Source organism: uncultured Tateyamaria sp., assembly GCF_947504105.1.
In the GTDB taxonomy this organism is placed as follows: Bacteria; Pseudomonadota; Alphaproteobacteria; order Rhodobacterales; family Rhodobacteraceae; genus Tateyamaria.
The window spans coordinates 1-57671 of the sequence record NZ_CANNGP010000001.1; the positions used below are offsets into that span (position 1 = coordinate 1).

Below are 57671 nucleotides of genomic sequence, written 5' to 3' on the forward strand. Positions count from 1 at the left end.
AACAAAAGGCTGAAAGAATGCCCCAACCGCGCCCGTGCCAACACGATCTTGAGGTCGATACCTGGCATCGGTGAAGTCGCAGCATCAACCATTCTGATTGAGATGCCAGAGATCGGCAATCTTCGTAAGAAACGGGCAGCTAGCCTCACGGGACTGGCTCCAATGACCCAGCAATCAGGAAAGTGGTATGGAAAAGCCCGCATTCAGGGTGGACGAAAGCCCTTGCGTGACGCGCTATATATGCCCGCGCTTGTAGCGGTAAAATACAACCCAGATCTACGCGACAAATACAAAGCTATGATCGATCAGGGAAAACCAAAAAAGGTCGCCCTCACGGCCATCATGCGAAAGCTCATCGAACTCGCAAATGCATTGGTCAAAGCAGACAGGCTATGGATGCAAAACCGTACTTGAACAAGACGGATACTCATTTGAGACCTTCGCCGCGCTTTGTTTGAACGGCCGCTTCGTAGAATCCGCAAGGGCATTGAGCGTTCCGAAATTTGAGTTCTCCACGCTCAATGCCCTTGCTACCGTTGCTCTCAGATGTTGACCGAACGTCCACGGTAGATATTTTCAGCCAGAAGAAAGCGCAAACTGCCGCCTTGGAACCGGGCCATGTCGTTTGACACCTTTCCCCTGCGCGCAGGCCAACTATGGTAACGGAAAGATAGATTTACGAGGCGTTCATGAGCACCGATCCACTCGTCGTATTCACCCCGTCTGGCAAACGCGGCAACTTCCCCGTCGGCACCCCAATCCTGACCGCTGCGCGGCAGTTGGGGGTTGACCTTGATTCCGTCTGCGGCGGGCGCGGGATTTGTTCCAAATGCCAGATCACGCCCAGTTATGGCGAGTTTCCCAAACACGGTGTGACCGTGGCAGACGATGCCTTGTCAGAGTGGAACAAGGTCGAAGAGCGCTACAAATCCAAGCGCGGCCTGATCGATGGTCGCCGTCTGGGCTGTCAGGCAACGGTGCAGGGCAACGTGGTCATTGACGTGCCCCCGGAAAGCCAAGTGCACAAACAGGTGGTGCGAAAACGGGCCGAGGCGCGCGACATCGTCATGAACCCATCGACCAAGCTCTATTATGTCGAGGTGGCCGAACCCGACATGCACGACCCGTCGGGCGATCTGGAACGGCTGGTGTCGGCCATCGAAACCGATTGGGGCATCAAGAATATCCATGCCGATCTGCATATCCTGCAGACTCTGCAACCGGTGTTGCGCAAGGGCGGCTGGAAGGTCACCGTCGCCATCCACCTCGGCGATGACGAAAACGCCCCCCGGATCATGCATATCTGGTCTGGCTACTACGAAGGCTCGGTTTACGGTCTTGCCGTCGATCTGGGGTCCACCACCATTGCCGCCCACCTGTGCGATCTGACCAGCGGAGAGGTCGTGGCCTCATCCGGCATCATGAACCCGCAGATCCGCTTTGGTGAAGATCTGATGAGCCGCGTGAGCTATGGCATGATGAATGCAGGCGGCGCCGACGAGATGACGCTCGCCGTGCGCGAGGGGATGAACGCCCTTTTCACCCAGATCGCAACCGAGGCCGAGATCGACAAGGGCCTGATCGTTGACGCCGTCTTTGTCTGCAACCCGGTCATGCACCATCTTCTGCTGGGCATTGATCCGTTCGAACTGGGCCAAGCGCCCTTTGCTCTCGCCACATCAAATGCGCTGCGCCTGCGCGCGGATGACCTGAACCTGAACATTCACCCTTCGGCCCGCATCTACCTGCTGCCCTGCATCGCGGGACATGTCGGTGCCGACGCCGCCGCCGTGGCGCTCAGCGAGGCGCCGGACAAGTCGGATGATCTGATGCTGGTGGTCGATGTCGGCACCAATGCCGAAATCCTGCTGGGGAACAAGGACAAGGTGCTTGCATGTTCTTCCCCCACCGGCCCCGCCTTCGAGGGCGCACAGATCAGCGCAGGCCAGCGCGCGGCCCCCGGCGCGATTGAGCGGGTCGAGATTGATCCTGTCACCAAGGAACCCCGCTTCCGCATCATCGGCGTTGACCTCTGGTCGGACGAAGATGGCTTTGATCAAGCCGCAGCGGGTACTGGCATCACCGGCATCTGCGGGTCGGGTATCATCGAGGCAATCGCCGAAATGCGTCTGGCCGGTCTGCTCGATGCCTCGGGCCTGATTGGCAGCGCAGCGCAGACAGGATCGGACCGCAGTGTCGTGGATGGCCGAACGCATGCCTATGTCCTGCACGATGGCAGCGCCACAGGCGGGCCACGGATCACCATCACCAACCCCGACATCCGCGCCATCCAGATGGCCAAGGCGGCCCTCTATTCCGGTGCGCGCCTGCTCATGGACAAGTTTGGCGTGGACACCGTCGACCGCGTGGTGCTGGCCGGGGCATTCGGGGCACACATCTCATCCAAACACGCCATGGTGCTGGGCATGATCCCCGACGCACCGCTCGACAAGGTCACGTCCGCAGGCAACGCCGCCGGAACCGGCGCCCGCATCGCCCTCCTGAACCGCGACGCCCGGGCCGAGATCGAAGAGACCGTGCGCCGCATCCACAAGGTGGAAACGGCCATCGAACCCCGGTTCCAAGAGCATTTCGTGAATGCCTCTGCCATCCCCAATTCGGCTGATCCGTTCCCGATCCTCAACAGCCTCGTTGACCTTCCAGACGTCAGCTTCAACACGGGCGGCGACAACGAAGGTGGTGGGCGCAGACGCCGGAGGCGTGCATGACCAACGCCGAACAGGAGGAGTTCTGGACGTCGAACGCGGGTCCCAAATGGGTCGCACAACAGGCACAGATGGATGCAGTACTCGCCCCGGTGATGGCGCTTTTGATGGCGCGTGCGCCTTTGGAAAAAGGCGACCGGGTGCTTGATATCGGCTGCGGCACGGGCGTGAGCGTGGCCGCCGCCGCACAAGCCATCGGTGACACCGGGCATGTCACCGGCCTGGATATCTCGCAAACCATGCTGGACCTCGCCACGCAGCGCATACGTGCGGCGACCAACATCTTACTGCTGAAAGCAGATGCGCAGTCCCATCGGTTTGCATCCCCCTTCGATGCGATGATTTCACGCTTTGGCGTCATGTTCTTTGACGACACGGTAGCGGCATTTTCCAATCTCGACACGGCACTGGCACCGGGCGGCAGCATGACCTTTGCGGCATGGGGACCTGCACCGCAGAACCCCTTTTTCCTGGTTCCGGCCAAAGCAGCCGTGAGCGTATTGGGCGACATGCCCAAGGTGGATCGCACCCTGCCCGGTCCCTTCGCGTTCGAAGACAGCGCGCGCGTCCTCGAAAAGATGGAACAGGCCGGGCTGGCCAACACGGGCGTCGAAACAGTCGCCTTGGATCTCACTCCCCCCGGCAATGCCTCCGAAACAGCCGCGCTGTTCCTCGATATCGGCCCGGCGCAGCGCGCGGTTGAATATCACGAGACGGACGCGGCCATGACGGCCAAAGTGCAGCATGCCGTGGCCGAGGCAATCTCTGTCTTCGAAACACCCTCAGGCCTGCGCATCCCCGCCTGCATCCACATCTACAGCGCACGCAAACCCGCTTGACGCCAGCCGCCCCCACGCCTATCCCAAGCCCCGGGCGCGGGTATGGTGAAAAGGTATCACGGCAGCTTCCCAAGCTTTAGTTACGGGTTCGATTCCCGTTACCCGCTCCAGCTTTCTTCACAGTTACGTGCAAAAATGGGCAACAGCGTTGCATTTGGAACCATATGGTCCAATTCTATGGGTCAGGAGATCACGTGATGGCACATCCAACAGCTTGGCAAATCGCAACTGACCGCACGGTGATGAGGCGCGCGACCAAGATCGCCCTCGTCGTCGGCATCGTCATCGCAGTGATCAACCACGGCGACAGGATGGCCACGGGCCAGATGGACGCCAGTGCATGGCTGAAATGCGCGCTGACCTTCCTTGTGCCCTACTCCGTCTCAACCTACTCTTCGGTCATGGCCGTACGGGAGCGGCTGCAGAGCCTCGGGGACTGATCCACTTTGAACATTCTGTTTGTGATGTATGACCAGCTGCGGTTCGACTACCTCAGCTGTGCCGGGCATCCGCATCTGCATACGCCGAACTTCGACCGTGTGGCGACGATGGGCGTGCGTTTCACCAACGCCTATGTCCAATCCCCGATCTGCGGCGGATCGCGGATGTGTTTCTATACCGGGCGTTACGCATCCTCTCACGGCGCCCATTGGAATGGGTTTCCCTTGCGGGTGGGCGAACACACGTTGGGGGATCACTTGCGCAAGGTCGGCATGTCCTGCCACCTGATCGGCAAAACGCATATGACGGTCGATGCCGAAGGGATGGAACGGCTGGGGTTGGACGCAGAAAGCGTGATCGGCGTGCGCACATCGGAATGCGGGTTCGATCCATGGGTGCGTGATGACGGGCTCTGGGCCGAAGGGCCAGACGGTTTTTATGATGAAAGACGAAGCCCTTACAACGAATACCTCAAGTCCCAAGGCTATGACGGCAGCAACCCATGGGCCGACTACGCCAACGCCGGTGTCAAGGACGGGCAAATCGCATCCGGCTGGTTCTTCGACAACACCGACCTGCCCGCCAACATCCGCGAGGAAGACAGCGAAACACCGTGGCTCACATCCGAAGCCATCCGTTTCATGGATCAGGCGACCGGCCCATGGTGCGCGCATCTCAGCTACATCAAACCGCACTGGCCCTACATCGTCCCCGCACCCTACCACGACATGTACGGCCCCAACCACGTGCCCGTCGCCACCCGCGCCGACAGCGAACGGATCAATGCGCACCCGGTCTTCGACACCTTCATGAACGGCCCCGTCGGCCGCGCCTTTCAGGATGAAAAGGTCCGGGCCAAGGTGATCCCCGCCTATATGGGCCTGATCAAGCAATGCGACGACCAGTTGGGCCGCCTGCTCGATCATCTGGAAGCGACGGGCCAGATGGACAGTACCATGATCGTGCTGACCTCGGACCACGGCGACTACCTTGGCGACCATTGGTTGGGCGAGAAAAACCTGTTCCACGACCCTTCCGTCAAGGTGCCCATGATCATCTATGACCCGCGCGAGGCTGCGAACAGCACCCGCGGCACCACATGCGGTGCACTGGTCGAATCCATCGACCTCGCCGCGACATTCATCGAAGCGGCGGGCGGCACTGTCCCCGACCACATCATCGAAGGGCGCAGCCTCCTGCCATGGTTACAGGGGCAAACGCCCCAATGGCGCGACTACGTGATCTCCGAATATGACTTCTCAGCCACACCAGTCGCGGTGAAACTCGGGCTTGAGCCGCGCGATTGCCGCCTCTTCATGGTGTTCGACGGGCGCTACAAACTGATGCACTGCGCGGCCCCCGGCCTGCGCAACATGCTGTTCGATCTCGAAACGGATCCGGACGAGTTGCGCGATCTGGCAAAGACAGACCAGCACAGCGACATCGAAGCCAAGCTGCTGACCCACCTCCACGACTGGGGCCTGCGCATGTCACAGCGCACCACCCGCTCCGAAGACCAGATCAAGGCCATGCACGGCGCCTCAAACGGTAAGGGCATCCTGATCCACCTCAAGGATGGCACGGAAGTCGATGAAAAACTGACACAAAAGTATCGCGGCCCCGCCCGCCAAATCCACCCCAAGGACTGATCCCATGCACCGCCGCTTCTGCTTTGCCGCGTTGGCAATCACCGCGTTCCTCGCGCAGCCCGCCATTGCGCAACCGACCTATGACATGGGTGCGATTCCCAAGGGCGCAACGTTCACGTGGCGCGCGGACAATGGCAATGCCACGGTCAAGTACCTGGGCCAGAACGGCCCGCTCTTCAAATTCCGCTACACCCGTGACGCCAGCCAGGGCCAGCCCGTCAAGGTCACCTCCTGGTCGGACCGTGCAGGCAACACGGTCAAGGCACGCGTCCCAGGCGGCACGGTCGCCTTCACCCCACATGATTGCAGCATGACGCCCGGCACCTGTCAGTACACAGAATCCCATTCCCGCTATGGCAGGCGCAATGTTGTCTCCACCGTCACAGTCAAAAGCGGCACCAGGCACTACACCAAGCATGAAGACCGGGTATCACCGGGCACTTTGTTTGAGAAAGGCACGGTCAGCATCGACCAATACGGCGTGGCGCTCGACCGAGACTATCAGCATTTCGAAAACGGTGCCGTGACCAAGACCGGTTGGACCCGGCGCAATCGCTGACCGATACGGTCTCTAGCCGATCAACACCTCGCCAAATTCCTCTCGCAGGTTCCGCTTGAGCACCTTGCCGGTCGCATTGCGCGGCAGCACGTCGGTGAAAACAACCTTGTCCGGCACCTGCCACTTGGCGATCTTGCCGTCAAAAACGGCCAAAACTTCGGCCTCCGATGGCGCTTGCCCCTCGGCCGCCACCGCCACCAGAACCGGGCGTTCGTCCCATTTCTCATGCCGCGCACCAATCACCGCAGCATCGGCCAAGGCCGGATGCGCAATGGCGATATTCTCCAGATCCACGGACGAAATCCACTCGCCCCCCGACTTGATGATGTCCTTGGACCGGTCCTTGATCGACAAATACCCATCCGGGTCCAACGTCGCCACATCACCGGTGTCAAACCAGCCGTCGGTCAGTGTTTCGTCCACGGTCTTCTGGAAATAGCTGTCCAGGATCCAGTGGCCCCGCACCATCAGCGCGCCCTGTGCCTCTCCATCATGGGACAGTGGGTTGCCGTCATCATCCATGATTTCCAGCTCGACACCCCACGGCGGACGGCCCTGGTTCTCGCGCAGCTTGTGCTGCGCATCGATCGGCAAGTCGGCGTGTTTGGCCAGCGGCTGGTTGGACGACCCAAGCGGCGACATCTCGGTCATGCCCCAGGCGTGGATCAGCTCCACATCATATGTCTCGCGGAAGGCGGCAATCATCGACGGCGGACAGGCCGACCCACCAACCACGGTCCGTTTGAGCGACGTCAGTTGCGACCCGGATTTCTCAGCCTCACCCAAAAGCCCCAGCCAAATCGTCGGCACACCCAGGGCAATAGACACCTTGCATCCATCGATCAGCTTGACCAGCGACGGCCCATCCAGTCCCGGGCCCGGCAACACCATCCGCGCGCCCACCTGCGCACAGGCATAGGGTGTGCCCCACGCGTTCACATGGAACATCGGCACAACGGGCAGCACAACGTCGCGGGCAGAAAAGCCAATGCAATCAGGCGTGTTCGACGCAAAAGCATGCAGGACGGTGGACCGGTGGGAATACAGAACACCCTTGGGGTTTCCCGTCGTTCCCGACGTATAGCAAAGCGACGACGCGGTATTCTCGTCGAATTCCGGCCACGCGAAATCAGGGGATCCGGTGGCGATCAACTCGTCATAGAACTCCAGCCCCTCGATCTCCGCCGCTGCTGCCTCATCGCGGCCTTCCATCAGCACCACATGTTTCACACCCGGGATCTTGTCGCGGATGGCTTTCACAAGCGGGACAAAGGTGCGGTCGATAAACAGCACCCGGTCCTCGGCATGGTTGATGATATAGATCAGCTGTTCGGGAAACAGACGCGGATTGATCGTGTGGCAGACCAGACCGGCGCCTGAGACACCAAAGTAAATCTCAAGGTGCCGCCGGTTGTTCCACGCAATCGTCGCGTAACGGGCATGCGGCTCCAGACCCAGCTTGAGCAGCGCGTCGCCCAAGCGATGGGCATTGGCCCCGACCTGCCCCCATGTCGTCTCTTCGACGCCGCCACCTGTGTTCACGGACGTAATGGCCGTCTCACCATGATACCGCGCCGCATGGCCGACCAGTGAAGAAATGGTCAGGGGGTAGTTCATCATTTGGCCAAGCATCGGCGCCTCCCGTTTTTCCTGTCAGAGCAACGCCTTGCCTGCACGGCCCTCCCCGGCCCCGCGCGTTCCTCCCTTGGGTCAACCCTGCCAAGGGGCGGCGGCCCATGCAAGCGCGGCGTGCACGGGATGACGCAAAGACAAGGGGCCAGCCACCGGCCAGCCCCTCGTTCGAACGCCTCAGGCTCAGATCAGCCGCATTGCAGCGCCTTGGCGTGCTGAATGTGACCGCGATGCGCCTCGACATAGGCGATCATACCGGCCAACACACTCGGCTGCCCCTTGAACCCATGCCACGGCTTGAAATGCGGCACATGCAGGAACGTGGTCGGGTCACGCTTGAGCAGGTTGGCAAAGACCGACGCCACCAGACGGCCCCCGGCCCCGGTCAGCTTGCCATCACCCTTCTCCTTTGCCTCTTGCAGGCAGTAGAACCACAGCGGCGTCTTGGTGATGCTCTTGGCCTTGAGGATCGCGGGCGGATCGATGGGATGGGTGCCCAGGTGCGCCGCCATATGCTGACCGCTGGCCAACTGATAGGTATAGCGGTCGCGCACCATGTTGCGCAGGGCCAGGTTGCGGGACTGATCCAAGGTCAGCGTTTCCTCGATATCCGCCAGTTCAATCGGCGCATGGACAAAGGGCAGGTTCAAAAGCGGCATACCCAGTTTCGGCCCCACCGGCCGCGCCTTTTGCGAGGCGACCGCCCCATTCATGCCAAAGAACTTGGCATAATCGATATTCCCGCTTGTGGGCCTGCCTCCAAAGCCAAGGGTTGCAAACAGCCCCTTCGGATCGGCGCCTTCCGTCAACGCATACTCGAACTGGGTGGTGGCGTGACCAAAGCGATACCCGGCCCCGGTGAACTCCACCGGCATCACCGGCGCATCCCATCCAAAGGCGTGGTTGTCCAGCGCCCAATCCAGGCATTCCTGCTGGACGAAGGCAGGCAGCAATTCGCACCACACGATCCATTGGTAATGCAGCCGAATGAAACGGCGGACTTCCTCGAAATTGGTCAGCTTGGGGCTGACATGATCATGCCAGACATGTTTGGGCAGGCCCTCATGGGCGCACGCCTTGATGTCCTTCGCATCATCACCGTCTTCGACGCGCTTGCTCATCAGGATGTTGTGCAGCTCGATGAAAATCGCCTGCACTTGCGCCACAATGATGTTCTCGTCATTGCGCGGATCACCAATCAGCGCCTTGCCCGCACAGGTCCGGGCCAAATCGCGCGGATTGTCCTTGCGACCAAAGACAAGAAACTGCTCGGCCTCACCCTTACCATACAGATGCGGTGACGCTTCCGGCCCCGCACCATAGACGCAATCCAGATCAAGGCTCGGGGTGCGCACATTCGGGATGGTCGAAGGATCGATACGGGAGCCAAGGGCAGATGTCGCATCCAGCGTAATGTCATGATCCACGAATTGGCCAAGAAAGGTCATGCCAGCATCCGCATGTCCGTCCTCGTTCTCGGTGGCCCCCATCGACTGCGAAAGCTCATCCAGCGCCGCAATGACATCTGCATGGTTGATGTTCTTGATGTGAACCGGGTTCGCGGGCAAGACCCGCCCCAGCGTCTGCGCAAAGGGTCTTGAGGGGCCCTTGCCATGAATACACGTTTTAAAAAGTTGATCGAGCCGTGTCAGCCCGTGTTGTGTGCCAGCCATAATATTGGCCTCCGGTGCATGTTAAAGAAACAGAGCGCAAAATATGACGCACTCTGCGCAACATTATTGCACAGATGCACAACTGCAGGTCAGGTCAGGCATTCCTGACTGCCCCAAGTTTGGGCGAATAACCGCTCACCAAGGGCCAAACGCCTCAGTTTTTTGGCAAAGATACAATCCTGAATTGAACTAAAAACACCCCATTTCCACGGAAATGGATCGCGTGTGGCGCCGTTCAGACCATTCGACAGCTGCTTTTAGCGGTGCGCATGCAGATATTTGACCAGCGCTTGGGTGGAGCCGTCCTTGCCATCTGCAGGCGCCGCCCCCTCGACAATGGGCTGCAAGGCCGTTGCAAGTTCCTTGCCCAACTCAACGCCCCATTGGTCGTAAGAGTTGATGCCCAGAATGACGCCCTCGACAAACACCCGATGCTCGTACAGCGCCACGATCTGACCCAGGGTGAACGGATCAAGCGTGGGATAAATCAGCGTGGTAGACGGCCGGTTGCCGGCAAAAACCCGATGCGCCGCCTGACGCTCCAACTCGTCTCCCTCGAACTTGCCGGCAATCTTCGCGCGCGCCTCATCCAGCGTGCGCCCGCGCATCAACGCCTCGGACTGCGCAAAGCAGTTGGCGACCAGCAGGTCGTGATGATGACGCAACTCGGGTTCATGCCCCGCACAAGCCACCATGAATTCGCACGGAATGACGGACGTGCCCTGATGGATCAGCTGGTAAAACGCATGCTGCCCGTTCGTGCCGGGCGCGCCCCAGACAACGGGACCACTCTCGACCGGAACAGCACCGCCATCCATCGTCACCGACTTGCCATTCGACTCCATCTCAAGCTGTTGGAAATAGGCAGGCAACTGCCCCAGCCGCTGATCATAAGGCAGAACGGCCCGTGACGCATGCCCCAGCACCTGCCGATGCCAGATACCCACAAGGGCCAGCATCAAAGGCATGTTTTCGACGCCCTCAGCAGCCCTGAAATGGGTGTCCATATCCTGTCCGCCGCGCAGGAAGGCACGGAACCCATCCGGCCCCACGGCCATCATCAGGCTCAGGCCAATCGGCCCCCACATCGAATAGCGGCCCCCAACCCAATCCTCGAAACCAAACACACGCTCCGCCGGAATCCCGAACTCGGATGTTTTCTCAAGGTTGGTCGACAGGGCCGCAAATTGCGCCGCCGGATCGCCACCATGATCCAACATCCACGCCCGCGCCGTGCGCGCATTCGTCATGGTCTCGATCGTGGTGAATGTCTTGGACGCGACGATCACCAATGTCGTCTTCGCATCCAGCCCGCGCAGCGTGTCCGCAATGTGCGCGCCATCCACGTTCGACACGAAATGGCAGCGTGGCCCGTCGTGATACGGCGTCAAGGCCTGAACAGCCATGGCAGGCCCAAGGTCCGACCCGCCGATCCCGATATTGATCACATCGGTGATGGCACTGCCGCGAATCTCGCCTGCATAAGCCTCCATCCGACCCAGCGTTTCCAGAACGCCCGGCATGACATCCTCGCCATCGACCAGAACCGGACCGCCATCCAGATTGCGCAAGGCGGTGTGCAGAACCGCCCGCCCCTCGGTCTCGTTGATCTTTTCACCGGAAAACATCGCATCACGCCGTGCCGCAAAGCCCGATGTCTCGGCCAGGTCCAGCAGCATATCACGTGTTTCAGTGTCTATGTTGGTCTTGGAATAATCGAACAGCATGTGCTGCGTCTGAACCGCGAACACATCCGCACGCGCATCATCGAACAGGTCCAGAAGGGCGCGACCGGACACGGCCTCCGCCTTGGCCTTCAAAGCGTTCCACATGTCTCTTACTCCGCCCAGTGCACCGTCAGGCCGCTCATAACAGCTTTGATGGGCGCCTCAACCGGATCAAGCCCTTCTGCGCGCTCCAACGCCACCCGCTTCTCGGATCCATAGATCACGAGGTGTTTCGCCATTGCCCCTGCCAAGGCCGGACCGGAAAACGAAATCCTCGGCTCCTGCCCCGCAACCGACACCGGCACAACCAAAGGCGCGTTATCGGCCAGCATCGTGTCCAGCCCGACAGCCCCCGGAAAAAGGGACGCCGTATGCATATCCGCACCCATCCCCAGCAACAAAAGCGAGATTGGCATCTGTTCCGCCAATTGCTCCGACAAAGCCGGAGAGGCCTGTTCAGGCGTTTGCCCGTCCCTGTAGAACGGCACGAACTTGGCCTCCGCCGCACGGCTCTGGAACAATCGATCCTTCAGCAGCTTCGTATTCGACCTGTCGTGATCCTCCGGCACCCAACGCTCATCGCTCAACATGACATTGACGCGCGACCAGTCCAGGTCCGCCGCACACAGACTGTCAAAGATCGGGCCCGGCGTCGTCCCGCCCGGCACAACGAAAGAGGCCGAGGGGTGCACCAGCAGGCAGTTCTTCAACTCGCTCGCCAGCGCATCGGCCAGTCCCATGGCCAGCAGGTCACGGTCAGGATACTCAACGATATTCATGGGGCCACCTTTCTCCACACTCTGGTGTCGCGGGCCAGAAGCTGAACGGCATCCACTGGCCCTTCGCTGCCCGCATCATAGGTCTTCGGCACTTCCCCACGCGCTTCCCATCCATTTATGATCGGATCGGTCCAGGCCCAAGCCGCCTCGACCTCATCGCCACGCATGAACAGGGTCTGGTTGCCACGGATCACATCCATGATCAAACGTTCATAGGCATCGGTCTGATCCGCGCCATCCGCCCCCAACGCCTCGGCAAAGGACATATCCAGCGGCACATCAACCAGACGCATGCCCCCGGGACCGGGTTCCTTGATTGTCACGCCCAGCGTAATCCCCTCGTTCGGCTGCAACCGGATCGACAGGACATTGCGATGATCCGATTGCTCACCAAAGATCGAGTGATTCAACTCCTTGAACACCACGGTGATCTCGCTGGACCGGGCTTTCAGCATCTTCCCCGTACGCAGGTAAAACGGCGTCCCCGCCCACCGCCAGTTGGAAATGCCCACCTTCATGGCAATGTAGCTTTCGGTGCGCGTGCGCGGGTCCCCCACCGCCTCGCGATAGCCGGGCTCGCTCTCGGACGCTTCATATTGACCGCGCACGATGTGATACGGCTCGACATCATCCAGCGCCCTGATCACCTTCAACTTTTCATCGCGCACCGCATCAGGATCGAATTTGGATGGCGGCTCCATCGCAATCAGGCACAAAAGCTGCATCAGGTGGTTCTGCACCATGTCCCGCATCGCGCCCGACTTGTCATAATACTCACCCCGACCACCCACGCCGACCGTCTCGGCCACGGTGATCTGGATGTGGTCGACATATTGCGAATTCCACAACGGCTCGAACAGCATGTTGCCAAAGCGCACAGCCATCAGGTTCTGCACCGTCTCTTTGCCAAGGTAGTGATCGATCCGGTAAATCTGGCTTTCGTCGAAATGCATCGCCAGATCGCGGTTCAGCGCCTGTGCCGAGGGCAGATCGCGACCAAAAGGTTTTTCCACCACGATCCGGCTGTCCGCATCGGTCAGCCCATGCGCATTCAACCGGTGGGCCAGATCCGCAAACAGGCTTGGACCGACAGAGAAGTAATAGGCACGCACCACATCCGGGCGGACAAGTTTCGCCAGCTCGTCCCACCCCTTGTCGCCTCGGGCGTCAATCGTGACAAACTCCATCCGCTCCAGGAAACCGGCCAGCGTGCCTTCTTCACAGCTGTGGATCCCACCAAACTCTGCAATCGCCTCGGCCACGAACTCGCGATAGGCCGCACTGTCCATATCACCGCGCGCGGCACCGATCACCCGGGCCCCCTTGGGCATTTGCCCTGCACAAAAACGGCGGAACAGACCCGGCAGAATCTTGCGGCGTGCAAGGTCTCCTGTGCCGCCAAAGATCACCAGATCAAACGGATCGACCGGGATAACGCGCGATACCATGGCAAGGCTCCCTCTTGCATGCCCAGAAAATGTTTGCGCTACCACTAGCAGATTCAAACAGATACTCAACGCCCGATGCTGCACCTGCATCACACGGTCACATATTTCTATCACAAAGCCGTCAATGGGACACAGTCCGCTTTCACCTTGCCCCCGCACGACATAACTCTACGCTCGGACCGCACAGAAAAAGACGGAAACAGGCGATATGAAAGACTTGGCAAATCTGGGCAAGTTCCAGGACCCCCATGTAACGGCCAAGGGCGAAGCGCGGGCAACGGTTGCGCTGACCCATCCCGAAACCCTTTGGTTCAACACCGGCACGCTGTGCAACATCGCCTGTGCCAACTGCTATATCGAAAGCTCGCCCACCAACGATGCGCTGGAATACATGACGGCGGATGAGGTCTCCGGCTATCTCGACCAGCTTGAAGACCGCAATTGGAACGTGCGCGAGATCGGCTTTACCGGTGGCGAACCGTTCATGAACCCCGCCTTCCTCGACATGGTCGAACGGTCGCTGGATCGCGGATACGATGTTCTGATCCTGACAAACGCCATGGCCCCAATGACGCGCCCAAAGGTCCAGGCCGGCATCGTACCCTTGGTCGAGACCTATGGTGACAAGCTGACCTTCCGCATCTCGCTCGACCACCACGCAGCCTCTGTTCACGACACGGAACGCGGTGTCGGCACTTTCGCCAAAACCCTGCGCGGCGTGGATTGGCTGTCGTCTATCGCGGCCCGACTGGCTGTCGCGGGCCGGATCGAAATGGCAGAAGACGAAAATGAGGCACGCGTGGGATATGCCGCGCTCTTTGCCAAACACGGCTGGGACATCGACGCCCAGGACCCCGGCATGACGGTCCTCTTCCCCGAAATGGACGCCAATGTCGAAGTGCCCGAAATCACGACCGCCTGCTGGGGCATCCTGAACAAACATCCCGACGCGGTGATGTGTTCTTCCTCCCGCATGGTGGTCAAACGCAAAGGGGCCGCAACCCCCGTCGTTCTGGCCTGCACCCTCCTGCCCTACGACCCGCAATTCGAGATGGGCGAAACGCTCGCGCAGGCCGAGGCGGACGTCTCCCTCAACCACCCGCATTGCGCCAAGTTCTGCGTTCTGGGTGGCGCATCCTGTTCAGCCTGACGAAACAGTATCATTTGCAATCGACACCGAATGCCCTCTCGGCATTGCACCTTATCTGTGGTTTCTGCTAGGGTTCACCGCAACATCTAGTGACGCGCAAGAACGAGCAGAAAAACGTGAACGACACGCCCCAACCACCTGAAAACGATGATGAAATGATGCCTGAGCGGCCCGCCTACGATGGACCTTCGGTCTCCATCGAAGACGAGATGCGTACATCCTATCTGGACTACGCCATGTCGGTCATCGTCTCCCGTGCGATTCCCGACCTGCGCGACGGGTTGAAACCGGTCCACCGCCGCATTCTTTATGCGATGCATGAGACCGGCAATACGCACGACAAATCTTACCGCAAATCGGCACGTCCCGTAGGCGATGTGATGGGTAAATATCACCCGCATGGTGATGGCGCGATCTATGATGCGCTGGTGCGGATGGCACAGGATTTCTCGATGTCCCTGCCGCTCCTCGATGGGCAAGGCAACTTCGGTTCGATGGACGGCGACAACCCTGCCGCCATGCGATACACCGAAGTACGAATGGACAAGCCAGCGGCCTTTGTCCTTGCCGACATCGACAAGGACACCGTTGATTTCCAGGACAACTACGACGGCAAGGACCGTGAGCCCACTGTCCTGCCTGCACGTTTTCCCAACATGCTGGTCAACGGCGCGGGCGGCATTGCCGTCGGCATGGCCACGAACATCCCGCCCCACAATCTGGGCGAAGTGGTCGATGCCTGCCTTGCATTGATTGAAGATCCGGACCTGTCGTCCGAAGACCTAATTGAATACGTGCCGGGCCCGGATTTCCCGACGGGTGGTATCATGTTGGGTCGGTCTGGTGCGCGCAAAGCTTATCTGGAAGGGCGTGGCAGCGTCATTGTGCGTTCCAAGACCCGCGTCGAGGAAATCCGTAAAGACCGCTACGCCATTGTCATCGACGAGATCCCCTATCAGGTGAACAAGGCCACGATGATCGAACGCATCGCTGAGGCAGCGCGTGACAAACGGATCGAAGGGATTTCGCACGTTCAGGACGAATCTGACCGCAACGGCGTGCGGGTGGTGGTCGAATTGAAGCGGGATGCCACGGCCGAGGTCGTGTTGAACCAACTCTTCCGTTTCACGCCAATGCAAACATACTTCGGATGCAACATGCTTGCGCTGAACGGGGGCCGTCCAGAGCAGCTTACATTGCGCCGCTTCCTGACCTCCTTCCTCGACTTCCGGGAAGAGGTTGTGATCCGCCGCACAGCCTTTAACCTGCGTAAGGCGCGCGACCGGTCGCACATCCTGTGCGGTTTGGCGGTGGCCGTCTCGAATGTGGACGAAGTGGTTGCAACCATTCGGTCCTCCGCCGACGCCGCAGAGGCACGCGAAAAGCTTATGACCCGCCGCTGGCCCGCAGCCGACATCGCGGACTACTTGCGTCTGATCGATGATCCATTGTCGAAAATGCACGACGATGGCACCTATAACCTGACTGAGGTGCAGGCCCGTGCGATCCTTGATCTGCGCCTGCAACGCCTGACACAGATCGGCGTCAAAGAGGTCACGGATGAACTTGAAGAATTGGCTGCTAAGATCTCGGAATATCTCGAAATTCTGGGATCACGCGAACGGATTCTCGGCATCATCTCGGATGAGCTGACAGAGGTCAAAGACCAGTTTGCCGTGCCGCGCCGCACCGCGATTGTCGACTGGTCCGGCGACATGGAAGACGAAGACCTGATCGAGCGCGAGGATATGGTCGTGACCGTCACATCCGGCGGCTACATCAAGCGCACGCCATTGGCAGACTTCCGCAGTCAGAAGCGTGGCGGCAAAGGTGTTAGCGGCATGCAAACCAAGGAAGAGGATGTGATTACCACCCTCTTCGTCGCCAATACTCACACGCAGCTTCTTTTCTTCACGACCGATGGCATGGTGTACAAGCTCAAGACATGGCGCCTGCCGCAAGGCGGTCGCACATCCAAGGGCAAGGCTATCGTCAACATCCTGCCCATCCCCCAAGGCGTAAGTATCGCCGCCATCATGCCCGTCGACCGGGATGAAAAGGAATGGGATGACCTGCAGGTCGTGTTCGCCACTTCCGCTGGAACCGTCCGGCGGAACAAGCTGTCGGACTTCACCAATGTGATGCGGAACGGCAAGATCGCGATGAAGTTTGAGGATGAGCACGCTGATACGACCCTGATCAACGCACGTATCGCGTCGAATGATGACGATGTGATGCTTGTTACAAATTCGGGCCGCGCGATCCGCTTCCCGGCGACCGACGTACGCGTGTTTAATAGCCGTTCTTCTGTCGGAGTGCGTGGTGTCAAGCTAAGCGGGTCGGACCGCGTCGTATCAATGTCGATCATCCGGCATTTCGACGCAACCAGCGATGAACGGTCGGCCTACCTCAAGATGCGCCGCGCCGTCGCCGGGCTTGCCGACGATGGCGAAGCCTCCGACGAGGAAGAAACCAACGCCAACGCAACCATCAGCCAGGAACGCTATGCAGAAATGTCTGCGGCCGAAAACCTGATCCTGACGATCACGGCGCAAGGCTCGGGCAAGCTCAGCAGCAGCCATGACTACCCCGTCCGCGGGCGCGGTGGCCTCGGTGTTGCGGCGATGGACAAGGCCATGCGCGGCGGCGACATCGTGGCATCGTTCCCCGTCGACTTGGATGACCAGATCATGCTCGCTACATCCAAGGGTCAGTCAATCCGCGTGCCCGTGGATGGCATCAGCTTCCGCTCGCGCAACGCTGGAGGCGTACGCGTCTTCAACACCGGCAAGGGCGAAGAAGTCGTCAGCGTCGCATGGATCGCTGATCAGGGTGACGAAGAGGAAGAAGGCAGCGAAGGCTGATCTTCAGTTCAGCGACGGCAGAACATCTTGTAACGGGATCGGCGTGTACCACAGCGTGTCGATCTCGGCCTCGCGCACCGCGTCGCAGTGCGGCGTATCACGTGCCATGTCCACGACGATGGCATAGCTCTCTTCCATTAACGGAATGTGTTCGGCGCAACTTGGGTACACATCCACGTCGTGCTCGCAAATGTGCGCCCGCAGCCGCTCTGCGCGTACAAATGGGCACAAGATATCTCGTTCAAAGTCTACGCTTTCGGCGGCCTTGACCCACTGCGGTGTCGCACCATCCTTTTGGGCGTCATAGTAGGTCTGTACTTGCCGGGTCTTTGACAAAAGATACAAATCGAGCCCTCGAACAATGTCACTTTCATAGACAAGTGCGTTTATTTCGGCGTCTTCGTAAGCGTAGTACTGACTGAAATCGCTTTGGATATGCGCGCTCGCATATCTGTGCCAAAAGTCGCTTGAGTACGGTGCAGCATGAAGCCTGCGAACTGAAAAGTCGCGCTTCTGTTTGGCCAGCGCCTCAAGCCGCTCTGCCTTGTCCACCTCGCTTTCGTCGCTGTTCACGCGCCGTGTCGTCGCGCTGCCATCTGAGTTAAATACGGTGATCCACGGCAGTTCGAATTGAACATCTTCAACCATGTCCAAAAGGCGAAGATTGAGCGGGTCCATCTCAAGGAACGCAAGACTGCGCTCAAGATGAGCCCGTCGCATTTTGTTCTTCATGTTGCGGCGCTTGTGGTAGAGGCCGAAACGGTTTTGAAACGTGCTCGCCCACCGGTCCAGATCCATCAGTTCATACAGATCTGGTTCCATGCTCACGAACGCACTTTCGATCCAGTCCAATTGAGCTTCGGACACCGCGTCATAGCCAAAGTTGTTCATCATGTTCAGCAATCTGACTGACACCATGTCCGGATTGTCGGGGTTGTAGTCCGGCCACTCAGCGATGTCCTGGTTTCTTACCTCGCCATAAACCGTCTGCCCGTACATCAGGCACAAGGTCCGCGCCTCGTCCGAGATTCGAGTGGCATACTCCTGGCAAAAGGTGGCTATCGCCTCCATTCCGTAGCGCCCAACAAATTCATATGCACGTTGCAAGGTGCCCCAATTCGGATGACTGTCCATGACACGATTCACAGCGGCGACAGGATCACCAACCTGTTTGTCATAGCCATACATGACAATCACCGCATCAGAGGCCGGGATCAGATCGGGTGCCGCCGCATAGGCAAACCGGGCATGCAGCACGCCTTGGTCCCGCATCTTGCGCGCGACATCATAGCTCCAACCGTTGCGGCTTGACGCGATTGCGCCCGCAGCATTCCAAAGGCTCCAGGCTCGGGCAATCCGCGCGTAATGATTGCCGGTGTCCCGGTTCAACCACTCCTTCACAAAGGTGGTTGTTTTCGGGTGGCTGCGCGACAATACGATAAACAAATCGCGCATGTCATCCGCGCTCAGATCATCCCGTTCAAAGCGCTGTTGTGCGTCTTCGACCAATGCTTGAACGGCGATGAAGTCACCGTCCTGAACCTTGTCAAAAAGCTGCCGATCAAGCGATGGCTCTGCAGCTGCTGGAAAGCCAAAGACCATCAAAACCAACGCCAGAATTGCGCGCATCACTGCCACCTCTCAATACTATCAAGAGTAGTATCGTGGCCGATTGCGACTCCGCTGGGCCCACACTTGGGCGATGCTGTGGCGCAGAACAGTTCTACAGCCTGTAGATGCCCGCGAACTTGTCCCGAAGATATGCAACCAAAGGCTCGGGGCCGGGGCTGCGTCCGCTGGCACGTTCGATCACCTCGCGCGGCTCGTACAGGCTGCCATGGGTTTGCAAATTGTCGCGCAGCCAGGTCGTCGCCGCCGATGTATCCCCTTGTGCCAACTGCGCATCAAGGTCCGGCACGGCGGCACGCAAAGCCTCATGCAGACACCCGGCATAGACATTGCCCAAGGAGTAGGTCGGGAAGTACCCGAACAATCCGACGGACCAATGCACATCCTGCAACACACCGTTTGACGGCTTATCGACGGCATATCCGAAATCAGCCTCGAACCGATCATTCCAAGCGGCTTCCAAGTCATTAACGCTCAGATCCCCGGACATCAGCGCCCGTTCCAAATCAAAGCGCAACAGCACATGCAGGTTGTACTGCACCTCGTCTGCTTTGGTCCGGATGTAGCCCTTGGACACCGTGTTCACCGCGGCAAAGAAAGCGTCCTCACTCTCGATCCCGAAATCCCCAAATGCATCACGCATCTGACCGTAGAGCCAACCGGTAAAGGCACGGCTGCGGCCCAACTGGTTCTCGTAGATGCGACTTTGGCTCTCATGCACTCCCATCGACACCCCGCGCCCAAGCGCGGTCATCAGATAGGCATCGTCGATGTTCTGCTCATAGCAGGCGTGCCCGACCTCGTGGATGGTCGAGTAGAAACAATTAAACGGGTCTTCGGGGTTGATGCGCGTCGTGATCCGCACGTCTGTGCCCGACCCGGATGAGAATGGGTGTACCGCCTTGTCGATCCGCCCATGTCCCATGTCATAGCCGAATGTCTTGGCCAACAGCGTGCTCAGCCGAAGCTGCACCACGTCGTCAAATGTCCCGGTGACTCCATCGGGCGCAGGGCGCTCCAGAATGGCCGCGCGCAGGGATGTCAGGGCGGGCCGCAGCGCCCCAAACATCGCTTCCAGATCCGCGCCCGTGGTGCCCGGCTCGTAATCCTCAAGCATCGCATCATACAGATCGCCGCCATTGGCCAGCGCCGCACCTTCTTCGCGTTTGAGGGTGACAACCTCCTCCAGCACAGGCGCGAACGCCTTGTAATCATCCGCTTCGCGCGCCTCGGCCCATTTGCCTTGTGCCGTCGACGTCACCCGCGCGATCTGGGCTGCAAGATCGGCCGGCACCTTCGACGCCCGGTCATAGCTGCGCTTGATCTCGCGCAGCTTGGCCGCACCCACTTGATCCAGCACGCCCCCTTCAATGGCGGCCAACCATTCACCCACCTGCGGATCAGTCCGGCGGGCATGCAGAACGCTTTCCATCGCCGCCATTTCCTCGCCCCGTTGGGCAGCGGCACCGCGCGGCATCATCGTCTCCTGGTCCCAGCCCAGACGTCCCGCAACCTGCCCCAAGGCCTGTGTCGTGTGGTCAAAGGCCAAAAGGTCGTCAAACGCTTTCATCAGGATGTTCCTCGAATGGATGTGGCAATGGGATAGGCCGACAGGAACCGGGCGCGCAGGATCAGCGCCCAAAGCACCACAGCCAGGAATTGGTGCAGGATCGCCACCTGCCATGGCGCGCCATAAAGCACGGTCGCGATGCCCAGTACGATCTGCAGGCTCATCGCTGCAAAGACGGCATTGAAAGCAAAGCGCGTGTTCTCATGCGCCGATCTGCGTCCGCGCAACCAGACCACCACGGCAAAGGCAAACAGCAGATAGCCGGTCACGCGGTGGATAAACTGGACCAGCCCAGGGCTTTCAAAGAAATTCCGCCAGAAGGGTTCAAACACAAATGCACTGGCCGGGAACACCTGCCCGCCCATCAAAGGCCAATCAGTATAGGATCGCCCTGCATCAATCCCAGCCACAAGCGCCCCAATCAGGATTTGCAGAAAGGCAAAGTGCATCAGGCCCGTCGACATCGAAAACAGCTTGGCCTCTTTCGACCGGCGCGCCTGCATCAGATCCCGCTCGGACCGGCCAAGCAGGTAGGTATACCATGCAATGAAACCCAGAATGACAAAGGCAAGGCCCAGATGCGTGGCAAGCCGGTAGCTGGCCACATCCACCATGCCCTCGCCCTGCGTCACGCCGCTGGCAACCATCCACCAGCCAATGGCCCCTTGCAGGCCACCCAGAACACCCAGCCCCAACAATCGCGGCGTCCAACCCGTGGGTATCTGGCGGCGGATCAGGAACCAGAAGAACCCAATGGCCCAGACCAGACCAATGACCCGACCCAACTGCCGGTGCCCCCATTCCCACCAGTAGATGACCTTGAAATCGGCAAGCGTCATCCACTGGTTCTGGATACGAAACTCATCAATCTGCTGGTACAGGGCAAACTCCGCCTGCCAATCCGCTTCGTTCAGCGGCGGAATGGCCCCGGTAAAGGGACGCCATTCCGTGATGGACAGGCCGCTATCGGTCAAACGGGTCAAACCACCCACCGCGATCATCACGACCACGAGGGCGAAAAGGATCATCAGCCAGACCCGGATGGCACCGCGCGCACCGCCCCTGCCCTTATCGATGACCCCGGTTTCAACCACCTGTTTTTCAGTGGTGCCAACCTCTTCGAAAATGCTGCGGTTCTTTGCCATTTCAGCCTCGGGTTTCTGTGTTGACGCGCAACCTAGGCCTGCCCGTACCCAAGGTCCAGCGTCACTGACGCGACGCCCAGCGGACCATCTGACGCAGCATGCCATGCAGGGTCTGTACGTCGGCACGTGTCAGGGGCATCCGGCTCCACAGATTGCGCAGGTTCATCTTCATGCTTGGCGCCTTGTGCTCGGGGAAAAAGAAACCGGCGTCCTCCAGCCGCTCCTCGAAATGACGCGCCAAGTGGTCAATCTCATGGCCGTCGGCCCAGTCCGTGCCTGCCATCTCGACCACGCGATGTTCTACCTCTGCACTCGCACGCATCCACTCATAGCCCACCAGCAAAACGCATTGGGCCAGGTTCAAAGACGGAAACTCCGGGTTCACGGGGACCGAAATCAAGGCATTGGCCTGCGCGATATCCTCGTTCTCAAGGCCCGCGCGTTCCGGGCCGAACATCACGGCCACATGCTGGCCCTCGGCAATCCGGCGCGCCGCATCCTGCATAGCCGCCTCGGGGCTGAAGACCTGCTTGGTCATGTCGCGCATCCGCGCAGTCGTGGCATAGACAAAGCTGCAATCCGACAGGCTGCCCGCCACGTCCGGATGCACCGTGGCCGCATCCAGCACACGGCCTGCCCCGCTGGCCATGGCCACCGCTGCCGGGTTCGGCCAGCCATCGCGCGGATCAATGATGCGCATCCGGTCCACGCCAAAGTTCAGCATCGCCCGGGCCGCAGCCCCGATGTTCTCGCCCATCTGGGGGCGTGTCAGCACAAATGTCGGTGTCATGGCGCGCCGTCTACCCCGACGCGGACGGCCCGACAATCCCCTTCCCTGTTTCCAAAAAATCCCCGCCGGAGGCAAAAAAGTTTCCAAGTGCCATGGTTTCGGCTAGAGCGACAAACAGAACAAAAGGACCACGCCAATGAGTGCCCCCGAGCAGCCGCAGATCTACCTTCTGACCCCGCCCGTGTTCGAATTGTCGGTGTTCCCCGATCAACTGGCCTCGGTCCTCGATGCACATGACGTGGCGTGCATCCGTCTGGCCCTGGCCACCCGGGACGAAGATCGTATTTCCCGCGCCGCCGATGCCTGCCGTGAAGTGGCCCATGCCAATGACGTGGCCATCGTGGTAAACGATCATACACAACTCGCCGAACGTCTGGGTCTGGATGGCGTACACTTGTCCGATGCCTCGAAATCGGTCCGCGATGCGCGCAAGGCGCTTGGCCCGGATGCCATTGTTGGCAGCTTCTGCGGCACATCCCGCCATGACGGCATGACAGCAGGCGAAGCCGGTGCCGACTATGTCGCCTTCGGCCCGCTCACCGGGGTCGGAGATGAAGCCACGGCAGAGCACGACCTGTTCGCCTGGTGGTCCGAGATGATCGAGGTGCCAATCGTGGCCGAGGGTGGATTGACCCTCGACATCGTCAAGCGGCTCGCCCCCATCACCGATTTCTTCGGCGTCGGCGAAGAGATTTGGGGCGACGAGGATCCCGCCGCCGCCCTTGCCCGCCTGATGGACCCACTGGGTTAAAGCAGCGTCCGCTCAATCACCCAATAGATCGCCACAACCGCGATGATCAGCGATCCGGTCATGGACCATGCCCGGAACATGACATTGTAGTCGGTGATCGTCTCTTCCTGCCCCTCAAGGTCAGACACGCGTGCGGCACGCACACCCAGCCACAAGGCAAAGGCCGCAAGCGCAATGACGGTCAGCTGGCCCAGTTCAACCCCGACATTGAACCCGATCAGGGCCGGGATGAATTGCCCCTCTGGCAGGCCGAACTCCCCCAGCACGGACGCAAAGCCAAGGCCGTGCAACAGACCAAAGCCAAACACGATCATCGGTCGCCACCGGTTGAGACCACGGGCAAAGATGTTCTCGACCGCGACATAGACGATCGAGGCCGCAATCAAGGGCTCAACGATACTGCCGGGCAGGTTCACCAGCCCCAGCGCGCCAAGCGCCAGCGTGACCGTGTGCGCCAACGTAAAGGCCGTGACCTGCCACAGAAGTGGACCCAAACGGGTCGACAGGAAGAAAAGACCAAGAACGAACAGGATGTGATCCAACCCCTTAGGCAGGATATGGTCAAAGCCAACCGGGACGTAGGCACCAAAAGTCTGCCAGCCAGACGCCTCATCCCCACCGGCAACCGCAATCGGGCCACTGTTCTCGCCACCACCAATCAGCCCGGTATAGGGCGCCTCTACCCCTTGCTGGCGCAGGATCAGATCCCCCGCACCGTCAGGCCAGGCCACCTGCAAAACGTTTGTCCCCGCGGGGACAGATCCGGTCAGCGCCACGTCGGAAATGCGCGCAAGCTCTTCATTTGGCACCTCGGGCACGGTCACATTTTCAAGGCTGAGTGCAACGGGCTCACCATTGGCGATCAGCAACGGCAAACTGTTCCATGTCGTCACAAGCGTAGAAACACGCGCCTCGACCTCTGCGCCACTCAATGCGCGCAAGGCGTCATAATCGCCCGCATTCTCGGCATTGTCCGTATCTGCCACAACATCCAGATCGATGCCCGACAACTGCGCCTCGACATTCACGCGCACCTCAAGCCGCACCGCACCATCCACAACGGTCAGGTCTGCAATCGTCGGCACAACTTCGTGAGCCACAGCCACATTGGACCAAATCGCCCAGCAAAGAGTTGACAACACCGCCCAAAGCCGCAGCTTCAAAGGCACTCGAACAAAGGCAGCCTGCATGTATATCGTCCGTCTTCTATTTGCTCTTTGGTGCGCCATCCTGACGACAAGCGCAACCGCTCATGAATTCTGGATCGAACCAGAGACGTATCAAGTGGAGCCATCGGGTAAAATCGTGGCACGACTTAAAAATGGTGAGAACTTCGAAGGCGTGAATCTCGCCTATTTCGAACGTCGCATCGAACGGTTCGACGTGGTGGTCGGTGACACCATACGCCCGGTCGAAGCGCGAATGGGTGACAATCCGGCCCTTGATGTGTCCGCACCTGTCGACGGTCTGGTCGTGGTTGTGCATGAAACGACATCGTCTTCATTAACGTATAAAGACTGGGCAAAGTTTCAGAAATTCGCCGATCACAAGGATTTCGCGAACATCGAAGCCCGGCACGCCAGCAATGGCTTCCCTGAGCCACCTTTCAAAGAACGCTACACCCGCCACGCTAAGTCCCTGATCGCTGTTGGAGATGGTCAAGGCGCGGATCGGGCACTGGGTCTGAAAACCGAATTCATAGCGTTGACCAACCCCTACGCGCCAGCGTTCGATGGCACCATGCGGGTTCAAGTCAATCTCGACGGTGCTGTGCGCCCAGACGTACAGGTCGAGGTGTTTGATCGTGATCCTGATGGAAGTGTTGCCGTCACCCTGCATCGCACGGACGATGCGGGCATTGCATCTGTTCCGGTGGAACCCGGCCATACATACCTCTTTGATGCCGTTTCGATCGCGCCGATAACAGATGGCGGCGACGTCGTATGGGACACGTTCTGGGCCGCTTTGACATTCGCCGTCCCGACCCGGTGACCACATCCCCTTGCCTCTTCCCGCAGTGGACGGCACAAGGCGGGCATGACGCGATCACATGACATTCTCTGCATCGGTTCCGTCCTCTGGGACGTGATCGGCCGCGCGCCGCTGGCGATGCGCCAAGGATCAGACGTGCCGGGCAGGATCACCCGCCTACCCGGCGGTGTTGCCATGAACATCGCCATGACATTGGCCCGTTTCGGCCTGACACCAGCCTTGCTGACGGCCATTGGCCGCGATGCTGAAGGGGACGAGTTGATCGCGGCCTGCACCGCGCGCGGCATGATCACGGACACCGTCTATCGCTCCGAAGACTTGCCAACCGACCAGTACATGGCCGTCGAAGGTGCCAATGGCCTGATCGCAGCCATCGCAGACGCGCATTCGCTGGAAAGCGCCGGAGCCAAGATCTTGCGCCCGCTGACCGATGGCACCATCGCAACAGATCGCGCGCCCTACACCGGCCTTGCAGCCCTTGATGGCAACCTGACACTGGACCTGCTGAACGAAATTGCGACCAGCCCGGTTCTTGCAAATGCAGACCTGCGCGTCGCCCCGGCCTCTCCCGGCAAGGCCGAACGGCTGGGTCCGTTTTTGACGCACAGCCGCGGGACGCTCTACGTGAACCTCGAAGAAGCGGGCCTACTCTGCCAACGCGGTTTCGAAACATCCATGGACGCGGCCGAGGGGTTGCTGGACCGCGGCGCGGCCCGTGTTCTTGTGACAGATGGCGGCAACACGGCCACCGAAGGATCAGCTGACGGGTTGGTCAGCGAAACACCCCCGCAAGTGCTGGTCACCCGGATCACCGGCGCCGGCGACACATTCATGGCAGCCAACATTGCGGCGGAAGTCCGGGGGGCAGATCGCCCGGAAGCGCTGCACGCCGCGTTGGAAGCCGCCGCGATTTATGTTTCAGGAAAGACGCCCACATGACGCTGTTCACCCCCTCGCCCGAAGTCGCAGACGCATTGGCCGCTGGCGCGCCGGTTGTTGCGCTGGAAAGCACGATCATCACGCACGGCATGCCCTATCCGCAGAACCTCGAGGTCGCGCGCCAAGTCGAGGCTGACATCCGCGCGGCCGGAGCTGTACCCGCGACGATGGCCGTGATCGACGGCACTTTGCATGTGGGCCTGACAGACACACAGCTTGAAACGCTGGCACAGGCCAAGAACGTGGCCAAGCTGAGCCGCGCGGACATGGCGACTTGCATTGCCAACGGTGGCACGGGTGCGACAACGGTCGCCGCCACAATGATCGCTGCCCGGATCGCAGGCATCTCCGTTTTTGCCACCGGCGGGATCGGTGGTGTGCACAAAGGCGCTGAAAATAGCTTTGATATCTCTGCCGACCTGCTGGAGCTGGCGCAAACCCCCGTGACTGTGGTTGCGGCCGGGGCCAAGGCCATCCTCGACATTCCGAAGACGCTCGAGGTCCTAGAAACTCAAGGTGTGCCGGTCATTGCCTATGGGCAGGATGACATGCCCGCCTTCTGGTCACGCAGTGCGGGCATTGCCGCCCCACTTCGCATGGACAGCGCCGCATCGATTGCCGCGGCCCACGCGCAACGTGCCGCAATGGGTATCCCGGGGGGACAACTGGTCGCAAATCCGATCCCCGAAACAGACGAGATCGACCGGGCAACACTTGCCCCCATCATCGCACAGGCTGCACGGGACGCAGATGCACACGGCATCACCGGCAAAGGGGTGACGCCGTATCTGTTGCAACGCATCTTTGAACTGACCGAAGGGCGTTCGTTGACGGCAAACATCGCTTTGGTGCGCAACAATGCGCGGCTGGCAGCCGCCATTGCAACGGAATTGGGCGCAATGGGGCCAAATGCCTGAATAAAGGGCGGAAACCATTGTAGTGCCCGAGCCGTTGACTTACTTCTTCCGTGAACTTGTGCCGGGACACCGATGAACACGCCTTTTGATCCAGAAACGCCGCGGCCACCCGGTTTGTTTTCAAGAGTGCGCGCATCGTTCCTGACAGGTCTTGTGGTGATTGCGCCGGTTGGCCTTACCATCTGGTTGATCTGGACCGTCATTGGGTGGATCGACGGGTTTGTCTGGCCGCTGGTACCAAGCGCGTGGCAACCGGATGCAATCGTCAACTATTGGCTGAACAACCCGCGCATCATCGATCAGAACGGCGCGCGTGTGCCAAACCCGGACTGGATCCACGTGAACGTGCGCGGTGTGGGCGTGATCGTGTTTCTTTTGTTCACGGTCTTCATCGGTTGGATCGCCAAGGGCTACATCGGACGGTCGCTGATCCGCTATGCGGAAAGCCTGGTGGAACGAACGCCGGTTGTCCGATCGATCTATTCCGGGATCAAACAGATTTCGGAGACGATCTTTGCCCAGTCCGAGCGGTCTTTTGAAAAGGCGTGCCTGATCGAGTACCCGCGCAAGGGAATCTGGGCCATCGGTTTCATCTCGACCACGGCCAAGGGCGAAGTCAGCGAACGGGCCGGAAACACTGGCGCACTGCTCAGCATCTTTGTTCCCACGACGCCAAACCCGACATCGGGCTTTCTGCTGTTTCTTCCGGCCGAAGACGTGATTGAGTTGGACATGTCGGTTGAAGATGCCGCGAAACTGGTGATCTCTGCCGGGCTGGTCTATCCCAACGGCAAAGATCCCACCAAACCGCCCAAGTGACAGGGATCGCAGAAGTTCAACTGAACATCTCGGGCATATTCACACTGTCACCATTGCCGATCCGGTCGAAATGCGCTGCCAGGAATTCCTCTGCTGCGCGCGCGCCCGCATCCCGCAACCGCCCCATGACAAAGCCATTCGGGACAATCTTGGTCGCAACACTCAGGTCGTTCATCAACGCAACGTCAGCGATCATGTGCATGTTCACCCGACGCATCTTGCCGCGCTCAATCGTGCCCTCGTCAATCAACCGTTTCACGAATGAGATGGCGCGCATCTCGCGCAGGAGCGATGAGTTGAAGCTGATCTCGTTGATCCGGTTCTGGATCTGCTGCGGCGTCCGCGGCAATTGCTCACGCTCGAGCGGGTTGATGTTGATAACAACGATGTCGTCCGGCAATGAGACATCAAAGAGCGGGAACAGCGCGGGATTGCCAGTATACCCACCATCCCAGAACTCTTCGTCCTGACCGGTTTCACTGTCGTGAACGACGACCGCCTGAAACAGCGTCGGCAAACAGGCCGACGCCATGATCACATCCGGCGTGACCTCTGCCTGCTTGAAGACCCGCAACTTGCCGTTGCGCACGCGCGTCGCGTTGATGAACAATTGCGGACCCTCTTCGCAACAGACCTTGTCCATGTTGAACTTGGCGACAATGTCTGTCAGCGGATTGCGATAGAATGGGCCATAGAGATAAGGCGACATCATGCGCCCAACAGCTTCGCCAACCGCATAGGGCAGCGAATTTTCCAGCGCCAGCGACACCTGAGCGGGGCCAAAGGGCGCCATCCACTGAGCAATGCGCATATCCTGAATACCGGCCACTTGTGACCATAACCAATCCAGGTTCTCGCGCGCTGAATCTTCGCCCCCGATGGCCAGCCCTGCCTTGACGGCCGCACCGTTCAAAGCTCCGGCAGATGTGCCAGAAATCCCCGCCACTTCGATCCGATCATCGGCCAGCAGAACGTCGAGCGCACCCCATGTGAACGCACCATGTGCCCCGCCCCCCTGCAGTGCCACGTTGATTTTCTTGCGCGTCATGGATCAACCCTTTGATCTGGTGGGAAGTACAGGAGCCTCCGGCGGGAGTTTACTTGGCAAGATGAAGATGGATCAGAGCGCCGTCCAACCCCCGTCGACACTGATGGTCGTGCCTGTGATTTGATCCGCCGCAGGTGAACATAGAAAGACTGCAGTGCCGCCCATCTGTTCGGTCGTTGCGAATTCCTTGGAGGGCTGACGCTTGAGCATGACGTTCTTGATCACCTCTTCGCGCCCCATGTCGTATTCTTTCATCGTGTCGGGGATCTGGCTTTCGACCAGCGGCGTCAGCACATAGCCTGGGCAAATGGCATTGGCGGTGATCGGCTCTTCAGCCGTTTCCAGTGCCGTGGTCTTGGTCAGGCCGACAACACCGTGTTTGGCGGCGATGTAGGCCGACTTGTACGGCGATGCCGTCAACCCGTGGGCCGAGCTGACATTGATGACCCGGCCCCAGCCAGCGGCACGCATCATCGGCAGGGCCGCGGCTGTGGCATGAAAGGCAGAGCTGAGGTTGATGGCAATGATGGCATCCCATTTCTCGACCGGGAAATCGGGAATGCCTGCCACGTGCTGAATACCTGCGTTGTTGATCAGGATATCACATGCGCCCGCCTCTTCGATCAGGGCGCGGCATTGATCACCCTTGGACATGTCCGCCTGAATGTAGCGTGCGTTTGTTCCGGTCCCATCCGCGATTTCCTTGGCTAGCGCGTGATCCTCGGCCCGGTCCGTGAAAGAATTCAAAACCACATCCGCCCCGGCGCGCGCCAGCTCCCACGCCATCCCGAGGCCGATGCCCGAATTCGAACCGGTGATGACAGCCGTTTTACCGGTCAGGGAAATCTCAAAAGCCATGGGCGGGATCCTTTCGTCAAAGCTGGGCACATCCTGTCATGCTGCACATGCGAAAGGAATGGCTACACAGCTCGTGCGGCTGCCTTCCGCACAAAAAAAACGCCAGCACGAAGCTGGCGTTAAGTTATTGAGGCAGGTTTCATACAGGCAAGAAACCTATCGAGCAGTGACCTCGTTATACGCAAATCCGCCCGAAGAGTCCAAGCTAAAAGTTTGATAATGCGTAAATGTCCAAGGGCCGCTATTGTTAACAAAACAAGGGCGATCAAGGATTGTTTACGAAATGAGCAGGCATTTTTTCCAAATTGGACGCACCAAAATCAAAGGTGCCGGCGTGATTCTTGCGAGCCTAGTATCACTTGCCGCCACGGCACAAGCAGAGCCAAGCCATGGCATAGCTATGTATGGCGACCCTGCCCTTCCACCGGATTTTGTGGCCCTTCCGCACGCAAACCCCGATGCCACCAAGGGTGGTGCCATCACGCTGGCCAACACTGGCAGCTTTGATTCGCTCAATCCCTACATTCAAAAGGGCAACGTGCCCTGGCAGCTGCGCTTTCTGACCCATGAAAGCCTGATGGGTCGCAGCCGAAACGAACCGTTTGCCCTTTACGGGTTGCTCGCCGAATCGATTGAGACGGACCAGGACCGGTCCTGGGTCGAATTCACCCTACGCGAAGAGGCGCAGTTTTCGGACGGCAGCCCCGTGACGGTCGAGGATGTGCTGTGGTCCTATGAAAAGCTCGGCACCGAAGGGCACGGTCGCTATCGTAGCCTGTGGACGCAGATCGAAAGCCTTGAACAAACCGGCCCGCGCAGCATCCGCTTCACCTTCAACACGGAAAACCGGGAACTGGCCCTGCTCGCCGGGATGCGTCCGATCCTTCAAAAGGCGCAGTGGGAGGGCAAAGATTTTGCCAATTCAACGATCAACGACGTGCCCATCGGCTCCGGCCCCTATGTGGTCAGCGGTTATGAGGGGTCACGCTATGTCACGCTGACCCGCAACCCGGACTACTGGGGCAACGACCTGAACTTCCGCCGTGGCACATTCAACTTTGATGAGATCAAAATTGATTTCTACGGCGATGGCGATGTGGTGCTGGAGGCCTTTAAGGCAGGTGACATTTCTGCATGGCGTGAGTTCAATGCCGAAACCTGGAACAGCGAGTATGACTTCCCGCGCGTCCAATCCGGTAATGTCATCAAGACCGAGATCACCCACCAGAAGCCGTCAGGCATCACCGGCTTTGTCATGAACACCCGCCGCGCACCCTTTGATGACTGGCGGGTGCGCGAGGCCCTGATCACCGCCTTCAACTTCGAATACATCAACGACACGCTGACCGGCGGCGCACAGCCCCGCATCACCTCCTACTTCTCGAACTCGCTACTCGCGATGGAGCCGGGCGCCGCCAAGGGCCGCGTCGCAGAGCTTCTTGCCCCGTTCAACGGCAAACTGCTACCCGGCGTCATGGAAGGCTACGCCCTGCCCGAAAGCGACGGCACCCTGCGCAACCGCAGGGCCTTGCGACGTGCCATCGGCCTGCTGGAAGAGGCCGGCTGGACAACACAAGAAGGCAAGCTGCGCAACTCTGACGGTCAGGCGATGCGTTTTACTATCCTGCTGGACCAACAACGGACCGAGGACCGGGCGATTGCCAACCTCTACATCCAGGCATTGGAGCAGCTTGGCATTGACGTCACCGTTGACCTTGTGGACGGCGCTCAGTTCACGGCACGCGAAGACAGTTTCGACTTCGACATGACCTACATCCGCCGCGCCCTGTCGCTGAGCCCCGGCAATGAACAATGGTTCTATTGGGGAACCGACGCGGCGGTCGAGGACGGCTCCGGCAACCTGATGGGTGTGCAGGACCCGGCCATCGACGCCATGATCACCGCCATGCTGACCGCCACAACGCGTGAGGACAGCATTGCAGCCACGCGCGCGCTCGACAGGTTGCTGACCGCCGGGCGCTACGTCGTACCGTTCTGGCAATTCACGACCGGCCGCATCGCTCATGTCTCAGAAATGAAACACCCCGATGTGATCCCTCTTTATGGAGACGGGCCGGACTGGATGCCCCAGTTCTGGTGGTGGGACGCGAACTGACCCTCGGCCACTGACATGACACAGAAACTCTGGGCCGAAGGGCTGGGCACCGCGCTGCTTCTTATCGGCGTGGTCGGGTCGGGCATCATGGGCGAGGCGCTTGCAGGCGGAAACGTCGCCATCGCCCTGCTGGCAAATGCTATCGCGACCGGCTGCATGCTCTACGTGATTATCACCGTGCTTGGCCCGATCTCCGGCGCGCATTTCAATCCGGCAGTCACGCTGGCCTTTTGGTTGCGGGGCGACATCGCCACGCGCCCTGCGCTTGGTTATGGGGCTGTGCAGGTTGCGGGAGGCATTCTGGGCGTCTGGGCCACGCACCTCATGTTCGATTTGCCCGTCTTGCAGAGTTCCACAACCTTGCATCGGACCGGTCTCGCGCAATGGTGGTCCGAGGGCGTAGCCACCTTTGGATTGCTCTTCGTGATCTTCGGTGGCCTGCGTTCGCGCCCCGAGGCAGTACCGACTTTGGTCGCAATCTACATCACCGGCGCTTACTGGTTCACGGCCTCAACCAGCTTTGCCAATCCGGCAGTCACCATTGCACGCGGATTTTCCGACACGTTTGCAGGCATTTACCCGGGGCATGTTGCGGCCTTCGTCGGCGTGCAACTTTTGACAGCTCTGATCGCACATCCGATCCTGCGCAAACTGCTTCTGATCAAAGGTTGAACTGTCACGAATTTGCAATATTGTCTGGCGCAGGGTGGATGTCTGGCCTGCAGTGGGACCTGCTGGCCGCCACATGCAATCAACGCACGTGGTAAACCAAAGGTAATCGGGGGTATACATGAACTGGAATGATCTGACCCGCAATTGGGCGGACAGCTACCACGCGCTGTGCCAGGAATTTCCCAAACTCGAAGCCAGCGCGATGCCCTTTCTCAAGGCAGATCAAGACCGTTTCGAAAGTTACCTCGCCGCAACCCACGACATGTCATTGAAAGAAGCGCAGGACGCGTTTGACGCCTTCCTGTCGCAGCACGCGCAAGCCCTGCACACGGCGTGAGCGCCATTAAGCGAGCGATGTCACCCACAAGATCAAAGCATCTTCGTCACTGACGGACACCACGTTGTGTCCCATCGTGGCATCGTAGTAGGCGCTATCGCCCCGGCGCATATCGACGGGCTCGTAAAACTCGGTATACAGGCGGACAACTCCGGTCAGCACATACAGGAATTCTTCGCCATCGTGCCGCACCCAGCCATCGAACTCGTCCATCGACCGCGCACGCACGCGTGCTCGGTAGGGCAGCATTTGCTTCTTGGTCAGCGTCTCTGCCAGCAGCTCATGTTCATAGGTGACCGTGGCTTGCGCATTGCCCTGCCCCGATTGCGTCACCACCATGCGGCCGTTGATCTGGCCTTTTTCCGGCGGGGTAAAAAGTTGCGGCACGCTGATCTCAAGGCCTATGGCCAGCTTTTTGAGTGCCTCGTAAGTCGGCGACATCTGTCCATTTTCGATCTTGGACAGGGTCGACCGGGCCAATCCGGCCTGGTTTGCCGCCTGCTCCAACGTCCAGTCACGCGCCTTGCGCAGCTCACGCACACGCGCGCCCAAATCCAGCGGTTCAGCCGTTTCGTCCTGGCCCGTGGAGCGGGCGATCTGGATCAGCGTCTTGGGATCTTTTCCTTGCATGGCGACCTCTATAGGACGCAGGCCCCATGCTTGCAACGCCACCCATGCTGAGCATCGTCAACAGCGGTCCGATGCCACCCTACCCGACCCCGTTCAACATGGCCGCGCACGTTTTGCATCGCGCCGACACGTACCCGGACAAAATTGCCGTATCCGTCGTAGAAGGGCAAACTGCCAAATCGATGTCCTATGGCGCCATGAAACGTGCTGTATTAGGCACCGGCGGGGGCTTTCTGGCCGCAGGATGCATCCCTGGCGATATCGTGCTGCTGCGTCTGGGGAACACGATCGACTTTCCCATCGCCTATTTGGGGGCACTGGCCGTGGGGCTGGTCCCCGTCCCGACATCTGCAGCATTGACGGAAGAAGAGGTGGCACAGATCGTATCAGACCTACGCCCGCGGCTGATCCTGCGGGATCCGGATGTAACGACAGCCCCCGGCGCACCGGAAATCGGCCTCGCCACGTTGCAGGCCCTGCGTGAACATCCAGGTGCCGACTGGCACATGGATGACCCTGAACGGCCGGGTTACATTATCTATACGTCCGGAACCTCGGGCCAGCCTCGGGCGGTGGCCCATGCGCACCGCGCCATCTGGGCACGGCAGATGATGCATGACGGATGGTACGGACTGCGCAACGACGATGTGCTGATGCATGCAGGGGCATTCAATTGGACCTACACGCTGGGCACAGGATTGATGGACCCATGGACCGTTGGGGCAACGGCCCTCATCCCGACAGCGGGCACACCACCCGACGCGCTTGGTTCGCTTCTGGCAATACACAAAGCCACGATCTTTGCAGCAGCGCCAGGCGTATATCGTCAGATGATGGACCGGACAGCCCTGCCGACATTGCCGAATCTGCGACACGGTCTGAGCGCGGGGGAAAAGCTGCCACAAACCACGCTGGACGCATGGCGACGCGCAACCGGTACCGACCTCTTCGAAGCCTACGGCATGTCAGAATGCTCAACGTTCATTTCGGCCAGCCCCGCCAAGCCAGCCAGGCCGGGTGCGTTGGGCCAACCACAGGCAGGACGGCATATTGCCATCCTGGGTGACCATGGCCCCACTCCGCGTGGCACGCCTGGCACCATTGCCGTGCATCGATCCGATCCCGGCCTGATGCTGGAATACCTGCACGCCCCCAAAGACACAGCAGCTCGCTTTGACAAGGACTGGTTTCTCACCGGGGATGTGGGGGCAATGGATGATGACGGACAGATCACCTATCTGGGCCGCAATGACGACATGATGAATGCGGGTGGATATCGCGTGTCTCCGCTCGAGGTCGAGGCGGTCCTGGCGGATGCCCCTGGCCTGACCGCTGTTGGGGTCACGCAGATCCAAGTCAAGCCGGGCGTCTTCATCATCGCCGCCTTCTACACAGCCGACACACCTCTGGACGAGGACAGTTTGCGTGCCTATGTCGACACCAAGCTGGCGCGATACAAGCAACCTCGCGCCTATGTTCACCTGCCCATGCTGCCTACAGGCGCGAATGGCAAGCTGGTGCGGCGGCGATTGCCGTTGTTCTGGCCACTAGCGACGAAAGCCCCCTGATGTCCAATTCGATCAAGCTCGATATCATGTCCGACCCCATTTGCCCGTGGTGCTATATCGGCAAGGCCCATCTGGATCGGGCACTTGAGGCGCACCCGGATCACCCGTTCGTCATCGAATGGCACCCCTTTCAGTTGAACCCCGATATGCCTGCCGAAGGTATGGACCGGCGCGCCTATTTGGAAGGCAAGTTCGGCGGCAAGGAAGGTGCGGTGCGTGCTTATGCACCGGTTGTTGAACATGCTGAAAAGGCGGGTCTCAAGATTGACTTCGAAGGGATGAAACGCACGCCCAATACACTCGACGCCCATCGCCTGATCCACTGGGCCGGGATCGAGGGCAAACAGACAGCAGCCGTATCATCCCTGTTCAAAGCCTATTTCGTGGACACGCGGGATATCGGAGATCACGATGTTCTGGCCGATATCGCGGACAGTATCGACATGGACGCCAGCGTTGTGCGGCGTCTTCTGGCCTCGGATGCGGATCGCGACGATATCGCCGCGCGGGATGCCCATAGCCGCCAGATGGGGATCGGATCGGTACCCACATTTGTCGTGGCAAATCAACACGCGGTTCCCGGTGCACAACCGCCTGAACTTTGGGCAAAGGTGATCTCGGAATTGAGCGAGGGCGCGACCTGACGGTTCCGAACGTTCACAATTTGACCAAACGATAGATTTTCAACCATAAGTCGTTGCCATTCTCGAATTAGACGGCCAATGTGGCGCGATGTCGTGTCACAAGAAGCCGAGAAGGGCCGCAGTCACCTTGACCGATCCTAAGGGACAACGATTGGGCAAAGCCGAATTCATCACCTTGATGGCGATGATGTTTGCGACGATTGCGTTCTCTATTGATGCGATGCTGCCGGCTCTGCCAGATATTGCAACCGAAATCGCTCCGGGTGGGGTGGCACAGGCCGCGCTGGTCATGACTTTTTTCGTGATTGGTATGGGCGCTGGCACCTTTGTCACCGGCCCGTTGTCGGACGCCATCGGGCGCAAGCCCATCGTGTATGTGGGCCTTGCAGTCTACGCACTTGGGGCTGTGCTCAGCTGGGTGGCGCCCACACTTGAACTGATGCTGGCAGCGCGCGTGTTGCAAGGTCTGGGCGCCGCAGGTCCACGGGTTGTGTCCGCTGCGATCATCCGTGATCTTTACTCGGGACGTGCCATGGCCAGCATTCTGTCCTTGACCATGATGGTTTTTCTGCTGGTGCCTGCAATTGCCCCCCTCTTGGGCCAGATCATCGCGGACGCGGCCGGATGGCGGGCGATTTTCCCGGCGTTCCTTATCTTTGCGGTTTTGCTGCTGATCTGGTTCGGCACGCGCATCGACGAAACCTTGCCGCCGGCAAATCGCCGCCCGCTGCGTTGGTCACTGATGAAAGATGCAGTACGGCAGATGTTCATGCATCGCACAGTGCGCCTGTCGATCTGCGTTCAAACGCTGATGTTGATGATCCTCTTTTCCATCCTCACCATGGTGCAGCCCATCTTCGAAACATCTTTTGACCGGGCTGACAGCTTCCCGCTCTGGTTCGGGGCCATCGCATTGGCCTCTGGCGTATCCAGCTTGTTGAATGCCGCGATCGTGGGGCGGTTCGGGATGCGAAGACTGGTGACATGGGCGCTGACGGCACAAGTCATCATCTCAACCATCTTCGTGTTCTGGATGGTGGCCGACATGCCAGGCCTGTTCTGGTTCTACATCTTCTGGCAGTGGGGCGTCATGTTTCAGGGCGGCCTGACCGTCGCGAACCTGAACGCCATCGCGATGGAACCGATGGGCCACATTGCAGGCATGGCCGCGTCGGTAATCGGGGCCGTATCGACCGTGTTCGGGGCCGCCTTCGCCTCACCTATGGGACTGATGTTTGACGGCACACCCATGCCACTGGTTGCGATGGTGCTGATCGCATGCGTTGTCGCATCGATCCTGATGCAAATGATGCGCCGGGCCGAACAGGCCGTGGCCTAGGCTTTTGCCTTCTTCTTTTGCTGCACGACCTTTTCTGCAAGATCGCGGGCAATGGCGAAGGCCCCCTTTATCTTGTCGGCATCCTTCTTCCAGTCGCGGCGTACGACAATCTTGTTGTCCTTGACCTTGGCCAGACCGCGCTGGTCCTGAATGAAATCCACCAGCCCCTGCGGCGAGGCGAACTTGTCATTGTGGAACTGGATCGTCGCCCCTTTCGGCCCGCCATCCAGTTTGGCAATCCCCGCCCGCTTGCACATCGCCTTGATGCGTACGACCAGCAGCAGCGTATTTACCTCGCGCGGCAGCTTGCCAAAGCGGTCAATCAGCTCGGCCGCAAACCCTTCCAGCTCTACCTTCGTGGTCAACTCTGACAAGCGACGATACAGGCCCAGGCGCACATCCAGATCAGGCACATACTCTTCGGGGATCAGCACGGGAACACCCAAATTGATCTGCGGCGCCCATTGGCCGTCATCATCCATCAGGCCTTCCATCTCGCCCGCCTTGATCTTGCCAATCGCCTCTTCCAGCATGGATTGGTACAGTTCAAAACCGACATCGCGCATCTGGCCGGACTGTTCCTCTCCCAAGAGATTCCCTGCCCCGCGAATGTCCAGGTCTTGGCTCGCCAACGTGAACCCTGCGCCCAATGTGTCGAGGCTCCCGAGCACGCGCAGCCGCTTTTCTGCCGTCGTCGTCAGACGCGCACGCGGCTTCGTGGTCAGATAGGCATAGGCCCGCGTCTTCGATCGGCCGACCCGACCCCGAATCTGGTAAAGCTGGGCCAGACCGAACATGTCGGCCCGGTGGATCACCATCGTGTTCGCCGTCGGGATATCCAGGCCCGATTCCACAATCGTCGTTGCCAGCAATACGTCGAACTTGCCGTCATAAAACGCATTCATGCGGTCATCGAGCTCGCCCGCAGCCATCTGCCCATGCGCGACCACATAGGTCAACTCCGGCAACTGCTCTTTCAAAAACTCCTCGATCTCTGGAAGATCACTGATGCGCGGCACGACATAGAATGATTGCCCGCCCCTGTAATGCTCGCGTAGCAGCGCCTCGCGGATCGTCACCGCATCGAATTCAGACACGTAGGTGCGGATCGCCAACCGGTCGACCGGAGGCGTGCCAATGATCGACAGATCGCGCACGCCTGTGAGTGACAATTGCAGCGTGCGCGGAATTGGCGTGGCCGTCAGCGTCAGCACGTGTACATCACTACGCATCTGCTTCAGCCGCTCTTTGTGTCCGACACCAAATTTCTGTTCCTCGTCGATCACAAGCAGGCCGAGGTTGTTGAACCGCACGCCCTTGGCCAGCAGCGCATGAGTGCCAACAACAATGTCCGCCGTACCCTTCGACATACCGTCGCGGGTCGCCGCGGCATCCTTAGCGCTGACAAAGCGGCTAAGCTGGCGGACCTCAATGGGAAAACCCCTGAACCGCTCGGCAAAGCTCTTGTAATGCTGCCGCGCCAGCAATGTCGTTGGCGCGATCACAGCGACCTGTACACCGGACATGGCCGCGACAAAGGCCGCACGCATGGCCACCTCGGTCTTACCAAAACCCACATCGCCGCAAATCAGCCTGTCCATGGGCTGACCCATTGTCAGGTCGTCCATGACCGCAGCGATGGCGTTCAACTGATCATCGGTTTCCTGGTAGGGAAACCGCGCTGCAAACGCGTCCCACATGCCCGGGGGTGGTTCAAGGATCGGAGCCTTGCGCAGGGCCCGTTCGGCCGCAATCCGGATCAGCTTGTCCGCCATCTCCCGAATGCGCTCTTTGAGCTTTGCTTTCTTGGCCTGCCACGCGCCGCCACCCAGCTTGTCCAGCAGCCCCTCTTCATGCCCATACTTGGACAGAAGCTCGATATTCTCGACCGGCAGATACAGTTTTGACCGTTCGGCGTATTCCAGCAACAGGCATTCATGCGCAGCCCCAGCGGCGGTCACAACCTCCATGCCCTGATACCGGCCAATCCCGTGGTCCACGTGTACCACCAGATCGCCCGCGGACAGCGATTGCGTCTCGGTCAGAAAATTCTCGGCCCGACGCTTTTTCTTCGGTTGTCGGATCAGGCGATCGCCCAGCACGTCCTGTTCGGAAATTACGGTCAGGCCGGGTGCCTCGAACCCGTGCTCCAACGCCCAGACCGCCAGATGCAAGCCACGCTTGCTGATACGGGTTGCGTTTTGGATCGGCACAACTTCCGCCAACCCTTCATCCTCGATCAACCCGGTCAGACGCTCCCGAGCACCTTCGGAATAGCTGGCAATGACAACGGGACCGTCCGCCATTTTCGCTTTAATATGAGACGCCAAAGCCCCAAAAAGGCTAACGGATTCCTGCTGGCGTTCGGGTGAAAAATTACGCCCGATCCGCCCCCCGGCGTCTGTCACGCCCGGTCCGGTCGCCTGCGGCAATTGAGCCAGGGACAACACGCGGAAGCCCGCCACCGCCGCCTCCCACGCCGCATCGTCCAGATACAGACCGCTCGGTGCAGCGGGTTTGTAGACGCTGTCCATCTTCGACCGGTTCTGCATCGCCAATCGCCGGGTCTCGTACTGATCTTCGATGCTTTCCCAGCGGGCCAGCCGCGTAGGTGTGACCTGATCATCCAGCGTAATTGTGGCCCCGGGAAGATAGTCGAACAGCGTGTCCAGATGCTCATGGAACAGGGACAACCAGTGTTCGGCCCCCTGATGCTTGCGCCCTGCGCTCACCGCTTCGTACAAAGGGTCATCCGTACCAGCAGCCCCAAATTCGAGCCGATAATTCTGCCGGAACCGGGTGACGGCGGCCTCGTCCAGAATGACCTCGGACACTGGCGCCAGCTCGATCACATCCAGCTTTTCGGTAGTGCGCTGCGTGGCCGGATCAAAGCGGCGTGCACCATCCAGTACGTCGCCAAAAAGGTCCAGCCGCACAGGCCCCAGATCACCGGGAGGGTAGATGTCGATGATGCCACCGCGAATGGCATAATCACCGGGTTCCATCACAGTGGGGCTTTGCACAAACCCCATGCGAACCAGAAAGTTTCGCAACGCGCTTTCGTCCACCCGGTTGCCGACCGTCGCAGAAAACGCCGCTTCCCGCAGCAAGTCGCGCGCAGGCACACGCTGGGTCGCGGCGTTCAACGTAGTCAGCAGGACAAACTGATCGGGCATCCCGTGAACAAGGGCCGCGAGCGTCGCCATGCGCTGCGCGGAGATGTCGGCATTCGGCGACACGCGGTCATATGGCAGACAATCCCATCCGGGAAACACAAGCACCGGCATGTCAGGTGCAAAGAACCGCAACGCGGCCTGCATCGCCGCCAGCCGCTTGTCATCGCGGGCCACGTGCATGACCGGCGCGCCCTTGGCCACTTCATCAAGGATCAGCTTGGCGTCAAACCCCTCGGGTGCGCCGGACACGGTAATATGGGTCTGCTCGGGCATGGGCGGCTGTTCACTCGGCAGGGATTGGGATCAAGAGGGCTTCAATTGGGTCTTTCGGCTCAACTGTCAACCGCCGAAAGGGCCAATCGACAGGTTCTGATACATGCCCCACAGAGCAGTGATGAAAATCGACACCATGCCGATAGCCTGCACGATGGTCCGGTGACGGGTCAAACGCCGCCATAACGCCTCGCCCGTCGCCTGTTCATCCTGAATCAGCCGCGCTGTCGATAGGTTCAACGCCCCCACCATGCTCATGGGAAAACCCAGTAGAAACAAGGCCTGCGCAAACTCGACGCGATACACGAACCCCAACAGCGCAAGACCGGTCAGCAGGAAGCAGGCCAATCCCAGCAACCACAACCCCGACACCCGACCAATAAAAAGAAGACGATTGGTGTTGATGCGGACAAGGTCCTCAAGATCCTCGGCCGCCTGACCACCATGGCGACGTGCACGCGCCACCATGTCATACGGCACGCCCAGCACCCAATGGCTTGCTGTCGACCACACAACCGCCAGCGCGATCCAGAACCACAGGTTCGAGAACGAGCGCATATCGATCAATTCAAAGATTGTGTCGTACCAGTCCACGCGCTGTCCTGTTGCCCCGCGCAGGGGCTTCTTGCCTGAGTTGACGTCCCTCTTAGCGCGGAGACGACACGGTGCCTAGACTTGGCAACTGCAAAAATCCATGCCACCCATGCACTGTCACCCAAACCGGACACTTTCATGCGCCCCACCCAAGCATCCTACCCTGCCACCCGTCTGCGTCGCACCCGCCAAAGCCCCGCGATCCGAGGGCTCGTGCGCCAAAATACGCTGACGGTAGATGATTTCATCTGGCCCATCTTCGTCCGCAGCGGCGAAGGCATCGAAGAACCCATTCCTTCCATGCCGGGTGTCGTCCGCCGGTCGGTCGACAAGGCGGTCGAGGCTGCCCGTGAAGCGGCCGATCTTGGCATCCCGGCCATCTGCATCTTCCCCTATACCGGGCTCGAAGAACGGACCGAGGATTGCGCAGGCGCGTGGGACCCCGAAAACCACGCCAACCGGGCCATCCGCGCCATCAAACAGGCCGTGCCGGACATCGCGATCATGACGGACGTGGCGCTTGATACCTACAACATCAACGGGCATGACGGCTTTGTCGAAAACGGCGAGATCGTGAATGACCGCTCGGTTGAAGCCCTGGTCAAAATGGCGCTCAGCCAGGCCGAGGCCGGCGCAGACATCATCGGCCCCTCGGACATGATGGACGGACGTATCGGCGCGATCCGGCAAGCGCTAGAGGGCGCAGGCCACCAGAACGTGATGATCCTCAGCTATGCCGCCAAATATGCCTCCGCCTTCTACGGCCCCTTCCGCGACGCGGTCGGGGCATCGGGCGCACTGACCGGCGACAAGAAAACCTACCAGATGGACCCCGGCAACTCGGACGAGGCGCTGCGTCTGATCGAACGGGACCTGGCCGAAGGGGCCGACATGGTCATGGTCAAACCCGGCCTGCCCTATCTCGACATCTGCCGCCGGGTCAAAGACAGCTTCGGCGCGCCCACCTTCGCCTACCAGGTGTCGGGCGAATACGCGATGATCGAGGCGGCCAGCGCCAACGGCTGGGTGGACCATGACCGCGTGATGATGGAAAGCCTGATGGCGTTCAAACGGGCGGGCTGCGACGGCATACTGACCTATTTCGCACCGGCGGCGGCGCGGCTGTTGGCAAAAGGCTAGCTTGTGCTTGATCAGCTCAACCTCTGGATCATTGTGGGCGCTGCGCTGCTCGGTGGCCTGACCCCCGGCCCCGCCGTTCTGGCGATTGCTGGCACATCGATGGCCCGCGGGCGCGCAGTTGGGCTTGCGCTTGCTTGGGGCGTGTCCAGCGGATCGGTGATCTGGGCTGCCGCCGCCGCGCTTGGCTTCGGCGCGATCCTGCTGGCGAACCAATGGCTTCTGGAAACCGTGCGCTATGCAGGCGCGGCCTATCTTGCATGGTTGGGTCTGAAATCCGCCCGCGCAGCACTGCAAGATCGGCCACTCACCCCACAAGACATCGGCACCGCTTCCTATGCGCGATGCTGGGCTCAGGGTGCGCTGATTCACCTGACGAATCCAAAGGCGGTCATGTTCTGGGGATCAATCATGGCCATCGGCCTGAAACCCGGCGCAGATGCGACCGGCGTGGCCACGCTCGTTGCCATTTGTATCACCATCTCATTTGTCCTGATGACCGGTTACGCGCTTTTTGTTTTCCAGCGCGACAGCCACCCGCGCCTATCTGAAACTGCGCCGTCTCTTCGAAGCGACGTTCGCGCTTTTCTTTGGCGCGGCCGCCTGGCACCTGCTCACGCAGCGTTCCGCCTGACAGGTCCATTCCATGTTGCAGGACAAGACCGGGACCTAAACAGCCGACCGGACGAGCCACCGGAAAATTACACGATGAAAAACGCCGAAAAAACATGGCAGAAACCCGCGCACCTCTCACCATGTAGTGACAGGCACGCGCAATCGGCGTATATTTGCGCACAAGCGCGGCCAAACCGCGCACAACCAAGAGAAATACAGGCGGTTCAAAATGAAAACGAACGGGATCTCGCGGCGTGCCTTCGCCGCAGGGGCGCTGGCTGGCACGGGGCTGCTGGCGGCATGTGGAAACGGTGTAGGCAGCCGTGGCAGCGCGCTGATCGACAGCCGCGTGGATGTCACGCTGGAAGAGATGTATCGCAGCTACCCTAATACGGTGGACCTTGCGCAAAAGGCCAACGGCATGCTGGTCATGCCATTGGTGACCGAAGCCGGCTTCGGCTTTGGCGGAGCGTATGGACGAGGTGCACTGCGCGTCGACAACGTGACCGTCGACTACTATTCGGTCGTCAAAGGGTCAGGCGGCCTGCAGATCGGCGCACAGCAATTCGCGCATGTTCTGTTCTTTATGACGCCAGAAGCTCTGACAGACTTCCGCCGCAGCCCCGGTTGGGCGGCTGGCGCGGATCTTGAATATGTGGTGTCCGATCAGGGCGACAGCGTTGCCGCAGATACAACAACGGCACTGTCCCCGGTTCTGGCCGCGGTCTTTGCCCGCGCGGGCCTGCGCATCGGCGCCACACTCGAGGGCACCAAATACACGCGGATTATCCCCTAAGCATCAAGGGTCGGCGGGTGGGCGACTTGGCAAAGCCAAGAGTGCACCCGCCGACGTGCTACATCAGCCGATGTTGCGCAGCCGTTTGAACAGGCTGGACGTATCCCAACGCCCGCCGCCCATTTTCTGCACATCCTTATAGAACTGGTCGACCAGCGCCGTCACGGGCAGGCTGGCCCCATTCTCGTCCGCCGTGTCCAGACAGATGCCCAGATCTTTGCGCATCCAATCCGTGGCAAAGCCATGGTCAAAGTGATCGTCCAGCATGGTTTCGTACCGGTTCGACATTTGCCACGACCCGGCAGCCCCCTGCGAGATCACCTCGACCACCGCGCGCCCATCAAGACCCGCCTTTTCGGCAAAGTGCAGCGCCTCGGACAGCCCCTGAACCACTCCCGCAATGGCAATCTGGTTGCACATCTTGGTCATCTGGCCCGCACCGCTGTCACCGATGCGACGGCACAACTTGGCATAGGCCTGCAGGATGGGTTCAGCCCGGGCATAAACGCCCTGGTCGCCGCCACACATGATCGACAGCTGGCCGTTCTCGGCCCCCGCCTGCCCGCCTGAAATCGGCGCATCGACAAAGCTGACCTGCCTGGCATCGGCAGCCGCATACAGCTCTGCCGTTACCTTGGCAGAGACAGTAGTATGATCAACAAAGACGGTGCCACTGCCCATCCCCGCAAAAGCACCACTGTCACCCAGACAGACCGATCGCAAATCGTCGTCATTGCCGACACATGCCAGCACGAAATCCGCGCCCTCGGCTGCGGCGCGCGGCGTGGTTGCCATCGCGCCACCGTTGGTATTCACCCAATCCTGCGCCCGTGACGCCGTGCGGTTGAACACGGTGACATCGTGCCCTGCCTTAAGCAGATGCCCAGCCATCGGGGCGCCCATGACGCCCATACCCAAGAATGCCAGTTTTGCCATCGTGATCCCTCGTATCTTTGCACCGCCTGCGGCTTGCGCTTCCGTCCCTGCCTACCTAACAGTCGTGGCCCAAGGGTCAACGCAGCAACACGAAGGAGACGAACAGAATGGTAGTGGTGTTTCAGTGGCTTGTCCGCCTGACGGCGGCGCTGATCGTGCTGGCTGTTCTGGGTGTGGGCATGGTGTATTACCTCGCCGCACGGTCTCTGCCAAATTACGACGCACGTGTGCGTGTGCCTGCTATCTCTGCCCCGGTCGAGATCGTGCGCGACAACGCCAACGTCCCGCACATCTTTGGTGAGACGGACGCAGACGTATTTCACGGCCTGGGCTTTGCCCATGCGCAGGACCGATTGTGGCAAATGATGATGCTGCGCCGCACAGCACAAGGGCGACTCAGCGAGCTTTTTGGCATGACGACCGTTGATGTCGACAGCTTCGTCCGCCGACTTGATATCTATCGCCTGTCCGTCCAATCGGTCGAAGCGCAGGACCCGGCCACCCGCGCCGCCCTCGAAGCCTATGCCTCTGGTGTGAATGCCCGTCTCGACCAGATCAATGCCGAGGCTCTGGGGCGCGGCGCGCCTGAGATGTTTTTGTTCAACACACCGTTGGCGCCCTGGCGGCCCGCCGACAGTATCGCCGTGGCCAAGCTCATGGGCCTGCAACTGTCCGGACACCTGAGCGAGGAAGTGCTTCGGGCGCGTATGTCACTGGCCCTCGACGACCCTGCCCGGCTGGCAGATATTCTGCCCGACGTGCCGGGTGAAGGCATTGCCAGCCTGCCCGAATACGCCGCGCTCGTTCCAGGCGTGGAACAGGACTACGCCGTTGCAGACGTCAAAACCCACCCCCTCTCGCCCTTCAAACCCCGCGGCTTTTCAGGCGCCTCCAATGCCTGGGCCGCCGCCACGGCACGCTCGGCATCCGGCGGCACCTTACTGGCCAATGACCCGCATCTTGGCTTTTCCGCCCCCGCGATCTGGTATCTTGCCCGGCTTGAGCTGCGCACCGGTGGCGTGATCGGCGGCACGATCCCCGGCATGCCCACGGTCCTCACCGGACGTTCCGACCGTCTCGGCTGGGGCCTCACCACCGCCTATGTCGATGATCAGGATGTGTTCATTGAGGAACTGAACCCCGAAAACCCGTCCGAGTACCGCACCCCCACGGGCTGGAAAGAGTTCGAAAGCCGCGACTCGATCCTGCAAATCGCGGATGAGGACCCCATCACGCTGACCCTGCGCTGGACTGACAACGGCCCCGTCCTGCCCGGCAGCTTCCGCAACCTGCGCTCCGTCACACCGCCGGGTCATGTCGCCGCCCTCAGCTGGACCGTGCTCAGCCCGCGCGACACCTCCTTGTCGGCCGCCATGGGGATCATGAAATCGCAAACGGTGGCCGAAGCCATCACAGCCGGCGAAGACTACGTTGCACCCGCCCAGAACATCACTCTGGTCTACCGCGGCTCAATCGCGATGAAAACCATTGGCGCGGTCCCGAAACGCAGCGAAGCCCACCAAAGCCAGGGTCGGCTCCCCTCCCTCGGTTGGCGGGCCGAAAACCGCTGGCAAGGGCGCATGGCCTATACTTCGAACCCCGGCTTCGTCTCACCTGTGGGCGGCATCCTCGGCAACACCAACAACAAGACGGTCGACCGTCCCTTTCCCAACCACATCAGCTTTGTCTGGGGCGACACCCAGCGCGTACAACGCTGGCGGCGCCTGATGCAGGCGCGCGAGGTGCACACCCGCGACAGCTTCATCGAAGCGCAACTCGACACGGTCAGCTTCACCGCCCGCTCGCTCCTGCCGCTGATCGGGGCGGAGCTTTGGTTCACGGGAGAGGCAGCCCCGTCAGACACACCCGAACGCCAACGCCAACGTGCCCTCGCGCTGCTTGCCGAGTGGAACGGCGAAATGAACGAACACTGGCCCGAGCCACTGATTTACGCCGCGTGGCTGCGCAAGCTTCAGGACAGGCTGATCCGGGATGAACTCGGACCGATGGCCGATACGCTAACGCATGTGGAACCACTGTTCATCGAACGCGTCTTTCGCAACGTGGGTGGCGCGGGCATCTGGTGCGACGTCCGCCAGTCCGCCCCGGTCGAAACCTGCCCCGACATGGCAAGGCTGGCCCTCGACGATGCGCTGCTCGAAATCAATGAAACTTATGGCAGCCAGCTCGAATCCCTGCGCTGGGGTGACGCGCACCAGGCCACCCACGACCACCAGGTGCTGGGCGAGGTGCCGATCCTGCGTTACTTCGTCAACATCCGGCAAAGCACATCCGGTGGCGACAACACGCTTTTGCGCGGATTGACCAAGGGAACCGGCCCCGACCCGTTCCACAATGTCCACGGCGCAGGCTACCGCGGCGTCTACGACTTCGCCGATCCAAATTCCTCGGTCTTTGTCATCTCGACCGGGCAATCGGGCCACTTTCTGTCCCGCCACTACGACGATATGGCCCAGCTGTGGCGACGCGGCGAATACATCCCGATGTCACTGGACGAAGGGCTGGCCCGCGCCGCCGCCGTTGGGGTCACGCGGCTTGAGCCGCTGCAATGACGACAATCCTGTTCAACAAACCCTACGGCGTGCTGTCGCAATTCACCGACAAAGGGACCCAAGGCTCGCCCCGTCCCACCCTCTCAAACTACATCGATGTGCCGGGCGTCTACGCCGCGGGCAGACTGGACCGTGACAGCGAAGGGCTGATGGTTCTGACCAGCGACGGCAAGTTGCAGGCCAAGATCGCGCACCCAAAGTACAAAGCGCCCAAGACCTACCTTGCACAGGTCGAAGGCACCGTGACCGACGGCGCGCTCCAAGCCTTGCGCACAGGCATCACGCTCAAGGACGGCCCGACAAAACCGGCCAAGGCCCGCGCCATTGCGCCGCCAGATGTCTGGGACCGCGATCCACCCATCCGCGTGCGCAGATCCGTGCCTGACAGTTGGTTGGCGCTCACCATTGTCGAAGGGCGCAACCGGCAGGTCAGGCGGATGACGGCACATGTGGGCCTTCCCACGCTGCGGCTGATCCGGGTCCGCATCGACGCTTGGACATTGGACGATCTGTACCCCGGTGAATGGCGCCCGGTATGATCAGAATTTGACACGGGTTCTGAAAAGGTTTCGGCTCCAACCCGGAGAATCGTGTCAATTTCCAGATATCTTCCGCGTCAAAGACCCTCGAATCGTGCTTTCTGGATCGCAGTCCAACGCACGTCGAACTCGAACCCCTCTTCGCCCTGCCGCTCGGCCTGCACCACGTCCTGCTCGAACAACCACGCGCGCTTGCGCCCCTCGGCATAGGGCAAAATCAGCGTCTCTTCGGTCACGGCGCCCTGCAACGTGTCGGCCACGTTCACCAGCAGAGCCGCGATCCCCTCACCGGTGATCGCCGACATGGCAAAAACGTCGTCCTCTCGCTTGGCACGTGCGCGGACCGCATCCGCCTCATCATCAGGCAACAGGTCAATCTTGTTCCAGACCTCAACCATCTCACGACCTTCGCCCACACCCAGATCGGTCAGAATGGTGCGTACATCCTCGGCCTGCGCGTCGGTTTCGGGGTGCGAGATATCACGCACATGCAGAATCACATCCGCCGCCAGAACCTCTTCCAATGTCGCCCGGAACGACGCAACCAACTCGGTTGGCAAGTCCGAGATAAATCCAACCGTGTCCGACAGGATCACTTCGGGGCCGTCTTCCAACTCCACCCGTCGCATGGTCGGGTCCAAAGTGGCGAACAGCATATCCTTGGCCATCACATCCGCCCCGGTCAGGCGGTTGAATAAAGTCGATTTGCCAGCGTTTGTGTATCCGACAAGGGCTACAATCGGATATGGGACCTTGGCCCGCGCTGCCCGGTGCAGGGTCCGCGTCTTGACCACTTTGTCCAGCTGACGACGCAGCCGCACCAGCTGCGTGTCGATGGCACGGCGGTCCGCCTCGATCTGCGTTTCACCAGGACCGCCCACAAACCCCAGCCCGCCGCGCTGGCGTTCCAGGTGGGTCCATGCACGAACAAGACGTGTGCGTTGATAGCTCAGCGCCGCCATCTCGACCTGCAGCACACCTTCGCGGGTTGCGGCACGGTCGCTGAAAATCTCCAAAATCAGGCCTGTGCGATCGAGCAGCTTGACCTTCCAAGCCTTTTCGAGATTGCGCTGTTGCACGGGCGTGACCGGCCCGTCGATCAGCACAAGCTCAACGTCGGCCTCCTTGATACGTTCGGCGAGTTCCTCGATCTTGCCGGACCCGAACAGCAGGCCAGCACGGACGCGTGGCAACGGCACAATCTCGCTGCCCACCACCTCGAGCTCGAGCAGCGCATGGGCCAAAGACACGGCTTCGGCCAGCGCGAATTTCGCTTCGCGCCGGTCAGGATCAGATTTGATATCGGGGTGGAGCACCCACGCGCGGGTAAACTCCGGCAGCTCACCCATCAAGAAGCGTCTTCGCCCTCATACAGGCTGATCGGCTGGCTTGGCATGATGGTCGAGATGGCGTGTTTATAGACAAGCTGGCTTTGACCATCGCGGCGCAACAGGACACAGAAGTTGTCAAACCACGTGATAACCCCCTGCAATTTCACACCATTGATCAGGAAGATGGTCACGGGCACCTTGGTCTTGCGCACGTGATTCAGAAATGCATCTTGTAAATTTTGTCGGTCCGAAGCCATGTCGGTTAACCCTTTTTTTCTTGCTAGGCCTGCGGATCAGACCGTCCCTCCGGACAGAGTATGTCTTGGGGCTTGGGAAGATTCCAGCCCAAAAAACAGTCCGTTACGGACCTACCGCGAAGGCCCGCCTACCCGCGCCACAAATCGGGTGTAAAAAGTGCGATGATGGCCAGTGTCTCCAGCCGCCCCAACACCATGGCGGCGATAAAGATCGTCTTGGCCCCGCCATTCAATTCGATCAGGGCAATCGGGGCATCCGCAGCCACCTCCAAAAGTGGTCCGGTGGTCGACAGCCCCGACACCGCAAGGACCAAGGCAGTGTCAAAGGCCACCCCGGTCAGCGTCAGCAGGATCGTGATCAGCGCAAGCGTCAGGGCAAAGAGCATGAAGAATATCCAGGCGATGAATGCACCATCCTTTTGCAGACGCCGCGCGCGCGGTCCGGCACTGCTGACCGATGATGGATGCACCAGCCGTTCCATCTCGCGCACGCCGTTGCGATAAAGTGCAAACACGCGCAATAGCTTGACCCCACCCGCCGTGGTGGCGACCCCCCCGCCGATCAGCGCCAACCCCATCAGCAACAGACCCGGGGTCAGGAGCCCGGACCAGGCTTGGGCATCTGCCCAATGCGCAGATGCAAAACCGGTCGTGGTCAGAAAGGACAACACTGTAAACGCGCTGCCCCAAAGTGCGCGACCTGCATCCACCACGTCACGCTCGGCCGCAACGTCGAAGGCGCCAAGGAAATGGCGTAGAAACAGGAACACAGGCACCGCAACCACAACCGCTATGCCAATGCGAAACTCCGGGTCCTGCGGCAGTCCACCCGATTCAGCTGTGGTCGTATCGGTTGAAAAGGTCAGGCGCGATAAGGCGAACAGCATGAACAGCAGCATCACCGCCTCACCCGCCATGCCAGAGCCACCTCCGCCCAGCCCCCCGACAGGCGATATGCCAGAGGTCGCCATGATCGCCATGGCGTGACAAATGGCGATCAGTCCCACATCTCCGCCCACAGCAAGCAGAACCCACAACAGCAGGGTCAGACCCGCGTAGATCGGGATCAGAACCGCCGACACCTTGGCCAGACGGCGCCGTACCTCTGGGGCGGTCATGCCGATCTCCCGGCTGGCGCTGCGCCCCGGTTCGGCGCGGGCGGTCACTTCGAACCCACCAAGGTTAAGGGGCGCCAGAATGGCCGAAGCGGCCACCCACATCAGCAACCCGCCCAACCAGCCCACAAGTGAGCGCCAAAGATGCAAGGTGCCGTTCAACCGCCCCGGATCATCGAACATCGTGGCACCGGTCGTGGTGATGGCGCTGACCATTTCGACATAAGCGTTCAGGAACGTCGTGGTGCGCAGGCCCTCGTAGAACGGCACGGCAAGAATGACGGGCAAGATGACAAAGGCGCTCATCAGGGACAGAAGCGGCCCCAACGTACCATGCCGCGGATCGCGCCCCGCATGCGCCAGGCCGATAAGGCCAAAGATCACCACCCCAAGAACACCCGAGTACAGAAATGCCCGCGCTGCCACGAGGTCCCGCACCACACCGCCATATATGGCGGGCACCAGCATAGCCGCGGAAAAGACGCCAAACAGCAACAGGAACAGCGGCAGTTGCAGAACCGACGCCCAGAACGGTTGCCGCGGTTGCGCGCGCCCCTGCATCAGAAAAAGTCGATGGACACCTGCATCAGGCGCTCCACCTCGGGCACGTCGGTGGCCAGGGCAAAGATGGCGATCACATCACCCTCGTCAATGCGGGTGCTGCCCACCGGCCGGATCACATCGTCCCCCTTGCGCACAGCCCCGATCAAAACGCCCTCAGGAAAATCAATCTCGTTGATCTTCTTGCCCGCCAGGGGTGAGGTCGACAGCACCTCGGCCTCTATCACCTCGGCGTCCGCATCCCCGATGGAATAGACCGAGCGCACGCGCCCATGCCGAATGTGGCGCAGGATCGACGACACCGTTGTGGCACGCGGATTGATATAGGCGTCAATACCAAGCGGTCCCATCATAGGCACCAACGTGGGATCGTTGATCAGGGCAATGGCATAGGGGCAGCCCTCGGCCTTGGCGCGTACGGCGGCCAGCATGTTCGTTTTGTCATCATCAGTCACGGCCAGCATGGCATCGGCGCGCGACACGCCCGCCTCGGCCAACAGGGTCACGTCCAGACCATCCCCGTTCAAGACAATGGTACGCTCAAGCGCCTCGGCCGCCAGTTCGGCACAGCTTCGGTTGCGCTCGATCACCTTGGCGCGCACGCGGCTCGCACGCTGTTCAAGGGCGCGGGCCACGGTCAGGCCGACATTGCCACCGCCCACCAGAACCACACGCTCTTGCTTGCGCATCGTCTTGCCAAACACCTCCATGGTGCGCGGCACATCATCCACATGGGCAAAGACATAGGCCTCGTCCCCGGCAAACAGCTGGTCGGACGCTTCGGGGGCAAAGAGCATCCCGTCGCGGCGCACACCCACGACGACCACGCGCAGGGTCGAAAACAGGTCGGTCAGCTGACGCAGTGGAGTATTCAGAACCGGGCAATCCGCGTCCAACGCGATGCCCAGAAGCTGTGCCTGCCCATCAATGAACAGTTCGGTATCAAATGCGGCAGGTGCACTGAGACGCTGCAAGGCTGCGGCGGCCACCTCGCGCTCGGGCGAAATCACCACATCGATGGGCATGTGATCGCGCCGATACAAGTCGGAATAAATGGCGGTCAGGTAGGACTGACTGCGCAGACGCGCGATCTTGCGGTTTACGCCAAACACGGAATGGGCCACCTGGCAGGTGACCATGTTCACCTCGTCCGAATAAGTTGCAGCGATCACCATATCGGCATCGCGCGCACCCGCGCGGTCCAGCACATCGGGGTAACTGGCAAAGCCCGCCACACCCTGCACATCCAGCGTGTCAGTGGCCCGACGCACCAGATCGGGATCACTATCGACCACCGTGACGTCGTTGCGCTCGCCCGAAAGATGGCGCGCAATCTGCCACCCCACCTGGCCAGCCCCGCAGATGATGACCTTCATCCATGTCCCCGTTTTGACGTGCCGCATCGCAGCACATTCAGCCTCTTTGCATGACAGACGGGGCGCAGGCGGTCAACGTTTGCGCAAAGTCAGCCAACGGGCATTCGTGAATTGTCAAACCGGACGGGCTTCGGCAAGATCAGGGCATGCGCGCCATCGTCACTCTTCTCACCCCTCTGGTTCTGTCCGCGTGCCTGCCGCTGTCAACCTACTATGCCGAGGGCGTCAGCTTTGCCCAATTCGAACGGGACAACACCAATTGCGATGTGCGTGCATTGCGCGATGCCCCTGTAGCAAACCAGGTCCGGCAAGGCGCACCACGCTATATTCCGCGCCGGATCTGCAACAAGGACGGTGATTGCTACAGCCGCGGCTACTGGGTGCCCGGTGACGTGTATTCGGTTGACGTGAACGCCAATCTGCGCTCCCGGGTCAAGGGGCAGTGCATGGGGGATCGTGGTTACCGTCCTGTCGAAATTCCTGCCTGCCCGCAGGGGGTTGCAAATGCCGCCCCGCCCGGCCCCTCAAGCACGCTGCCCCGGCTGAACGCCCGCAGCTGCGCCATCAAGACCGGCGATGGCCGGTTCCGCGTCGTTACCCAAGGATAAACATGACCACAGACCTCGCCCGGGCCAAAGCCGTTGTGCTAGCCCATCACGCCGCCCTCGGGCGCGCCGAACCCGGATGCTGCGCCACCGCGCTGTCGCAGCACTTTCTGCCCGACACGCTGTGGCGCGGCATGCACCCGTTCCACGAACAGCGCGGTCCCCAAGCGGTGGCCGAGGCATTCTGGTCCCCCTTCCTGACCGCCATGTCCCGCGTGCAGCGACGGCAGGATGTCTTCTTTGCCGGACACAACCATCTGGACGAAGGGGGCGGCACTTGGGTCGCGTCCATGGGTCATCTCATGGGTCTCTTCGATGCGCCTTTCCTTGGTATCCAGCCCACGCGCAAGATTGTCATGGTCCGCTATGCCGAGTTTTCGCGGGTCGAAGACGACCGAATTGTCGAACAGGCGTTGTTTGTCGATCTGCTGCACTTGATGGCACAGGCAGGTCAATATCCCCTGCCCGGTATGACCGGCGCGCAACTGGTTCAACCCGGGCCGATGACACATGACGGCCTGCTCTTTGACGATCAGGACCCCGCGGTCGGTCAGGACACACTCGACCGGATTCACGCGATGATGGACGCAATCACGCAGGCCAACGCAACCGAAGCCCCGCCGTCACCGCAAGAGGAACTGGCCCGCGACTGGCATGATGACATGACTTGGTGGGGCCCGACCGGGATCGGTGCAACCTACACAATCGACCGCTACATCGAACAGCATCAGCGTCCGTTCCGTACGCAGCTTGGCGCGCGTACGTTCAACGGCCACATCTGCCGCATGGCCGAAGGAAACTATGGTGGCTTCTTTGGCTGGCCAAACCTGACGATGGAATGCAGTGGTCCCTATCTCGGTCTACCGCCCTCGGGCCAAAAGGCGGATATGCGGGTGGTCGACATCTATCGTCGCGACGGTGACAAGCTGGCTGAGAACTGGGTGTTCATCGACATGCTGCATTTCCTGAACATGCAAGGACTCGATGTTCTGGCGCAGCTGGATGTGCGCAAAGGTTAACGCATTTTAACCTTTGCGAATTTCAAGTCTCTGTTTTTGTTGAATTTTCCGAATCTGTCCCCGCGGGGACAGATTTTCAGCTTGCCTGCACCTCTTCCTCATCCAGATGCGCCACCCGCGCACCCGCCTTGGACGACGTGACAACGCCCAGCGATTTCAGTTTCCGGTGCAACGCCGAACGCTCCATGCCAACAAAGTTCGCGGTCCGGCTGATGTTGCCACCAAAGCGGTTGATCTGGGTCAGCAGATACTCCCGCTCGAATGCCTCTCGCGCCTCTCGCAGAGGCAGAGTTGCCAGGGCGCCAGACAGAACCACGCGGCCCTCTTCGCCCGTGGGCTCTTCGGAGCCAGGCAGTTCCTTGGCGTCGATGGGTCCAGTCCCGTCGCCGAGGATCAACACCCGCTCCACCATGTTCTTGAGTTGCCGCACATTGCCCGGCCACACCATCGTCTGCATCAGCGCCGCCGCATCCTCGCTCAGGTCGCGTTTGGGCAGTCCCTGGGCCGTGTTGCACTCCTCGATGAAATGCGCGGCGAGCACCGGGATATCCTCGCGCCGCTCTTCAAGACTCGGCACCGCAATCGGCACGACGTTCAGGCGGTGATACAGTTCCTGCCGGAAGGTCTCGGCCGCGATAGCCTGCTCCAGATCGCGGTTAGTGGAGGAGATGACGCGCAGGTCCACACGCACCTTATCGGTGCCGCCCACCCGCTGGAACTGCTGGTCTACAAGCACACGCAGGATCTTGGACTGGGTGCCGATGGGCATATCTGCCACCTCGTCGAAATAGATCACCCCACCATGCGCTTGTTCCAGCAGACCGGGCTCTACCCCACGTTCACCGCCCTCCTTGCCGAACAGAACCTCTTCCATCGTTTCAGGCGCCACGCCGGCACAATTCACGGTGACAAAAGGGGCATCCGCCCGGTTTGAATTGGCGTGAATATAGCGCGCGGCGACTTCCTTGCCCGACCCCGCGGGGCCCGTAAGCATTATGCGACCATTGGATTTGGTCACCTTGTCGAGTTGCGAGATCAGCGCGCGGAAGCTGGCAGAAGCGCCGATCATCTTGGCTTGTGCCACCTCCGGACGACGCAGGCTCTGGTTTTCGCGGCGCAGACGCGAGGTTTCCATGGCCCGGCGGATGACAACCAGCAACTGGTCTATGTTGAACGGTTTTTCGATGAAGTCGTAAGCGCCCTGCTTGATCGCCGCCACCGCGATCTCGATATTGCCATGGCCCGAAATGATGACCACCGGCACCCCCGGATTGTCGCGCTTGACCGCCTTCAGAATGTCGATCCCATCCATCCTGCTGTCTTTGAGCCAGATATCGAGGATCATCAGCGCGGGTTCGGTCGCGTCGATCTCGGCCATCGCGTCGTCAGAGTTGCCCGCAAGCCGGGTGGAAAACCCTTCGTCCTTGAGGATGTCCGAGATTAGCTCCCGGATGTCCCGTTCGTCGTCCACGATCAGAATGTCACTCATACTGCTTCCTCTTCCTCAACTGCTGTGGCGGGCACCATGACAGGCAGCGTTATTACAGCCATTGCCCCGCTATGGGTCTGGCCCTCGAACGGGGCCGCGTCTTCGAGGGTCAGGGTACCCCCGTGTTCTTCGATGATCTTCTTGACGATGGGCAGGCCAAGGCCGGTGCCTTCGTCCCGCGTTGTCACGTAAGGCTCAAACAGGCGCGCCCTGTCTTCGGGCAAGCCAATGCCATTGTCGGAGATGGTGATCGTGGCACCGATCGGGCCTGTTTTCATGGCAACTTCGATGCGAGGCACATGCCCATCTGGGTTTCCATTTTTCTTCAAACTTTCAATGGCTTCACCGCCATTCTTCACCAAGTTTGTAAGCGCCTGGGAAATCATTGTCGCATCCACTTCGGCATGCACGGCATGGCCCGGGAGATTGGCAACGATCATCACATCCGGCTGGCCGGATTGCTGCAACACCACGGCATCCTGCACCAGCTTGGTCAGGTCATGGCTTTTGCGATCCGGTTCCGGCATCCGGGCGAATTTCGAGAATTCGTCCACGATACGCCGCAGGTCACCCGTCTGGCGCACGATCACATCGGTCATCTGCTCAAGGCTGTCGCTGTCTTCGCCCACTTTGGGGCTAAACTTGCGCTTGATCCGTTCGGCGCTGAGCTGAATGGGGGTGAGCGGGTTCTTGATCTCGTGTGCGATGCGGCGGGCCACATCCCCCCATGCAGCCATGCGCTGTGCGGACACCAGATCGGTCACGTCATCAAAGGCGACCACGTAGCCCTCAAGTGCACCGTCGATACTGCGCCGGGTGGCCATCCGGACCAGCAGGTTTTCCAGGCGACCCGCGCGTGTCACCTTGACTTCCCCTGTCGCCACCTCGTTCGGGCTGGCTTTGAGCAACGCAAAGAGAGCCGCAAATTCGGGAACTGCCACGGCAAGCGGGACCGCCTCGCGCTCTTCTTGCCAATTCAGCAACTGCGCGCCCGAACGGTTCACGAAAGTGATCCGTCCGCTGGCATCCACTCCGACCACGCCCGAGGTGACGGAGCTGAGGACCGAGTCGAACAGGCGACGGCGGCGTTCGATCTGTTCGGTGTTTGACAACAAGGTTTGGCGCTGGCCCTTGAGCTGCTTGGTCATCTGGTTGAAGTAGCGGCCCAGCATGGCGATTTCGTCGTCGCCTTCTTCCTCGCGCACCTGCACGTCGAGGTCCCCGGCCCCAACCCGCTGCGCCGCACCTGTCAGGCGCCCAACCGGGCCGGAGAGACGTTCAGCAAACCAAAGCCCAAGCCAGATCGCAGCAAGAATCAGGATGACCGCAAAGCCCAGATACAAAAGACCAAACTGAAACAGCACCGTACCCCGTTCGCTTTCAAGCTGCTGGTAGAGCCGTACCGTTTCCTTGGTTTCGTCCAGAAGGGACAGGATTTCGCCGTCCACCTCACGGCTCACATACAGGAACCGATCCACATAGCTGGCCAGCGGCACAAGGGCGCGAAATTCGTTATTCGTCCAGTCCTGTATGACCAGCCCACCCGTATCAATGGATTGCGAGATTTGGTCCGGCGACGGCTTTTCGAAGTTGAAGAGGTAGGATCGGTCACCCCGGGCGCGCAGTTCACCTGTGCCATCCACAAGGAACGCTTCGCGCAAGCCGCGCTGTACTTGTATTTGGCCCTCACTCAGCACCTCGCGATCACCGACCACCTGGGTGCCGCGCACAGTATCGATATAACGGGCCAATGCGCGGGCGTCCGTGATCAGGTCGCTGCGTTGTTCTGATTCATACGCCTCGGCCGCCGCCAACGATGCCCCAACCACACGACTGACCCGATCCGAGAACCACCCCTCAAGTCCGATATTCACCGTCAGTCCCGCGAACACGGCAACCGTCACGGTCGGGATCAGGGCCAGAAGCGCGAAAACGGCAGCAAGCCGCAGGTGTAGTCGTGACCCCGCCGACTTGGCGCGCCGCGCCGCGACGAGCCGCGCAATCTGCGACAACACCAGCGCACCCAGA

General features: G+C 60.3%; 48 protein-coding genes, 1 tRNA gene and 1 pseudogene (1 of these 50 running past the window's edge). 27 read left to right on the plus strand and 23 right to left on the minus strand.

Annotated elements, in window-relative coordinates:
- From Q1A75_RS00005 to Q1A75_RS00035, 7 genes are all read left to right on the plus strand, one after another.
- Positions 1-414: transposase (locus tag Q1A75_RS00005; RefSeq protein WP_299592060.1), on the plus strand; the 414-nt coding region annotated here is incomplete at its 5' end.
- 275 nt (positions 415-689) lie between these two features.
- Positions 690-2729, plus strand: coding sequence for an ASKHA domain-containing protein (locus Q1A75_RS00010; protein WP_299554929.1), 2040 nt, complete (start codon positions 690-692; stop codon positions 2727-2729).
- Positions 2726-3565, plus strand: coding sequence for a class I SAM-dependent methyltransferase (locus Q1A75_RS00015; RefSeq protein WP_299554932.1), 840 nt, complete (start codon positions 2726-2728; stop codon positions 3563-3565). Before Q1A75_RS00010 ends, Q1A75_RS00015 begins: the two co-directional genes overlap by 4 nt.
- Before the next feature lie 36 nt (positions 3566-3601).
- Positions 3602-3675, plus strand: a tRNA-Gly gene (locus Q1A75_RS00020).
- 87 nt (positions 3676-3762) lie between these two features.
- Positions 3763-4005, plus strand: coding sequence for a nitrate/nitrite transporter NrtS (nrtS, locus tag Q1A75_RS00025; RefSeq protein ID WP_299554935.1), 243 nt, complete (start codon positions 3763-3765; stop codon positions 4003-4005).
- A gap of 6 nt (positions 4006-4011) precedes the next feature.
- Positions 4012-5655 carry a sulfatase-like hydrolase/transferase gene (locus tag Q1A75_RS00030; RefSeq protein ID WP_299554938.1) on the plus strand — a complete coding sequence of 548 codons (1644 nt, stop codon included), beginning with the start codon at positions 4012-4014 and terminating at the stop codon, positions 5653-5655.
- Positions 5656-5659: 4 nt separating this feature from the next.
- Positions 5660-6214 carry a hypothetical protein gene (locus Q1A75_RS00035; RefSeq protein WP_299554941.1) on the plus strand — a complete coding sequence of 185 codons (555 nt, stop codon included), beginning with the start codon at positions 5660-5662 and terminating at the stop codon, positions 6212-6214.
- A 12-nt stretch (positions 6215-6226) separates the two neighbouring features.
- Here Q1A75_RS00035 and Q1A75_RS00040 read toward each other — a convergent pair whose 3' ends face one another.
- The 5 genes from Q1A75_RS00040 to zwf all read right to left on the minus strand — a co-directional run bounded on the left by Q1A75_RS00040 (position 6227) and on the right by zwf (position 13473).
- Entirely contained in the window at positions 6227-7846 is a 1620-nt protein-coding gene (locus Q1A75_RS00040) for a long-chain-fatty-acid--CoA ligase (RefSeq protein ID WP_299554943.1), read from the minus strand.
- Between the two features lie 188 nt (positions 7847-8034).
- Positions 8035-9519, minus strand: a complete 1485-nt coding sequence (locus tag Q1A75_RS00045; RefSeq protein WP_299591785.1) for a peroxidase family protein — start codon at positions 9517-9519, stop codon at positions 8035-8037.
- A 257-nt stretch (positions 9520-9776) separates the two neighbouring features.
- Positions 9777-11351, minus strand: coding sequence for a glucose-6-phosphate isomerase (pgi, locus tag Q1A75_RS00050; RefSeq protein WP_299554949.1), 1575 nt, complete (start codon positions 11349-11351; stop codon positions 9777-9779).
- A 5-nt stretch (positions 11352-11356) separates the two neighbouring features.
- A complete protein-coding gene (gene pgl, locus Q1A75_RS00055) occupies positions 11357-12025 on the minus strand; it encodes a 6-phosphogluconolactonase (protein WP_299554952.1) in 669 nt (222 codons plus the stop codon).
- A complete protein-coding gene (gene zwf / locus Q1A75_RS00060; RefSeq protein WP_299554955.1) occupies positions 12022-13473 on the minus strand; it encodes a glucose-6-phosphate dehydrogenase in 1452 nt (483 codons plus the stop codon). Before zwf ends, pgl begins: the two co-directional genes overlap by 4 nt.
- 208 nt (positions 13474-13681) lie before the next feature.
- Between zwf and Q1A75_RS00065 the strand changes: the two genes are divergently transcribed.
- On the plus strand, positions 13682-14623 hold the full coding sequence (locus tag Q1A75_RS00065) for a radical SAM protein (RefSeq protein WP_299554958.1): 942 nt from the start codon (positions 13682-13684) through the stop codon (positions 14621-14623).
- A gap of 116 nt (positions 14624-14739) precedes the next feature.
- On the plus strand, positions 14740-17487 hold the full coding sequence (gyrA, locus tag Q1A75_RS00070; protein WP_299554961.1) for a DNA gyrase subunit A: 2748 nt from the start codon (positions 14740-14742) through the stop codon (positions 17485-17487).
- A 3-nt stretch (positions 17488-17490) separates the two neighbouring features.
- Here gyrA and Q1A75_RS00075 read toward each other — a convergent pair whose 3' ends face one another.
- From Q1A75_RS00075 to Q1A75_RS00090, 4 genes are all read right to left on the minus strand, one after another.
- The gene (locus Q1A75_RS00075; protein WP_299554964.1) at positions 17491-19116 is read right to left on the minus strand and encodes a hypothetical protein; all 1626 of its coding nucleotides are present in this window, start codon (positions 19114-19116) and stop codon (positions 17491-17493) included.
- Positions 19117-19210: 94 nt separating this feature from the next.
- Positions 19211-20686: a carboxypeptidase M32 gene (locus Q1A75_RS00080; protein ID WP_299554967.1), complete on the minus strand. Its 1476-nt coding sequence runs from the start codon at positions 20684-20686 to the stop codon at positions 19211-19213.
- Positions 20686-21831: a heme A synthase gene (ctaA, locus tag Q1A75_RS00085; RefSeq protein ID WP_299554970.1), complete on the minus strand. Its 1146-nt coding sequence runs from the start codon at positions 21829-21831 to the stop codon at positions 20686-20688. The genes Q1A75_RS00080 and ctaA overlap by 1 nt, the downstream gene beginning before the upstream one ends.
- Positions 21832-21892: 61 nt before the next feature.
- A complete protein-coding gene (locus Q1A75_RS00090) occupies positions 21893-22621 on the minus strand; it encodes an RNA methyltransferase (protein WP_299554974.1) in 729 nt (242 codons plus the stop codon).
- Positions 22622-22757: 136 nt separating this feature from the next.
- Here Q1A75_RS00090 and Q1A75_RS00095 point away from each other — a divergent pair, with 136 nt between their 5' ends.
- Entirely contained in the window at positions 22758-23372 is a 615-nt protein-coding gene (locus Q1A75_RS00095; protein ID WP_299554977.1) for a thiamine phosphate synthase, read from the plus strand.
- Here Q1A75_RS00095 and Q1A75_RS00100 read toward each other — a convergent pair.
- A complete protein-coding gene (locus Q1A75_RS00100) occupies positions 23369-24562 on the minus strand; it encodes a HupE/UreJ family protein (protein WP_299554980.1) in 1194 nt (397 codons plus the stop codon). The two genes, Q1A75_RS00095 and Q1A75_RS00100, sit on opposite strands and share 4 nt — an antisense overlap.
- Between Q1A75_RS00100 and Q1A75_RS00105 the strand changes: the two genes are divergently transcribed.
- The 4 genes from Q1A75_RS00105 (at position 24561) to Q1A75_RS00120 (ending at position 28039) form a co-directional block, all read left to right on the plus strand.
- Positions 24561-25364: a DUF4198 domain-containing protein gene (locus Q1A75_RS00105; protein ID WP_299554983.1), complete on the plus strand. Its 804-nt coding sequence runs from the start codon at positions 24561-24563 to the stop codon at positions 25362-25364. The two genes, Q1A75_RS00100 and Q1A75_RS00105, sit on opposite strands and share 2 nt — an antisense overlap.
- 45 nt (positions 25365-25409) lie before the next feature.
- Positions 25410-26303 (plus strand): PfkB family carbohydrate kinase, encoded by an 894-nt coding sequence (locus Q1A75_RS00110; protein ID WP_299554986.1) that lies wholly within the window; start codon positions 25410-25412, stop codon positions 26301-26303.
- Positions 26300-27220, plus strand: coding sequence for a pseudouridine-5'-phosphate glycosidase (locus Q1A75_RS00115; RefSeq protein WP_299554989.1), 921 nt, complete (start codon positions 26300-26302; stop codon positions 27218-27220). Before Q1A75_RS00110 ends, Q1A75_RS00115 begins: the two co-directional genes overlap by 4 nt.
- 72 nt (positions 27221-27292) lie before the next feature.
- On the plus strand, positions 27293-28039 hold the full coding sequence (locus Q1A75_RS00120; RefSeq protein WP_299554991.1) for a DUF502 domain-containing protein: 747 nt from the start codon (positions 27293-27295) through the stop codon (positions 28037-28039).
- 16 nt (positions 28040-28055) lie between these two features.
- Here the strand turns inward: Q1A75_RS00120 and Q1A75_RS00125 are convergent, their stop codons facing one another.
- Both Q1A75_RS00125 and Q1A75_RS00130 read right to left on the minus strand, forming a co-directional pair.
- Positions 28056-29087 (minus strand): patatin-like phospholipase family protein, encoded by a 1032-nt coding sequence (locus Q1A75_RS00125; RefSeq protein ID WP_299554993.1) that lies wholly within the window; start codon positions 29085-29087, stop codon positions 28056-28058.
- A gap of 72 nt (positions 29088-29159) precedes the next feature.
- Positions 29160-29945, minus strand: coding sequence for a 3-hydroxybutyrate dehydrogenase (locus Q1A75_RS00130; RefSeq protein ID WP_299554996.1), 786 nt, complete (start codon positions 29943-29945; stop codon positions 29160-29162).
- 400 nt (positions 29946-30345) lie between these two features.
- On the opposite strand from Q1A75_RS00130, the gene Q1A75_RS00135 reads away from it, so the two are divergent.
- From Q1A75_RS00135 to Q1A75_RS00145, 3 genes are all read left to right on the plus strand, one after another.
- Positions 30346-32061, plus strand: a complete 1716-nt coding sequence (locus tag Q1A75_RS00135) for an extracellular solute-binding protein (protein WP_299555038.1) — start codon at positions 30346-30348, stop codon at positions 32059-32061.
- A gap of 15 nt (positions 32062-32076) precedes the next feature.
- Entirely contained in the window at positions 32077-32733 is a 657-nt protein-coding gene (locus tag Q1A75_RS00140; protein ID WP_299554999.1) for an MIP/aquaporin family protein, read from the plus strand.
- A 118-nt stretch (positions 32734-32851) separates the two neighbouring features.
- Positions 32852-33070 (plus strand): hypothetical protein, encoded by a 219-nt coding sequence (locus Q1A75_RS00145; protein WP_299555002.1) that lies wholly within the window; start codon positions 32852-32854, stop codon positions 33068-33070.
- 6 nt (positions 33071-33076) lie between these two features.
- Here the strand turns inward: Q1A75_RS00145 and Q1A75_RS00150 are convergent, their stop codons facing one another.
- A complete protein-coding gene (locus Q1A75_RS00150; RefSeq protein ID WP_299555005.1) occupies positions 33077-33700 on the minus strand; it encodes an XRE family transcriptional regulator in 624 nt (207 codons plus the stop codon).
- Positions 33701-33744: 44 nt separating this feature from the next.
- Here Q1A75_RS00150 and Q1A75_RS00155 point away from each other — a divergent pair, with 44 nt between their 5' ends.
- The 3 genes from Q1A75_RS00155 to Q1A75_RS00165 all read left to right on the plus strand — a co-directional run bounded on the left by Q1A75_RS00155 (position 33745) and on the right by Q1A75_RS00165 (position 37251).
- Complete coding sequence (locus tag Q1A75_RS00155; protein WP_299555041.1) at positions 33745-35268, plus strand: class I adenylate-forming enzyme family protein; 1524 nt, start codon at positions 33745-33747, stop codon at positions 35266-35268.
- A complete protein-coding gene (locus tag Q1A75_RS00160) occupies positions 35268-35912 on the plus strand; it encodes a DsbA family oxidoreductase (protein ID WP_299555008.1) in 645 nt (214 codons plus the stop codon). The genes Q1A75_RS00155 and Q1A75_RS00160 overlap by 1 nt, the downstream gene beginning before the upstream one ends.
- 127 nt (positions 35913-36039) lie before the next feature.
- Complete coding sequence (locus Q1A75_RS00165; RefSeq protein ID WP_299555011.1) at positions 36040-37251, plus strand: multidrug effflux MFS transporter; 1212 nt, start codon at positions 36040-36042, stop codon at positions 37249-37251.
- On the opposite strand, the gene mfd is transcribed toward Q1A75_RS00165, so the two are convergent.
- The gene (gene mfd / locus Q1A75_RS00170) at positions 37248-40700 is read right to left on the minus strand and encodes a transcription-repair coupling factor (RefSeq protein ID WP_299555014.1); all 3453 of its coding nucleotides are present in this window, start codon (positions 40698-40700) and stop codon (positions 37248-37250) included. The two genes, Q1A75_RS00165 and mfd, sit on opposite strands and share 4 nt — an antisense overlap.
- A gap of 66 nt (positions 40701-40766) precedes the next feature.
- A complete protein-coding gene (locus Q1A75_RS00175; RefSeq protein ID WP_299555017.1) occupies positions 40767-41294 on the minus strand; it encodes a component of SufBCD complex in 528 nt (175 codons plus the stop codon).
- A gap of 138 nt (positions 41295-41432) precedes the next feature.
- Between Q1A75_RS00175 and hemB the strand changes: the two genes are divergently transcribed.
- The gene (hemB, locus tag Q1A75_RS00180; protein ID WP_299555044.1) at positions 41433-42434 is read left to right on the plus strand and encodes a porphobilinogen synthase; all 1002 of its coding nucleotides are present in this window, start codon (positions 41433-41435) and stop codon (positions 42432-42434) included.
- 99 nt (positions 42435-42533) lie between these two features.
- Positions 42534-42887 (plus strand): annotated as a pseudogene (locus tag Q1A75_RS00185) (LysE family translocator); the annotation flags it as partial.
- 19 nt (positions 42888-42906) lie between these two features.
- On the opposite strand, the gene Q1A75_RS00190 reads toward Q1A75_RS00185, so the two are convergent.
- Positions 42907-43239, minus strand: coding sequence for a hypothetical protein (locus Q1A75_RS00190; protein WP_299555047.1), 333 nt, complete (start codon positions 43237-43239; stop codon positions 42907-42909).
- A 36-nt stretch (positions 43240-43275) separates the two neighbouring features.
- Here Q1A75_RS00190 and Q1A75_RS00195 point away from each other — a divergent pair, with 36 nt between their 5' ends.
- Positions 43276-43842, plus strand: a complete 567-nt coding sequence (locus Q1A75_RS00195) for a YSC84-related protein (RefSeq protein WP_299555020.1) — start codon at positions 43276-43278, stop codon at positions 43840-43842.
- 63 nt (positions 43843-43905) lie between these two features.
- Here the strand turns inward: Q1A75_RS00195 and Q1A75_RS00200 are convergent, their stop codons facing one another.
- Positions 43906-44778, minus strand: a complete 873-nt coding sequence (locus tag Q1A75_RS00200) for an NAD(P)-dependent oxidoreductase (protein ID WP_299555023.1) — start codon at positions 44776-44778, stop codon at positions 43906-43908.
- Positions 44779-44885: 107 nt separating this feature from the next.
- On the opposite strand from Q1A75_RS00200, the gene Q1A75_RS00205 reads away from it, so the two are divergent.
- Together Q1A75_RS00205 and Q1A75_RS00210 are read left to right on the plus strand one after the other, a co-directional pair.
- Positions 44886-47351 carry a penicillin acylase family protein gene (locus Q1A75_RS00205; RefSeq protein ID WP_299555026.1) on the plus strand — a complete coding sequence of 822 codons (2466 nt, stop codon included), beginning with the start codon at positions 44886-44888 and terminating at the stop codon, positions 47349-47351.
- Positions 47348-47890 carry a pseudouridine synthase gene (locus Q1A75_RS00210; protein ID WP_299555029.1) on the plus strand — a complete coding sequence of 181 codons (543 nt, stop codon included), beginning with the start codon at positions 47348-47350 and terminating at the stop codon, positions 47888-47890. Before Q1A75_RS00205 ends, Q1A75_RS00210 begins: the two co-directional genes overlap by 4 nt.
- A 77-nt stretch (positions 47891-47967) precedes the next feature.
- Here the strand turns inward: Q1A75_RS00210 and hflX are convergent, their stop codons facing one another.
- The 4 genes from hflX to trkA all read right to left on the minus strand — a co-directional run bounded on the left by hflX (position 47968) and on the right by trkA (position 52530).
- A complete protein-coding gene (hflX, locus tag Q1A75_RS00215; RefSeq protein ID WP_299555032.1) occupies positions 47968-49239 on the minus strand; it encodes a GTPase HflX in 1272 nt (423 codons plus the stop codon).
- A complete protein-coding gene (hfq, locus tag Q1A75_RS00220) occupies positions 49239-49478 on the minus strand; it encodes an RNA chaperone Hfq (protein WP_007119530.1) in 240 nt (79 codons plus the stop codon). The genes hflX and hfq overlap by 1 nt, the downstream gene beginning before the upstream one ends.
- Positions 49479-49606: 128 nt before the next feature.
- Positions 49607-51154, minus strand: a complete 1548-nt coding sequence (locus Q1A75_RS00225; protein WP_299591782.1) for a potassium transporter TrkG — start codon at positions 51152-51154, stop codon at positions 49607-49609.
- Positions 51154-52530 carry a Trk system potassium transporter TrkA gene (gene trkA / locus Q1A75_RS00230; RefSeq protein WP_299546416.1) on the minus strand — a complete coding sequence of 459 codons (1377 nt, stop codon included), beginning with the start codon at positions 52528-52530 and terminating at the stop codon, positions 51154-51156. The genes Q1A75_RS00225 and trkA overlap by 1 nt, the downstream gene beginning before the upstream one ends.
- A gap of 146 nt (positions 52531-52676) precedes the next feature.
- Between trkA and Q1A75_RS00235 the strand changes: the two genes are divergently transcribed.
- On the plus strand, positions 52677-53138 hold the full coding sequence (locus Q1A75_RS00235; protein WP_299546418.1) for a hypothetical protein: 462 nt from the start codon (positions 52677-52679) through the stop codon (positions 53136-53138).
- A gap of 2 nt (positions 53139-53140) precedes the next feature.
- Positions 53141-54154: an ester cyclase gene (locus tag Q1A75_RS00240; protein WP_299546420.1), complete on the plus strand. Its 1014-nt coding sequence runs from the start codon at positions 53141-53143 to the stop codon at positions 54152-54154.
- A 76-nt stretch (positions 54155-54230) separates the two neighbouring features.
- On the opposite strand, the gene Q1A75_RS00245 is transcribed toward Q1A75_RS00240, so the two are convergent.
- Positions 54231-55643: a sigma-54 dependent transcriptional regulator gene (locus tag Q1A75_RS00245; protein ID WP_299546422.1), complete on the minus strand. Its 1413-nt coding sequence runs from the start codon at positions 55641-55643 to the stop codon at positions 54231-54233.
- Positions 55640-57671, minus strand: partial view of a PAS domain-containing sensor histidine kinase gene (locus Q1A75_RS00250; protein ID WP_299638637.1) — the 3' portion only. 179 nt of this gene lie beyond the right edge of the window; only the last 2032 of its 2211 coding nucleotides appear in the window; the start codon falls outside the window, past its right edge; the stop codon is at positions 55640-55642. Before Q1A75_RS00250 ends, Q1A75_RS00245 begins: the two co-directional genes overlap by 4 nt.

Bases quoted from the DNA above. Each gene is read 5' to 3' on its own strand.
- Q1A75_RS00010 (WP_299554929.1), top strand. From the start codon at position 690: ATGAGCACCGATCCACTCGTCGTATTCACCCCGTCTGGCAAACGCGGC.
- Q1A75_RS00015 (WP_299554932.1), top strand. From the start codon at position 2,726: ATGACCAACGCCGAACAGGAGGAGTTCTGGACGTCGAACGCGGGTCCC.
- nrtS (WP_299554935.1), top strand. From the start codon at position 3,763: ATGGCACATCCAACAGCTTGGCAAATCGCAACTGACCGCACGGTGATG.
- Q1A75_RS00035 (WP_299554941.1), top strand. From the start codon at position 5,660: ATGCACCGCCGCTTCTGCTTTGCCGCGTTGGCAATCACCGCGTTCCTC.
- Q1A75_RS00040 (WP_299554943.1), bottom strand. From the start codon at position 7,846: ATGCTTGGCCAAATGATGAACTACCCCCTGACCATTTCTTCACTGGTC.
- Q1A75_RS00045 (WP_299591785.1), bottom strand. From the start codon at position 9,519: ATGGCTGGCACACAACACGGGCTGACACGGCTCGATCAACTTTTTAAA.
- pgi (WP_299554949.1), bottom strand. From the start codon at position 11,351: ATGTGGAACGCTTTGAAGGCCAAGGCGGAGGCCGTGTCCGGTCGCGCC.
- pgl (WP_299554952.1), bottom strand. From the start codon at position 12,025: ATGAATATCGTTGAGTATCCTGACCGTGACCTGCTGGCCATGGGACTG.
- zwf (WP_299554955.1), bottom strand. From the start codon at position 13,473: ATGGTATCGCGCGTTATCCCGGTCGATCCGTTTGATCTGGTGATCTTT.
- Q1A75_RS00065 (WP_299554958.1), top strand. From the start codon at position 13,682: ATGAAAGACTTGGCAAATCTGGGCAAGTTCCAGGACCCCCATGTAACG.
- Q1A75_RS00075 (WP_299554964.1), bottom strand. From the start codon at position 19,116: ATGCGCGCAATTCTGGCGTTGGTTTTGATGGTCTTTGGCTTTCCAGCA.
- Q1A75_RS00080 (WP_299554967.1), bottom strand. From the start codon at position 20,686: ATGAAAGCGTTTGACGACCTTTTGGCCTTTGACCACACGACACAGGCC.
- ctaA (WP_299554970.1), bottom strand. From the start codon at position 21,831: ATGGCAAAGAACCGCAGCATTTTCGAAGAGGTTGGCACCACTGAAAAA.
- Q1A75_RS00090 (WP_299554974.1), bottom strand. From the start codon at position 22,621: ATGACACCGACATTTGTGCTGACACGCCCCCAGATGGGCGAGAACATC.
- Q1A75_RS00095 (WP_299554977.1), top strand. From the start codon at position 22,758: ATGAGTGCCCCCGAGCAGCCGCAGATCTACCTTCTGACCCCGCCCGTG.
- Q1A75_RS00105 (WP_299554983.1), top strand. From the start codon at position 24,561: ATGTATATCGTCCGTCTTCTATTTGCTCTTTGGTGCGCCATCCTGACG.
- Q1A75_RS00100 (WP_299554980.1), bottom strand. From the start codon at position 24,562: ATGCAGGCTGCCTTTGTTCGAGTGCCTTTGAAGCTGCGGCTTTGGGCG.
- Q1A75_RS00110 (WP_299554986.1), top strand. From the start codon at position 25,410: ATGACGCGATCACATGACATTCTCTGCATCGGTTCCGTCCTCTGGGAC.
- Q1A75_RS00115 (WP_299554989.1), top strand. From the start codon at position 26,300: ATGACGCTGTTCACCCCCTCGCCCGAAGTCGCAGACGCATTGGCCGCT.
- Q1A75_RS00120 (WP_299554991.1), top strand. From the start codon at position 27,293: ATGAACACGCCTTTTGATCCAGAAACGCCGCGGCCACCCGGTTTGTTT.
- Q1A75_RS00125 (WP_299554993.1), bottom strand. From the start codon at position 29,087: ATGACGCGCAAGAAAATCAACGTGGCACTGCAGGGGGGCGGGGCACAT.
- Q1A75_RS00130 (WP_299554996.1), bottom strand. From the start codon at position 29,945: ATGGCTTTTGAGATTTCCCTGACCGGTAAAACGGCTGTCATCACCGGT.
- Q1A75_RS00135 (WP_299555038.1), top strand. From the start codon at position 30,346: ATGTATGGCGACCCTGCCCTTCCACCGGATTTTGTGGCCCTTCCGCAC.
- Q1A75_RS00140 (WP_299554999.1), top strand. From the start codon at position 32,077: ATGACACAGAAACTCTGGGCCGAAGGGCTGGGCACCGCGCTGCTTCTT.
- Q1A75_RS00145 (WP_299555002.1), top strand. From the start codon at position 32,852: ATGAACTGGAATGATCTGACCCGCAATTGGGCGGACAGCTACCACGCG.
- Q1A75_RS00150 (WP_299555005.1), bottom strand. From the start codon at position 33,700: ATGCAAGGAAAAGATCCCAAGACGCTGATCCAGATCGCCCGCTCCACG.
- Q1A75_RS00155 (WP_299555041.1), top strand. From the start codon at position 33,745: ATGCTGAGCATCGTCAACAGCGGTCCGATGCCACCCTACCCGACCCCG.
- Q1A75_RS00160 (WP_299555008.1), top strand. From the start codon at position 35,268: ATGTCCAATTCGATCAAGCTCGATATCATGTCCGACCCCATTTGCCCG.
- mfd (WP_299555014.1), bottom strand. From the start codon at position 40,700: ATGCCCGAGCAGACCCATATTACCGTGTCCGGCGCACCCGAGGGGTTT.
- hemB (WP_299555044.1), top strand. From the start codon at position 41,433: ATGCGCCCCACCCAAGCATCCTACCCTGCCACCCGTCTGCGTCGCACC.
- Q1A75_RS00195 (WP_299555020.1), top strand. From the start codon at position 43,276: ATGAAAACGAACGGGATCTCGCGGCGTGCCTTCGCCGCAGGGGCGCTG.
- Q1A75_RS00200 (WP_299555023.1), bottom strand. From the start codon at position 44,778: ATGGCAAAACTGGCATTCTTGGGTATGGGCGTCATGGGCGCCCCGATG.
- Q1A75_RS00205 (WP_299555026.1), top strand. From the start codon at position 44,886: ATGGTAGTGGTGTTTCAGTGGCTTGTCCGCCTGACGGCGGCGCTGATC.
- Q1A75_RS00210 (WP_299555029.1), top strand. From the start codon at position 47,348: ATGACGACAATCCTGTTCAACAAACCCTACGGCGTGCTGTCGCAATTC.
- hflX (WP_299555032.1), bottom strand. From the start codon at position 49,239: ATGGGTGAGCTGCCGGAGTTTACCCGCGCGTGGGTGCTCCACCCCGAT.
- hfq (WP_007119530.1), bottom strand. From the start codon at position 49,478: ATGGCTTCGGACCGACAAAATTTACAAGATGCATTTCTGAATCACGTG.
- Q1A75_RS00225 (WP_299591782.1), bottom strand. From the start codon at position 51,154: ATGCAGGGGCGCGCGCAACCGCGGCAACCGTTCTGGGCGTCGGTTCTG.
- trkA (WP_299546416.1), bottom strand. From the start codon at position 52,530: ATGAAGGTCATCATCTGCGGGGCTGGCCAGGTGGGGTGGCAGATTGCG.
- Q1A75_RS00235 (WP_299546418.1), top strand. From the start codon at position 52,677: ATGCGCGCCATCGTCACTCTTCTCACCCCTCTGGTTCTGTCCGCGTGC.
- Q1A75_RS00240 (WP_299546420.1), top strand. From the start codon at position 53,141: ATGACCACAGACCTCGCCCGGGCCAAAGCCGTTGTGCTAGCCCATCAC.
- Q1A75_RS00245 (WP_299546422.1), bottom strand. From the start codon at position 55,643: ATGAGTGACATTCTGATCGTGGACGACGAACGGGACATCCGGGAGCTA.